This is a genomic window from Pseudobutyrivibrio sp. 49 (assembly GCF_900100545.1).
Classification (GTDB): Bacteria; Bacillota; Clostridia; order Lachnospirales; family Lachnospiraceae; genus Pseudobutyrivibrio.
In genome coordinates this window covers 1-48,163 of record NZ_FNDP01000021.1, presented here as the reverse complement: position 1 = coordinate 48,163, position 48,163 = coordinate 1, and the positions used below count along the sequence as shown (strand labels likewise).

Genomic DNA, 48,163 nt, shown 5'->3' with positions numbered 1-48,163 from the left:
TGAAACCTCTGTGAGACCTCCACGCTTAAGGTGCACGCTCTTTCTCTCCATATATCCGCCACATTTACTCTGCTACTACAAATGTGATAGTTATTAGACTTCGTTGTTCCTTGCCAACTTATCTCTCGTAGCCTAGCCTTATATGTGATTTCTGTCCGTCGGACCGGAGATTTGCTTACAGCTTCCTTCAGATTCCACCTCACAATGGACACCCTTGCTGTTCGGCTATACACTTCCCACTATCTGGGCATGTTCGGGACTTTCACCCATTAGAGCGCGCCCATGGCGCGCAAACAAGGAAAAGAGAACTGCCAAAACGACAGTCCTCTGTATGCAACAAAAACTATATATGTCTTACCACTTCAAATCTTTGAAGCTTTACTTCTTCATCTTCTCTAATGCCACCCTTTTGACGGGCTATTGCTATCTGCTGTTCCACAGAATCAACCCCTTCCAAATCCGGAAGCAACAAACCTCTGCGATGTCCTGCGCTAACAATTACGCCATATCGTTTTACATCAAGCTGTGATGGAGAATCGATATCCTCAGGGGCTCCAAGCACATCCACATTTACATCGAGATATGGAAGCTCCTCTGGCCCGATTGGGTTAAATCTAGGGTCCCTTGTGGAGGCACTTATTGCATTTCGTATAATTTCCACCGCCACGTTTTCCGCAGTAGGCATGATGGTACCGATACAACCACGCAGTCTTCCTGTCTTATGAATGGACACAAAAGCTCCTGCCTGTTTTTCAAGCATCTCTGCTGGAAGGCCCTCTGGAACATCTATTATCTTGCCATGCATAATAAAGCTTTCAAGTGATTTCCTTGCAAGCTTTACATAATCATCGGAATTAGCAACTTTCTTTTCCAGCTCACCCTTAAGTTTATCCATAAAAATATCTCTAAAGTTACGGTTGTCATCCTCGCCCTTTGGATAGAACGAGGCTATGCCATAACCAACACCTGTCACATCCTCATGAGAGTACACCTTTGCTTCGACATTTATTCCATCAAGCGCACCAGCCATAATCACAAAGGAACGATGACCGCACTCAGCTGCTTTATCACACAAATCCTCGCTAAAATCAAACATTTCATCAAAGGCAGCACGCCCAGCCACATCCATAATCTTTGCATCATAGACAGGACCTTCCTTTGCGAAGCCATAAGGTCCACTTGGTTGGAGCTTATGAGATAAATCTCCGCTTGCAACAAAAACCACCTTGCGACCACAGTCATTTACTGCTCTTTGAATTAGCTGGCCCAAATGATAATGGTCGAACAGGCTAAGACCAGACAGACCGATACGAACTATCTTTCCACCTTTGTATTTATTTCGAATGAACCACAGTGGCACCATTGTTCCATGGTCAAGCTCTGGATCCTTTTCACCTAAATCTCCAGCTGAGAATTCTTCTTTATCTGCAAGCAGGCAGATTCTATCTCGGAGTTCTTCGTCATACTGTTCCTCAAAAGTCACCTGAGGTGCGTTGAATCTTGCAAAGCTCCCTCTGGCACCATGTCCTGGCGAGATATGAAAATAATCTGAGTACATAATGCTATGAGGGCTGGTGATGATGATTGTCTCAGGCTCAAGCTTTGCAATCTCATCTGCCACAGCTTCATAAGAATTAATAGTTTTCCGAACGATTTCCTCGCCGCCTCTGCCTACAGCAGGAACTATCATAGGCGGATGTGGAACCATAAATGCAGCTAAAATCCCCATCTTTTTCCTCCCAATCAATTAGCAGTTACCTGTATAAACGTACCTCAAATTTTTCTCTGCAATACTCTTTAAATGATAAACCTTATCCACTGGAGTAGCATCCCTGTCTGTCATATGAAATCTAGGGAAAAACCTTGATAGATGAAGTGGAATCTCCTCAGACAATGATGCTATCCACTGACTAAGTTCAAGTATTTCCTCATCGCTATCATTTTCCCCTGGAATAATCAGCGTAGTAAGCTCTACATGAGAATACTTCACAGCCTCAGTGATAAAATCCATTACCATCTGCCGATTGCCCTTCAGCAGCTCTTCATAATAACTGTCAGTAAAGCCCTTTAAATCTATATTCATGGCGTCCACATACTCAAACAATTCTCCAACTGTATCAACATCAGCCATTCCGTTTGAAACCAGTACAGTTTTTAATTCTCTTTGCTTAAGCAGCTTCGCTGTATCCAGAATATATTCATAGGAAATCAATGGTTCATTATAGGTAAAGGCAACACCGATATTTCCGTTTTTCTTCTGGTCTTCTGCAATTTCTGCCAACTCTTCTGGCGAAACATATCTGGCTTCACGCTTTGTGTATGTCACCTCATCAGACCAGGATATCTGATAGTTTTGACAAAATGGACAGCGTAAATTACAGCCATAGCTTCCAACAGATAATATCCTGCTTCCAGGGTAGAATCTGTTAAGTGGCTTTTTCTCGATTGGATCTAGTGCAATAGATGTAAGCATTCCATAATTATCTGGAACTACTTTTCCATCCCTGCAGGTTCTCACTCCACAGAAGCCAAAGCCCCCTTCTGAAATTTTACAATGTCGATAACATACCCCACATTCTGCCATTGTATACCCCACTTATATTCTTTACATACTATCATTATACTCTTTTAAAATTTTAAGATGTATAATATTAATACTATTGACATTATCATAGGAGAAGGTATATCATATCGAACACAATTAAATTAAGCAAAATGTTTTAGAGGTTTTTAATGGGTAATGAGAATTTTGATATCCAGTCCTATATGACAAAGGGCGTGGAAAGAGTTGTTAAGGATGCAGTTAGAGCCACTTTGAAGAATCCTGCTGAAAGTATTTTCATGGCAAAGTTTGCAATGGCTTCGAAGAAGGCTTCAAATGTCAGAAAAAAATATAAGGATGAAGGATTGCATGTTCCTCCATTTTTGATTGCATCAATTACAAGCAGCTGTAATCTTCATTGTGCAGGCTGCTATTCCAGACAGAATGAGGCTACAAAGGATTGTGAGCCAGTAAATCAGATGTCAGATGAAGAATGGTTAAAGATTTTCAACGAGGCTGAGGAATTAGGAATCAGCTTTATTCTTCTTGCTGGTGGAGAACCACTTCTTAGAAAAGGTGTTATCAAAGCTGCAAGTAATATTCCAAATATTCTTTTTCCAATATTCACAAATGGTGTGTTTATAAGCGATGAATATTTTGAGATGTTTGATAAGAACAGAAATCTTGTGCCTATCATGAGTATAGAAGGTCATAAAGAAGCTACCGACAACCGCAGAGGTGAAGGCATTTACGACAAGTTAATTTCAAATATGGAAACCTTTAAAAAGAAGGATTTGATTTTTGGAAATTCAGTAACAGTTACCACTGAAAATTATGAAGATGTTTTATCAGATGATTTTATTCAAATGCTTGGTGGCTATGGCTGTAAAGCTGTTATATTCGTCGAATATGTCCCTGTCTCAGATGAGAGTAAGGATTTAGCATTATCAGAAGCACAGGAAGAACAGCTTAGAGCACGTATTGCAGAGCTTAGAGAAAAGTATGAGGAGATGGTATTCATCTCATTCCCTGGAGATGAAAAATCATCCGGTGGATGCGTGGCTGCCGGAAGAGGATTTTTCCATATTAACTCTCACGGCGGGGCAGAGCCATGTCCTTTCTCTCCTTATTCAGATACAAATGTAAAAGAGGCTTCCCTAAAGGGTGCTATTTCTTCAAGACTGTTCAAGGTACTTCAGGATACAGATATCCTTAAGGATGACCATGTAGGTGGATGCGTCCTCTTTGAAAAGCGCGACCAGGTACAGGCTATTTTAAATTCATAGATAAAGAAAGTGGCTCAGGAAAACCCGAGCCATTTTTTTATATAGCCTCTTGCTGAACTTTGGCTAATATTTCATTAATTCCATTTATCTGATCATGGTTAAGGAAGTTCTTAACAAAATCTGCATGAATCAATTTGCAGTTATAGTTTTCCACTTCCTCTTTTGTTCTATCCATGTAAATATCCTGTAGAAGTGACATAACGCCTCTTACAACCACGGATTCACTGTCGGCCTCAAAAGAGAATTTATTCTCCACCCAATCGGTTTTGAGCCATGTGTTTACCTGACAGCTCTTAACAAGATTATCCTCATTCTGCTCTTCCTCTGGAAGCTCCTGCAACTCATCTGCACATGCTGTGATAAGGGCGTACTGATTGATTCCTGAGCCAATCTCAGCAAAATCATTGATAATCTCTCTCTCAACATCTTCCATGGACATTCTTCCACATTCTGTTCTTCCTTCCATGGCAGATACAGATAAGATTTCCTTCATACAATCAACAAAATAAAGAATCTCTTCCATTGTGTTGTAAGGTGCAATCGAAACTCTTACGATACTCTCTGCCCCCAAAGCACGAAGGTAATTATGAGCACACATGTGTCCACTTCTAACAGCAATGTTGTAGCTGTCTAACATTTTGCATACATCGTAGGAATGAAGCTTATTAGTTGTAAATGAGAGACAACCGAAACGCTTATCAGGTTTTCCTAATATATTAATACCATCAATTTTTCCTAACTCTTCCTCAAGCTTCTTCATAATAGAAGCTTCGGACTCCTCAATTACTTCTTTGCCAATATTCTTCTCAGCATCAAGCCAAAAATCAATAGCAGCACCCAGTCCAATTACTCCTACATAATTAGGTGTGCCAGCCTCGAACTTTCTTGCTCCATCAAAAAATACTGCATCGTCGTGGTATACCTGATAAACTATTCCGCCGCCAAAGTAACCTGGTCTAAGCTTGTCCTGAAGCTCCTTCTTTACATATAAAACTCCTGTACCAGTTGGGGCTCCAATCTTATGACCAGAAAAAACATAAAAGTCTGGACCAAGCTTTGAAATACTCTTTCTTCCGTGCACTACTCCCTGTGCACCGTCTATCAAAACCAGTCCATTTGTTTTTTCACGAGTAGATTTAATGATTCTATCTACTGAATTTTTAATTCCTGTTACATTAGAACATTCTGTAACAGAAACTATCGCTACCTTTTCAGAAAGCATATTTTCGAAGGCATCATAATCAAGTGTTCCATCAGCCAAAACTGGAATGATTTTAAGAGTTGCCTTCTTTCTTTTTGATAATGCCAGCCATGGTAAAAAATTAGAATTATGCTCCATCTCTGAAACAATTATCACGCTGTCCTCAGAAATGAGATGCTCTACCATCTGTGCAGCCATATTTACTGAGCCTGTTGTACCAGATGTGAAGACTATTTCCTCTGGATATTTGGCATCAATAAATTCTCTGGTTTTCTCCCTTGCTTCCTCATAATAATCGGTAGCTTTTTCGCTTAATGCATGAATTCCTCTATGGATATTGGAATTACTGGTGTGATAAAAATCACATATGCTTTCCAACACACTTTCAGGAACCTGCATAGTCGCACTGTTGTCCAGATACGTGTAATTCGCACCTGCCACACCAGAATCCAGCAACTTGAAATTCCGGCGCAGTTCCTCCATTGTTTTCATAATTTATTCTCCTAATATATATATTTGCTCAAGGATGTTTTGAAATCATTTTTCGGGTCACAAACATTCTAGCAATATAGGAGATTTCATTAATCTCGAGCAACCGCAAGAAGTATACTATCACACTATTTAACTACGTGATATAATAATTTGTTGATTAAACAATAATACTCACTGTTTATTACAAAAACACCAAGTAGGTCTCATCTTCTATTATGTTATAACCTAATACTCTCTCAATAAAACGGCCAGCTAGTAGAAAATTATATTGAATGGCACCTCAAAAACATCTATTATTAGTATCGTACATTTCATTTTAAGGGGATTAGTTTATGAGTAAAATTGATAGACGTTTCATCGTAATTCTATTATTAATTTCAACAGTACTTACTCTGTTTTTTACCTATAGAAAAATGGACTACAATGTTGATGAGGTTTGGACCTTTGGACTTGCCAATAACATTGGCAGTATTTGTCCTGACATCGAATTCGGAAAGAAGTATTCGGGCGAAGGTTTTTATAAAGACTTTATGGAAGTTAGCCCAGAGAACACCTTTAATTATGGTAATGTTTTAAGTAATCAGGCTAACGATGTTCATCCTCCACTCTATTATTTTTTCATCCATACCATTTGCTCTATATTTAAAGATTCCTATAGCTTGTGGTATGGCATTGCAGTAAATATCTTTTGGATGTTTTTGATTATCCCAATACTTTACTTACTTGGTAAAGAGCTGACTCACGATAGTCGAAAGACTTTTGGATTTATTCTTGCTTACACTACAAGTATGGCTTTTATGGATACTGTTCTTCTTATAAGAATGTATGCACAGTTCACCTTCTTTACTATTTTGCTGGCATACCTTTTTAAGAAATATTGGGACAAAACTCTAGATAAAGGATTCTATCCTGCATATTTTGTCATTACCATTCTGGGAATGCTTAGCCATTACTATTTTGTAATTTTCCTATTTTTTATTTCTTTAGCTTTTGGAATACATTTAATACTTGAGAAAAAATATAAAGAACTAAGGAATTGTATTCTCACAGCCTGCGGATCGGCAGTTGTTTATTTATTGTTATGGCATCATATATTTAATCACATCTTCAGAGGAGGAAGAGGTCGCCAAGCCTTAAGCTCTGCTGCCTCCATTGATGTAACCTCAATAATATTTGCCATCATTGCAATTATTAGTTTGGCTGTCGTTATAAAGATGGGCAAAGAAAAATACACCTATAGTACAGCTCTTCTCCTTTGCGGCTTGCTTTACGTTTTAGTTGTTCTTAAGGTTGCACCATTTTACAGTTTCAGATATTGGATGCCAATAGTATTTATTCCTTTTTATTTGGTGTTTGATATTGTAGATTCTATAATTGTAAATAGAACAAAAACCAGTTATCGTAAATACGTATCTTTCTCTGTATTCCTTCTGATAAATATAATCAGCTTTGCAGCACTTGGCTTTCATACTTCAAAAGATTTTTATTCGCGTGAGTATGAAAAGTTGTTATCGAATATAGAAGGTAAAGATTGTATTTTCTATATTGAGGAGGACTGGGAGGCGCTTTGTTATTTTGTGCCAGCTCAAAAGGCTAGCTCATATATCTTTGTAAATCCAGACACCTTAGATTTGGTCAAGGATATGGATGAAAGCTATATTTTCTCAACACGCTATGAAAATCTTGATAAAATTGAAATCAATAAGGATATGAAACCGATTTACAATCCTCAATATGCACTACAATACTATGAGGTGAATCATTAGGTAAACTAAAATAACCATGCTGATAAATAATCAACATGGTTATTTTTATATCCTTGTTAGAACGAACCCGTACTCCTTTCTTCCGGAATACCATACTTTTCGTTCTTCTCCTCGGTTACAATGATGTCTTTAACTTTAATCTCTGGTTTAATTATCTTGTGTCTATACAAGGCACTACTATATCTATCTCCGATAGTTTCTACACTAACAGGCCAATTTCCACCTTCATTAAACTTTGGTATTTCAAGAACAAGCTCAGTTTCTCCCTTTTCTTCTGCTTCCTTAAATTGATCAATAACATCATTCATTAAAGCTTCACTCTTGTCATAGGTGATATTTGAATAGTTGTAGGAATTAAGTATTCTGCCTGGGAAGATAAAAAATAGTACCAACGTTCCTAACAATATCAATGGTGCGCGTTTGTATTTTGAATTAGTTTTTATAAGCTCATTTAAACATGCAATCATACCCATAAATAAATAGAAAAGACTGCAAATCGATACCTCTGTTCTAAGCATATACGATGGTTCTGACGATGCACTTAACATTATGAGATACAGTATTCCAAAACCAATAATAACTGCAAATTTTAGTGCTGTGTCATTAAGCTTTTTCCCATGTAATTTGAACCATGAAATAAATACTACCAAATCCAAAATAGTAACAAACACATTCTTAGCTACAATGCTGGCTACGGCATATGCTGTAACTATTGGAATATTTAAAATAAAGTTCTTATGGATATTGTCAGCTCTGCCTCCGGTAGTCTCTAAAATATTTGCTCCGAACCAACAGATAATAATAATCAAATTCAACCAATTAGCAGTACAGTATTTCTTTAAATCAAATTCCTTTGCTTTTATGTCATTAATAAGATTTAATAACAGTTCAACACCCACATAAGTTGCAAGGACTACCGATGAAAACAGGTTGGAATTAATGCAAAAGTAAGTCCAAAAAGCAACAATCAATTTATGAGGCAAATTACTTTCATTAAACCATTTTTTAATACCGCCATATGACATAAAATGCATAACCAAAATTGCATTTATTATCATAGATAAAACATAGTAATAAAAGCATGTTAGATTAATTGCACCTATCATGAAATAATTATCACTGCCTTTGTAAATATGCGAAATAAAATGAAGCAAAATGAACAGACAGCCATAAGCTATACTTGTCTTTGCTGTTGCAAATTTACGCTTGTAGAACAACACCGCAAACTGGACAAAATAAATTGTAAATACCATGCTTGCAAACAAGCCGTGAGCAAGTGTTAATGAGCGGCAATAATTGTTTATTATGGGATTGATTACCAATGCGCCAAAATAAGATACAGCTGGCATTGCAGTTTCAGGAAAAACTCTTGTAGGATTCCAAACATGAATCATTGGAATGGGTTTGCGAAGCTGAGCTATATATAGCCAGTCATCAGCATCATAAACCTCCAATGGATTTAGAACAGTAAAAAATAAGAACATTATCGTAAATACGAAAAGTCCAAAGATAATAAAATAAGAAATATCACTTTTTTTCTTCATAATACTCATACTCCCTTAAATAATCCGATTTTTATTATACACTATACCCACGTAATGTAAACTAAAAGAGCCATGCTATTTGCAGCATGACCCTCCTAGCAATATTTTAATAATAAGGGAATAATTTTAAAATCAATTGCTTCCTGTATTCCAACTGCGAAGCAACTCAATCAACTGATCTCCTGCATCTGGGATGTCCTCACAATAAATGCTTGCCCCTGGAACTACCTTTGCATTAGGGCAGAGCTCTTCAATCTCAGATATCGTATTTCCGTATCCACTGCTTCCATGAGTTATGATTAGATAGATTGTCTTTCCATCGAAATCATTATTCTCAAGAAATGTGGCAACAGGCATTGGAATCGAACCCCACCACAGTGGGTAGATAAGAATAATTGAATCATATTCTGAAACATCAATTGGCTCCACACCAGGTCTGGCTTGGGCTTTAAGCTCATCACCAGCCACCACAATCGTGTCACTGTAAGATGATGGATACTTTTCTCCAGTGAGAGTGATTGCTTCTGATTCGAATCCTGTGATGTCACAAACCATCTTCGCCAATAGCTGGTTGTTACCCATCATTTCTCCATCTGACATAAGGAGAGATGCACCAGAAACAGCATCAACATCTGGCTCAAAATTACTATTTCCCATTCTTGTAAAATATACTACCAGCGGCTTGTTTCCTTGCCATTCTATAGTTGCTTCTGGCTGCTTATCTGCATAGGAAATCTCCACGCTTCTCTTTTGACGATTTAAAAATGGTACTCCAAAGATACCAAGCGCGAAAGCAATTACACTTGCAATAACGATTCCCACAACAGCAAGTTTCTTTCTCTTAGCGTGCCAGAATCCGTGCATTCCACCGTGGATTACACCAAGCGTAAGTACAGCTGTAGCAAGATAACGGTGCAAATCTGCGCTGCCCATGAAATGGAACCAGGTAAACAAAAATCTTGATACCCCCATACTGCTGAGCATCAGAATTATGATTGTCAAAACCAGCAGTATAGTAATGATATCAAAAAATCTCCGAGAGGCAGGTTTTTCCTTAATCAGGATTGTCTTGGCCCACCAATTCTTAATGCAAAGATGAATAATGAGACATACAAAAAATCCTATTCCAAGCAGCTCGTGTAAATTGTTTCCAATAAACACGTACATCATCTGAACCAGCAGAATCACATACATAATAATGTCTACAACCACGCCTACCTTCTTTTTCATACACTCCTCCATTTCGTGCTAAAACTCTTATCCTATTTCTTGAAGATACTCAACAATTGGTTCTATAAGCTATCGTTTTCATTACATTTTTTATAGGTGTATAAAGAACCACCATAAATGTAAAATTACCTGCACAGTGAACCATATCCCACATTATTCCTGATACCCACCAGGAAAAGGCGGTATTAAATCCTGCAACTACTCCACCAGAACTTAATCCGATGAAAAAATATGTAATTGAACAAAGCATTCCAAAGCAGAGACCAAATATCCCTGATACAATTCCCCAGAATAATGCGGAATCTTCCTTCCTAAAAATCCATGTTATGAATACAAGCAATGGCCAGATATAAAGATACATTATCCACCATGTATTCATTCCATAGACGACACCTTCCACCAAGATAAACGCTGGAACAACTGCCGCCACTTTTCTTCCAAAATAAAGAGTGAACATAATCAGCCAAAATGTGGTCAGCTCGATGTTTGGTAAAAAACTAAGAGCCACTTTACATACTTCAATTACAGCAATCATCATCCCCGCCAAAGCAATATCTTTAGTGGTAAAACAGATTTTATTATTCATATTATTCTGCAGATTCATATTTCCAAGTATAGGTATCTCCATCACCTACTGGCTGCTCAGTTACACCATACTGTCCATACTCTCCATTTACATATAATGCCCAATAAGCATTGTCCTCAGCATAGATAGCCTGCTCTCCGTTGATTACTTCTACCATGAGACCATAATCACCTTCCTGGCCACTAAATGAGAAAGAGCTGTCACTAGCGGCTAACTCATCCATAGCATCCTTCAAATACTCAGCATCTGTGTTAACATCGTACTCTGAACTAGTGCCATTAGAATCTACTACTTCAATTACTATGGCCTTTTCGCCAACTGTGCCCTTAGCAGCAAACTTGTTGTAGCATAATAAAAAGCCACCAATGAGCGCTGCTAAAATAACCAAACCTACTACTATTTTCTTTGTACTTTTCTTTTCCATTTCAATATTCTCCTTTTCTTATTACACTTACTTTCATTTATATTCCATCGTAAATATTAAATTTTTTTTCTGCTAATTTATTCTTCTTATATTTTTCTTGAATTTCTCCTCAGGTAAGAAGCTCTTATATAATCTTTCATACAGATTCCAAGCCTCATCTTTATCCTTAAATTGAGTCTTTCCTGCTTCTAATATTATGTAGTTAACACCAAAACAATTTACACGAAGACCTGTGTCTCTACAGCTATTGCGTAGATAGAAGTTTAGACGCCTGGTTTGAAGCTTCTTTTGCTCTTCATCATCTGTATAGTCTGGATCTTCTACTTCTCCAAAAATTCTATCTGCTGTTTCAAGATAGTCATCTATAATACCTAGCAGATTCGCTCCTATACCCTTATTTCTAAATTCTGGAAAGATAGCTATATAATCTATTAGATAGCTGTTATCAAGCTTTACCATAAAGGTATAGCCAACCATTTCCTCTTTTTCATAAAGCACCAGGCAGTCATAAAAACCTTCATCTACTGATTTAAGAATCATATTCAATGGCTTCAATTCATCCTTGGGAAAATCTATTACCATATGCTCATTGTAGAGCTTCGTTATTTCGTTCTCATTTAATTGTTTTAAGTTCATATATCTGCTCTATTATCTCCAGTATTTCGTAACACTATATTAGAATATCTTTACCATAATAATTTCATCTCTATAGGTTCCATCCTTAAGCTTAAATGCTCTTGGATTTTTACCATATTCTTCAAATCCAAATTTTGAATATAAGTGTCTTGCTCTATCATTATCGCTGAAGACTCCTAATTCCACTTGTTCAAATCCATTTTCTTTTGCCTGATTCAATGCAGTCTGCATCATAAAGCTACCAAGTCCTAAGCCTGTATACTGCTGCCTAATTGACATTCCCAAGTATCCTCGATGAAGAAATTTAATGTGAGGTCTTACTACTCTCACTGCTAGATCTCCTACCATTTCATCACCGATATAGGCATTCACCATAAAGTCTTTTTCATCTTTTGATATACCCTCTAAAATGTCTTTCGTTCTTTCAAGATTGAAAGGTCCATCCTCTGGATATCTAGCCATGAAGTGTGTTTCTGCCGTGGTTGCCTCCCTATGCTTTACAACTTTTTGCGCATCCTCAGCAATAGCACTCTTTATCGTAACTTCCTGCCCATCTGGTAAAACATATTTCTGCTGTTTAATTATCATTCAATGTTGTCCTCACAAATATATTAAGTTCTTATATTACTATCCCATTACAATGGTCAATCTGGTGTTGGATAGATTCAGCAGTAAGCCCAGTATACTTGGCATGCTGTGGTTCAAAGTTTTGATTAAGGAAATCGACTTCAATCTCTTCATATCTGGTGCAAGGTCTTACTCCATCTAAGGAAAGACATCCTTCCTCAGTCCTATACTCGCCCTTCTTTTTGGTAATCTTTGGATTAATCATTACAAACTGAAAAGGACCAGCCGCAACAGCAATAATAGTCTTCCTTTCTCCAATCATGTTGGCACACATGCCAACACAGTGATCTATGTTTGCTCTAAGTGTATCCAGCAAATCCTGAGCTATCTGTGCATCCTTCTCTGTGGCGGGCTCACACTTCTGCGCCAAAAACATTTGATTTCTAATTATCTCTCGTACCATAATTTCTCTCCATCATTATAATAGCCTCTTCTACAGATACACACTGTGCAAATCTCTCAGGCCACATCATTTCGTTATAATACCTGTATGTTGTCTCACCGTTCATGTAATCATTATCAAAAGTAGAATTTGTTCCCTTTGGAATAATTACCTTGAAGCCTCTTTCAAAGGCAGATTTTACTGTTGCATCAATACAAAAATTAGTTTGTAATCCAACAATCATTAGGCGCTTATCTTCTTGTTCTTGTAAGTGTTGAGACAACTTCTCATTTCCAAAAGCGCTATTGATAGTCTTAACATAAACCTTTTCATGCTCGCTTGGAGCAACCTGATCTGCTATCTCATAGTCCTCATCTCCTACCGAAAAACCTGTTCCAGGACCATCATCATGCTGAACATAAATAATCTCAACATTCTTTGTTCTTGCAGCATCAATGACCTTCTTTGTCTCTCGTATGAAACTATCAAAATTATATAATCTGTTATCTGTAATTCCTTTTTGTATATCAATAACTAATAGAACCATTTATTCTCCCTAAATCCTCTTCCAAACACTCTTACTTATTTCATAGACTCCATCATGATAAGCACCTTCTCCTTCAAAGAAGGTTTCAAATCCGCATTTTTCCAGGACTCTTCCTGATGCTTTGTTTTCCAATAAACGAATTCCATAAACTTCATCTACGCCAACTTTCTTTGCTATAATCGGAAGAAATGCTTTTACTGCTTCCGTTGCATAGCCTTTGCATGTATGCTGTTTTGCAATATGGTACCCAATCTCCCATTTGCCTTCTCCAATGGGAACAAGTTGAACGTACCCTATATTTACATCATCCTCTTTCAAAAGCAATGCATAAACCATCGGCCCATCAGTGGAATTATATTGAGACATTAGGAATTCCACCGTATCCCTGGCCTCTTCCAATGTTTCAAATACTTCATCAGGTACAAATCTTCTTGTATCTTCATCTAATGAATTTCTGTGGACGTCCTCCACCATATCCATTGTCATCTCAACTATTAATAATCTATCTGTTTCAGCTAATATATTCAAAACGCTACACCTCACTTCAAAGCCAACACATAGACCTGGCAGGGATTCCACTCATCCCACAATAGTGGAAAAACTTCTAGTTCTTTAAAACCGCAGCTGATATAAAAATGGTTTGTCTTATCATAATCTTCATAGACTCCCATTTTTACAGTCTTAACCTGCATGAATTCATAGCCTTTAGCCTTAGCTATCTCTTTACCTCTTTCAACAAGCTGACGTCCTATGCCCTTCCTATGATACTCTTTTAAAACTCCCATCACAGCAATTTCCACAGTAGCTTTTCCTGTTTCCTTTAAGCACAAAAATCCTACGTCATTATTACCATCTCTAGCTACTAAAAATGTCCACTCTGCACTACGCGTAATGTAGTCTTCTCTACTCTCCTCAATTCCAAACCAATCGGTAAGAGCCTCCAAGATTTTCCTAGCTATGTTTTGCTTTTCTGTTGGATTAATTACTTCTATAATCATTATGTTTCCCCTACCATTCCAAAGTTAGCAATGTTTTTTTTGTAAATAAATCTCATCAAATCCCAAGTATCGCAACTAAGTAAAAAATAAAGCATCCTACACATTCATGCGATAAACATTTATTGTATTGTTGCTAAATTTTTTAAATCCTACTACAAAAATCAATTATCTCTTTTTTTCTAGGTTCTACATCCTCTTTATATTCAATCGATGTCAGGCCCATTTGAGCAACGGACTCTATATCAAGATGACCATAAAAATGTTCAATAGTACTGATGATTCTTTCGCATTCCGGCATATTAGGTCCAGTTCTCAAAGCAATCGAATATCCCTTCTTTCCAGGCTTAATTGCAGCATGGGGTTCATGTGTGTTGCACCAAGGTGTGCACCTGTCAATAAATGCTTTAAACTGGCCAGGTACATCTGCCCAGTAAGATGGTGAAACAGACACTATAATATCTGCCTCATCATATTCACGCATAATTTTCTCGATTACCGAAGAATCATCCATTACACACTTTGCAGTATTGTGACAAGAGCGACACCCTCTGCAGAAGTCAAATGAGTAATCATCTATTCTCCCTTTTCTTCCATACCAGCAGAATAATTGTAAATGATAACAACTGAGCTATTGCCACGCGAATAATCATCATTTCATCCACGCCGCTTTCTGTAATTACATGAAGCAGATTTGTAGCAATGCAATTGTTGAAGAAATGGTCAGCCATTCCTGCATAAAGACTTCCAGTCATACGATAAAGCAGTCCCCATTTGATACCCATTAGCCCAGCAAGAATAATATATCCCACGCTAAGTCCAATAAATGCTCCAATGTTAATATCACCATCAATCAAATTATGGAGTGGTGTCACAATATGCCATACTCCAAATAAGAATGCCTGAAACAGTAATGCAAACTTAACAGAATGATCAATACCGTAAATACGATAAAAAAGTCCTCTAAATGTGCCTTCCTCCATAACTACGTTTATGATATTGAAGAACACACACATCAGGATAAATCCAATTCCAGTATGAACATCAGCTTCCCCCGTCAGAGAAAATCCTGTAGTGAAAATTCCAAATCCGATATCGTACCCCTGGCTTTTGAGAATAATGATTTCTGCACCATATGAAATAATAAACGAGCAAATGGCAATCAGTAATCCTATGCCGATGTGTTTTATAAATCCAGTTTTGGCAAACCCTATATCAGACAATTTCCAGTTAAGGCTTCGCACCACTCGGAAAACTACGAGAATTCCAAATACCTTATTGATGAAATTCTCTCCAAAAATAGTTTCATCCATCCTAAGGACGATAGCTTCAAATCCATGTACTAATATCAGAATTGCAAATATTATCCAGCAAGATAATAATGTGTTTTCTCTTATTTGCTTGTTCATGTATTTAAGTCTCCTTGTTGCAATCATTTTCTCCCATACAAATGCATTAACATGCTACAAAGCATAGGCCACAATCCCCACCACTGCTGACATCCATATCAGCATTATAGGATTAATAGCTTTTTTCATAATTATCCTTGAACCAAAATATATAAACGCAATACCACAGGTTAATCCAATAGTAAGTATATCTGTCTTACCATCAAATAATAGTCCGCAGTTCTTTAAAATCATAAGTGCACCTGTCACTAAAATAATTCCAATAATGCAAGGCTTCAAACCACTTAAAGCAGCTTTAACATACTGATTTTGAAGGAACCTATTCATTATTACCATAATAATCAGAATGATAAAAAATGCAGGTAAAACAACTGCTGTGGTTGCTATAGCGGCTCCCAGCAATCCTCCTTTTTCGCTACCCACATAAGTAGCCATATTTACCATAATCGGCCCAGGAGTACTTTCACTTATGGCAATCATGTAGGTTAACATTTCATCATCGAGCCAACCATTTGCCATAACAACATCTCTGATAAGAGGTATGACCGCATACGCTCCTCCAAATGAGAACAACCCAACTTCTAGGAAGCCTATAAAAAGATCCAAATAAATCATTCCTTCATATGCTCCATTCTCAAATTATTATTGATGGAAAAAACTACTATTCCGATAACTGCAGATGCAAGCATTAGCACCATTGATGAAATGTTTAGCGCAAAGACATTTATTAGAATCATTGATACAACAGCAAAACAAACCATTATTACTTGCATTGGCTTTTTCTTCATCTTTTTTAACATCTTGATTGCAGCATCAACAATAAGGATACCAACTGCTATCTTGATTCCTTTAAATGCATTAGCCACCCAGGTTATCTCTAAAAAATGATTTAGGAATTTTGATATCAAATAGATTATTACGAATGAAGGTAAAACCATACCAAGTGTAGCTGCAATTGCTCCCGGAAATTCACCTTTCTTATATCCTACATAAGTTGCACAGTTAATTGCTATCGGTCCTGGTGTGGACTCAGCTATAACTGTAACCGTCATCATCTCGTCGTGTGTTATCCATTTTTTGTTTTCTACGCATGTATTCTCTATAAGAGAAATCATTGCGTAACCTCCACCAAAGGTAAACATACCTATCTTGGCAAAAGTAAAAAATAAATCTATTAATATAGGCAAAACTATTCCTCCATTTTGCATTTCGTTCATTCAGGATTGAACGGTCCACTCGGTCCACTCTATATGATTCTTAACCAGCGTCCTGATTCGTTCCTCAAAACGTACCTTCGGATACTGTGACCCCAAATCAGTTCTCTTTATAAATTCAATATATTCCTCAGCAGAAATGCGCTCTTCTGTAATTGTAAACTTAACTTTTGGCATTGATATTCTCCCTTAAAAATTAGATTTACGGAATATTTAACATCTCATGTCATTTTTGCCGTAGTCAATTTTGGTATATTGAACCTCTTTACGGAACAACTAGCTTAAAACAATTGTTTTTCCGTAGTAATTTTGAATCAAATCACTTACATCCTTGCAACATGCAAAAAATCCTACGGAAAACAAGGACATAAACTCTTAATCTTCCGTAAAAGCAATGTTAACTACAAAAATGACTACGGTAAAAAAGGCTATAAAACGTGTATATTCCGTAAATTATCGTTTCATGAAAAATTCTTGCGAACCATAGCTGAGTAGTTGTCATATTGTCTAAATCCATATTTCTCATAGAATGGAATTGTTTTAGGATTAGATGGAATGATTTTCACATACAAGAGATTCTCATAAAAGCTCATAATCTGTTTCATTAGATTATCTCCAATGTGATAGCCCTGATATGCTGGGTCTACCAAAAGATAGTGGAGAAATGCCACAGTCTCTCCATCATCTAATGCACGAACCAACCCAATTAACTTATCTCCATCCCATGCAGATATAACTCTAGAAGAATTGAGCATTGCTCTAACTAGTTTTTCTGGGTATTTTCCTGATTCCCAATTAACTGAAAGAAATAATCTCTGCAATTGGTCAACTGTAAATTCTTTAGTCTGCTTATACTCAATCATTTTCAATCACCTGTTTATAATCCCTTTTAATATATCTTCTCTATTTCTTCAGTTATGTCATATGTTTCTTTGAATACTGCCAAATCATCAGCATTCTTTATAAGCATCACTTCTTCAAATGCACCAGTGTTAATGTCTTTGAAGCCTGCCACCTGTTCTCCATTACAGATAGAAGCTTTTATTACAGGTTTCTTGGATGATTTGTCATAGGTTTTCTTCTCAATCTTTTTCTTGAAAAGCATAAGCCATCTCCTCGCGAAATAATACTGATACATGTGTAATCTTGTTTTCGGGATCTGAGTATTCCTTCTCAAAATGCATACCTATTGATTCCGCTGTCTTATATGAACCAACATTTGTGTATTTGCAATATGAATAGAGTGCTGGGTAATTCGTGTTGTCAAACGCCCAGTCCCTGACAGCTGCTGCCGCTTCCTTTGCATAGCCTTTGCGCTGATGATCTGCACGAATGTGATAACCAATCTCAGGTAACATCTCCCCATCAATATTCTGAAGTGTCAATCCGCAATCTCCAATCATCTCTCCGGTATCTTTCAAGCATACAGCCCACAGTCCAAAACCATCCTTATGATAGCGATTCATATTTCTTTCAATCCAATCTCTGACTCTTTTCTCGTCAAAAGTATATGGATAATGCTGCATGATGTCTCTATCAGCGAGAACTTTGTATAATGCATCAAAGTCATCCATATTCATTTCACGAAGAAAAAGTCTTTCTGTTTCCAAAATAATTGTCTGTTCCATTTATGTCTCTCCTATTGTTTTGTCAAAACCATACATTCTTCTGAATCTGTAAATCCTATTCTTTTATAGAGTGGTCTTCCCAATGTGGTTGCATCAAGACTGATTTCTGTGGCGCCTTTTTCCCAAGTTTTCTCAATTAACAACTCAACCATCTTTTGAGCTATCCCCTGTCGGCGATATTCTTCTCTTGTGTAGACATTCATAAGATGGGCTCTTTTGCCTGTTGGGTGATTAAATGTAGGCATTATCCTGATAAAACTCATAGATGCACATCCAATAACTTCACCTCCATCACTGGCAAGAACCGTCATCTGATCTCCATTCAAAAAGTAATCGCGACTCTCATTTTTCAGTTCATCTGAATACACATAATCTTCTAGCAGATTATTCACGACCTTAAGCATTTCAAGGCGAATACTCATCAAACTATCTATATCATCTTTTGTAGCAATTCTTATATCAACCATTTTCGTCTGCTCCCAAAGTTAATTAATCTCACCTGTATAGCTGATTTGCGCTAAACAAATCACAATATTTAATCTGTGAATCATAGAAACTATGATTTTCATCAATAGGCCACTGTGCTTTCACTTCATCGTTTATTGTTTCATCTTCCTGTATTGATTCAGGATACGTGTAAGCATAAAAAAATGCTCTTTGCTCCCAGACTTCATTTATCGAAGACGGATACTTAAATTCCTTGTCATCACTCTTAAACAAGCTTGAAATATGAGGGAGCTTCTCCTTTACCATCCCTTCAGCCAGCAGTCGATTCACCTGTGGATACAAATGTCCAAATCCACATATGACCAGGACTTTTTTATTATCATAGAGTTTAAGTTTCTCAATTATTTTTTGATGAATATGATCATCCCTATCATCCGTGGTGGTATTTCGTTTGTAATTATCGTTATCTACTTTCCAGTAATCTATCATTTCCACAGGAATATCATTATCCTGGCAATAGCAATATGTGATACACATATCAACAGGCCCATCCACGACCCCATACTGTTCGTAGTTTTCTTCTCTTGCCTCGATAAAAATAACATCAGGATCTATGTTTTCTATTGCATTTAGCATTTCTTCAAAAGAATAATTTGATATGGTGTCAAAGTGATTGGTGTGGAATGTACCCATTAGATATACTTCCTGACCATCTGCACTTTGCATTCTCTTAACTGTAAAGTTTTTAATGTTTATATAAATAACAGTGACCAGAACAAGCACTCCTCCAAGCACTGCAGCAATACATATAAGCACTTTTTTCAGTTTAAAATGTTTATTCATCTTTCTGCTCCGCAGCTATCGTGTGTACTATCTCCGAGAATTCTTCTGAACGTGATTCCAAAAGACCGTGAGTTGCATTTTTCATCACAAACATTTCTTTATATGGAGCGTTCACATTATCAAAGTATTCGCAGGCAAGCTGGTAGTTGGTCTGATAATCCATATCTCCATTTATATTGTAGTAGGCTACTTTGTATTCGTATTTACGAAGTAGAGATAGCTTTGACATTTCATCATTAGCCCAAAAAGCCAAATACGGTTCGAACTCCTTACTACCATTTGTCAGATATCTAACATAATCCTTTATCGAATAGTTTGGATTGAAAATCACTGTGGTATAGAGATTATAGTCAGAACCATCTTTCATCATGCCATAGCCATATCTTTCCAAAGTAGCGTTTCTTGCCTGTAAAGCCTCTAAGGAATCTTCTTTGTCAGGAGACCATTTTGCAAGTATTGCCTTCCCTTCTTCGTCGCCCTCGCTCCATTCTTGTGCCGCATCGTAAAGCCTTTGCTCATTCTCTTTAGGATCGATAAATTGTCCTGTGCCAATAAATGCTTCATAGTATTCAGGATACTCCAGAGCTAAGTTGGCACCATACAAGGAACCCCACGAATGTCCTAGAAGAGTAATCTTATCTTTACCCATATAGTCAAGTAGGAACTCAGTAATCTCCTTGCCGTCCTGCATCAAGATATCTGCTGTTATAGTTTCTGTTTTAGAAGTATTGTAGCTTTTTCCACAGCCACGCTGATCCCAAGTGACTACCGTGTAAACATCACTCCATTTTCTTGTGAACACATAATCAAAAATACTCGTTGATGAACCTGGACCGCCGTGAAGATAAAGTAAAACTGGATTATCCTTATCCTGTCCATAGATATTTATCCATTGCTTTGTTCCATTAATATCTACATACATTGATTCATTTATCCCACCCTCAGGTGTTCTGTTATTAATTATTCTGCCTATGAAATGTGCCACTAGAATAATTGCTATGAAGGAAATGATAGCAATTATTATCACTTTAAAAATCTTTTTTATTCTTCGTATCATCCGTAATTTCTACTTTCTATTATCCCCAAATAAGCCATGATATTAATGCTGCCAGAGCTGGATATAAAATGATAGAAGCATAGTCTCCCCCCTACAAATATGAATTTGCTCTATAGTTTTTCACTATACGACTATAAGTAGCTTATATTGAAAATCATGCCTTCCAAGGACGATTTCCCTCTGTCCATCCTTTATGCTTCCAATACTCCATGTCCTTAGGATTGTATCCATTCTTTTGTATAAATCGACATAGCATAAACCAAGCCTTTAATTTTATTCCTGGCTTCACGTTCCCATTATTGCTTTTTATATCAGCCGCAAGTCTATCCATGTCCTTGTGTATCTTAGCCATTTTCTTTTCAGAAACGTCCTCCCAGCTTGTAGCTGCCACAGCCATTCCATATTTATAAATCTTTGCAATTCCCCAATTAAATAGGCTGTCTGCCATATCCTTGTTGGTAGACTTCATGCCTGCCCCTGCTGCAGTACTTATGCAAACACCTTGCTTTTTAAACATCTTTTCCTCTGGCCTGTGCACCATCCAGCGATAGCCAAGATGATCCAAGAACGCTTTCATGGAACCGGTTGAATGCATAACATAAACAGGACTTGTAAGTATTACTACGTCAGCCTCATCAAGAGCATCTACAATAGGCTTCAGCTTTTCATAATGTAGGCAAGTATCTTCGCCCTTTGTAAAACAGCTTGTACACCCCAGGCAAAACTCTCCAAAATCTTTTGGAAGAAAAAACTCCTTTGTTTCGCCACCAATTTTATCAGCCAACTCCTTACCAATATGATAAGTCGACCCCTGATGATTCTGCCCATTAATTATTAATGTTTTCATAACTTTACCTCCACTCCTAAATTACGCTGAATTATATCTGATTACAAGGTTTAAATCAACAAACCCTATAACATGGTAATCATCTAAATATCTAAAAGATTAATGCTCTACTCCATCCACCTATAGCGCTATTTCCTTTGTGGCAAGCTTTTCTCTAAATCTCACATCATGCTCCACCAAAAGCATGGTAGGCTGATACTCCTCAATCAGCTTTTCTATCTGCATCCGTGAAAACACATCGATGTAATTTAGTGGCTCATCCCAGATATACAAATGGGCTGAAGTAAGCAGACTTCTAGCTATGAGGACCTTCTTCTTTTGCCCCTCAGAATAGTCCTCTATATTCTTTTCAAACTGAACTCTGCTCATATCCAACTGGCTCAGTATCGAAAGAAACAGGCTATAGTCTAATCCATTTTTTAGCGCATAGTCTTTCAAGCTGCCTTTAAGCCAGGAGGTATCCTGATTAATATAAGAGATGACAAGATTTGGTGCCACATTCAGCGTTCCTTCGATGTCAAGATTTGATACATCGCCAGCACTGGCTTTTGCCAAAATCGCCTTTATTAATGTGGATTTTCCACAACCGTTCTCGCCACTTAAAAATACTCTCTCTCCTTGAAGCAAATCAAAGGATAAATCCTTAATGACAGGCTCTGTGCCATCCTGATATTTCAAAGTCAAATCCTTGCAATCAACCAACACCTTCTTATAGTGCTCCATTGGCATAACTTTCAGGTCGATTGGTTCCTCCAAATCCTGAAGTAAGCCCTCTTTCTCAGCTATTTCACGGTCCATACGCTTTTCGAAAGACTTCACTCTCGCCTGCATTTTCTTGGTCTTAGCGCCAATGTAGGATCTGGTTGCTATGCTTCTGTCATTTTCCTTAATTGGGTCAAAACCAATCTTTCTTGCCTCACCTTTCTCCGCCCATCTGGAAGATCTGTCCGCTGTAGCCTTTAGCTTTCCAATTTCTTTTAAATGCTTATCATTCTCATGCTTTGAAAATGCATCTGCTTTTGCTTTATTTTCCCACCAACTTGAAAAGTTTCCTGACTGAACCTCTATTGTTGCTCTGTTTAAAACCAGCACATGGTCAATACATGCATCTAGCAAATCTCTGTCATGAGAAACAAGGATAAATCCCTTCTTTGATGCCAGGTAATTCTTTATGATTTCACGAGCCTCCATATCCAAATGATTTGTTGGCTCATCAATCAACAGGAAGTCATTCTCTCCAGAAAACAATACAGCAAGCATAACCTTGGTACGCTCCCCGAAACTCAAGGTCTTAAAGGGTCTGTAAAGCAGTTCTGCATCTATTGATAGCTGAGGCAGTTCACACATAACTCTCCAGCTTTCCACAGATGGCTTCCATTTTTCCATAAGCTCATCTGCCGTCTTTTCCATATCCGTCCCACTGACCTTATATGGGAAATAATCGAAAACGACATTTGTAGAAATGCTTCCCTCGTAGTCATATCTTCCCAAAAGCAAATTCAAAAATGTTGTCTTTCCTTTACCATTTCTACCGATGAATCCAAGCTTCCAATTGGTATCTATAGAAAAGGAAACATTCTCAAAAATATCGTCAAAGCTTCCCTCATATGCAAAAGTAAGATTTGTAACATTAATTTGTGCCATAAAACCTCCAATACCCAATAAAAAAAGTCTGTATTTGCATACGCAAAACAGACTCGCTAAAAAATCCTATATAATCACCTACTGGTGCAGACAAGGATGAATAAAGCGATAATCTAATTTAAGCGTACACAAACCAGCCTGTTTCTCAGGCCATAAAAACCTATGTGATTACTTAAATTAAACTATCTTGTTCTCATTTCCTCACCCACACACATATACAGTGTGTTCTTTCCTAATATTTTCTTCAGTATAATACGCTCTAAATAGTAATGCAACAGTTTTTTATTAAAGTCCTTTATAATGCTTCGCCAGATAAAATGAAAATAGCAAAAGACCTATGGTTTCCATGCCGTGATAAATTACCGAAGTCCAGACGATACTGATAATTTTGATTTCCATATCAAAGGTTATCATCTGAAAAATACAAAAAGCTAATATAAAAACTGCGGTTATAATCACAGACAAAATCTTTAAAAATCTATCTTTCAAAAATACTGCCGATACAAATATTCCAATAATTAATGCGGAAAACATTCCAATATATTTAAAGCCATGAGTGGAATTATAAATAGCTGAAAAATCCACCGCATGCTCGAAAGTATCCATTGGGATAAGTCGATATAAATCACTTACAAAACGCTTGTATTGATAACTTGATACTATAGACATCACCTGTATAAAAATCATTATGGACGCCCAAATCTCAAGAAGGGAATAAATATCAGATGCCTTAAGGGTAGAGATTCCATCAGGAATATACTGCTTTTGCAATAATCCCATTTTTTCAACATCGTCTTCCATAACTATACTCATGATGTTTTTCATTTGCTTTAAACTATGTCCAAAAATAATAGCAATCAGCAGAATAACTATTATCTGAATAGATATATTAAAAACAAAAATGGTGCTATTGAGCATATCTGGCTCACTTAGATTTGAACTGAAAAAGAATCTGGACATGGCATTAAGACATTGCGAAAGCAATCCTATACATGCAGATAAACATATTGATTTAGAAAGATAATGTTTACGTGTGTTTAGATACATTTTGTTTCCCTAAGTATTTATAACTCTCCCATAGTTACCTGATTTTTTCCATTTTGCTTTGAAGTATATAGATTTTCGTCTGCGCGTCTTAGCACATCCTCATCACCATAACGGAAACACTGAACATCCGATTTTATCTCAGTTTGGAGAAGCTGCCCTAAGCGTTGTAATACTCTATCACCTTCTATATGCCCATAGGTATCGTTAACATGTTTGAAATCATCAATATCCATCATGATAACGCCATATCGGACATTGCTTTTCTTACATCTAAATAATTGTCTTGTAAATACTTTTCTATTCAACAGAAGTGTCAAACCATCATATCTACTATTTAATAACATAACGAAGCATTATCTCACGATAAACGTCCATGTAGAACATATCATGACCTTCCCATTTATCCAACTTTTCCCTACACTCATCAAATCTGCCGGTTTCTACATACACTCTGGCAAGCCAGGCATCATTAATAGCCCTATAGGTTTCCTCGTATATATTTGTATGGGACTGATCCAGATAAATATTAACCGTGTAATCCTTATCGTCACTCTGTTCCAAATAAAAAAGAGCATAGCCCAAGTATCTATAATAAGACATGGGCTCGCCCTTTTGCATATATATTAGACTGGCTCTTTCGTAGAGTCTTCCTAAATCTCCATTATAAAAATGTCCTGAATCAATCCAGTCCAGAATTTGCGATAATTCATCATCCATTGTATCCCACGAAAATACCAAATCATTATTAATTAATTCGGTTACTTTTTCATGGTTAGACTTCTTTTCGAAGTAAATGTCAACATGGTAAAGAGACTGCACAAAGCACAATGCAGCTATTGCAAGAATAACACCTATAATTACTTTACGATTAAAGGATTTATTCATAGCTCCAAACCATCCTACCAACACTTATTCCGTAGATATTTTATCGAATTCATATGTAAAATCTGTGTTGAAATTCTAGTTAATTTGAAACTGTAGACGAAGCCGCCTCGGAATTCTTTCTATCCACCATCATGTGTTGTAACGCAATGAGAATAGCCACTATAGTCTTCTCATGCTCAGGCTTATAGATGTCGATGCAATATTTATCATGGATAGATATCATCTTCTGAGATATGACTGCTAATATCTCATCATTAGCATCAAATAATTCAAAATTTAATCCAACAAAATTGCCCTTAAGCTGCCAACCTAAACCTTCGATATTTGTAACATCCTTGATTATATGGAAAATCTCATTGGATAGCTGGAACTCTGTACCATCAGCCATGTTAACAAAATGTCTCTCATGGAAAGAAAAAATCTGCTTTTCAATGTGAGCCACCTGATGGTCATTAGCATCAAAAATATCTGTCTTATCTTTTATAGTAGGAAACTTAGTGCGTGCCACATAAACTACATTCTCATTATCATCTGTTATTGTAATTTCATGACGAAGTGTAATCACCTTAGTACTTGTAAACAATGAGCGTACTGGTGCACCAAATCTCTCTACATTACTATCATTCGCAGACTCTCCTGCTTCCCTGTACTTTGAAAATAATCCCATCTCACTTACCTCCTGTAATTTATATGGATTTTACCTTAATTCTCCATATATTACAATTTTTGTGGCATAGAAATTTCTTTTCAATATTTCCCTATAATTCCTACGGCAACACATATTTGTTTATACAATTTCATAACAATGTATAGATTTTCAAACAATCACTATTTGTTGATTATTGTTGAAATATAAACAGCTGACTACTATTAAGGTAGATAGGAGAATTAATGGAGGGTAAATATATGACAAATTCTTTATCGAAATTCAATCATTCCCTTGAACGAAAAGCTTTTTCTATTGCTATCAACAAGTTTCTTAAGAACCTCGATGACGATAAAACAAATCGAACAGATTATTATCTTACACTTGTTGATTATGCTGAGAAGTTTTGGGGTAAAAATGGTGCTAAAAAAGAAAGCCTTGATAAGGTAAAAGCAGCATTCCAATCCCCTGATAATCGTTGGGTAAATTTCATTAATAAGGTAATCGACGAATCAAATCCAGAATATCTTCATAAAATGGCGTTAAATCTTGGATATGAAGCCTTTTTCAGAGGTACAAAAATGATTCGCTCAAACCGTGAAAAATACGGTTGCAATATTCCTTGGCTAATTCTTTTTGATCCCACAATGGCCTGTAATATGCATTGTGTAGGCTGCTGGTCTGGCACCTATGGTCATAAAGTAAGACTTAGCTTTGAAGAAATGGATAAAATTGTCACTCAGGGAAAAGAGCTTGGTGTTTATCTGTACATGATGACTGGGGGAGAGCCAATGTGTGCAAAGAACGATATCCTCAAGCTTTGCGAGAAACATAATGATTGTTTCTTTGCTGCTTATTCAAATTCAACTTTTATTGATGAGGAGCTCTGTAAAAAGGTCGTTGAGTTAGGAAACCTTACTTTTATGCTTTCTATCGAGGGCACACCAGAAACTAATGATAAGCGTAGAGGTGAAGGACACTATGAAGCTGTAATGAAAGCCATGGATTTACTTCAGAAATATGGCATCGTCTATGGTACATCTATCTGCTATACCAGAGATAATATTGAAGCTGTAACTAGTGATGAATTCCTTCGTTTTATAGCCTCTAAAGGCGCTCGTTTTGGCTTCTATTTCCACTATATGCCAGTAGGAAACAATGCTGTAAAAGAGCTGATGCCTACAGTAGAGCAGCGTAGAAAAATGATTGAAAGAATCCGAGATGTTCGCTCAAACAATAGTGATATCGAATTCTTCCCTATGGATTTTCAGAATGATGGTGAATTCGTAGGTGGATGTATTGCAGGTGGACGAAATTACTTCCACATCAATTCAAATGGCGACGCCGAGCCTTGCGTATTTATCCACTACTCTGATTCTAATATAAAGGATAAGTCCATCCTTGAGATATTACAGAGTCCTTTGTTTATGGCATATCATGATGGTCAACCTTTTAACAGAAACCACTTACGTCCTTGTCCAATGTTGGAAAACCCAGAGCTTCTGCGCAAAATGGTAAACGAAACAGGCGCTCACCAGACAAATTTGGAATCACCTGAATCTGTAGACCATCTTTGTGAAAAGGCTGATGATTACGCAAAAGAATGGGCTCCTGTAGCAGATGAAATATGGGCTAGCCAGACTCACAAGACTCCTGCTTATCAGAATTACTCTAAGTATCATAGAGATAATCCTGAGCTTGCAGCCTTTGATCAAAGACAACAAAGTGTTACCCACAAAACCAACACGACAAAGCATCATCATTCTCATACACATAGAACCGCATAACAAACATAAAAAAAGGTCTGGGACAAGCCCAGACCAAGAGAATATAATGAAGAAAATAGACACCTCATCCGTCAGCTTCGCTGACACCTTTCCCTCAATGGGAAGGCTTTTTATTTAGATGCTGTTTTCTTATTATTGAGAATTTCGAATACTACGGCGCCAAGAAGAACGACACCCTTAACAACCTTCTGCCAGTTAGCATCGATACCCATGAGGGACATACCAAGGTTGATAACACCGATAAGTGTAGCACCGACAATCATACCAAATACAGAACCTGATCCACCGTAAGCAGATACACCACCTACTACGCAGGCAGAAATTGCATCCATCTCGTAGTTTGTACCAGCTGTAGAGTTTGCAGCTTGGAAACGAGCCATTGTAAGGAATGCAGATACAACTGTAAGTACTGCCATGTTAAGGTATGCAATGAACATGATACGCTTTGTATCAATACCTGAAAGTCTTGTTGCTTCCTTGTTACCACCGATTGTGTAGAAGTAACGTCCAATATCTGTCTTAGAAGTGATGAAGCTGTAGATAAGAACGATTACAGCTACCCAAATAAGGGAATAAGGAACACCACCTGCAAGAGCGAACTTGTAACCAAAGAGCATGATTACAAAGCAGATAAGAACTGACTTAACAACAACCTTTACAAAGCTGTCAGCAACATATCCCTTCTTAAGTTTTGTCGCGCGTTCTCTGAAGAGAAGGAATACTACAAGTACAGATGCAATAAGAGCAATTACAATACTTGTCATGTTGTACTGAACACCACCGATTCTTGGGCCACCGAAAAGATCGTTCATCTTTCCTGAGAAGAGACCACAGAAATCTGCTGGAAGTGGGCTGATGTTTGAATTACCGTTAAGTAATGCAACACCCCATCCACGAAGTGCAAGGAAACCTGCAAGTGTAGCAATCCATGGTGGAATATTGATATACGCAATTACGTATCCAAGAACACAACCATAAATTACACCAACGAGAAGCATAACGAGAATACCAACGATTGTTGGAGCTCCCATATTTACCATAACCTTTGCGCCGATAACACCTACTAAACAAACGAATGAACCGCAGGAAAGATCGATGTTACCACCTGTTAACATACACATCAGCATACCAGTTGCAAGAACATAAACGTATGCGTTCTGTGTGATAAGTGCATTGAACTGACTTGGCATCAACATTGTGCCGTGTGTTGTAGCGTTAAAGAAGAGAACAACCAGGACCAGTACAATGAGCATAGTGTTTTCTTTAACTATCTTTAAAATTTTGTCTTTCACTTTTCGCTCCTCCCTTCCTATTTCTTCTCTCTCTTAGACATAACATCAAAGATTACCGCTGCGAGAAGTACAAGGCCTTTTACAACCTTCTGATAGTTGGCATCAACACCCATGATTAACATACCCTGGTTGATAACACCCATTAAAAGAGCACCGACAATCGCTCCGAATACTGAACCTGTTCCGCCGTAAGCTGAAGCACCACCGATGAAGCAAGCACCGATTGCATCCATCTCGTAGAACTGACCATACGTAGGCTGAGCTGATGCTGCACGAGCAACTGTAAGGATACCAGCAAAGGCTGCTAAGAATCCCATATTCGTATATGCGAAGAAGTAAACCTTCTTTGTGTTGATACCAGAAAGCTGTGTAGCCTTCTCGTTACCACCTACTGCATATAAGTATCGACCGATTGTAGTCTTTGTTGTAACGTAGTTATAAACAAGTACGATAAGGATAATCCAAAGAAGTGATGTTGGAATTCCCTTATAACCTGCAAGCTTGTAAGCAAGGAATAAAATTACTAATGAAATAATAACGAGCTTTACATAGAAGCCAGTTGCGCTTGTTGTATCGTAACCCTTACGAGAAGCTCTTGCTCTCTTTCTGATTGAGAAGAAAGCGTATAAAACAACGGCGATAACGCCTGCTAACAAGCATGTGATGTTAAGTCCATCACCGTGGAAGAAATCTGGAATGTAGCAATCGGCGCCGCCACCAAAAACATTAAGGAATGTCTTGTTTGAAATTGATACCGCATATCCGTTAAGAACTACATTTGAAAGTCCTCTAAAAGCATACATACCAGCAAGTGTTGCGATGAATGGTGGAACATTTACATATGCAACCCAGAAGGCCTGCCATGCACCAACAAGAATACCTACAAGTAACATAACGATTACTGCTACCCATACGTTTACTTTCTTGTCCATAAGCATTGCTCCGATACCGCCTACGAAGCAGACTACTGAACCAACAGAAAGATCGATGTTACCACCAGTTAAAATACAAAGTAACATACCAGTTCCAAGAACGAATACATAAGCGTTCTGTGAAAGAAGGTTGTTTACGTTCTGAGACAGAAGGATTGTTCCGCCTGTTCCAACGTAGAAAATTCCAATAACTATCACCAGGGCGATAACCATGGTGTACTTTTTTAATGTATTTCCAATATTATTTGAAACCATGTTTTCTCTCCCTTCTATGACTTAAGGATGCAAGACATGATGCTCTCCTGAGAAGCCTCAGAACCAGCCATTTCACCAACCATCTTGCCCTCGTTCATAACATAAATTCTATCTGACATACCAAGTACCTCTGGAAGCTCAGAAGAAATCATGATAACTGACTTTCCTGCTGCTACAAGGTCATTGATAATACAGTAAATCTCATACTTGGCACCAACGTCGATACCTCTTGTTGGCTCATCAAGAATAAGTACATCTGGGTTTGCAAACATCCACTTAGCAAGAAGAACCTTCTGCTGGTTACCACCTGAAAGGTTACCAACGTTCTGCTCAACTGTTGGGCACTTTGTCTTAAGCTTATCTCTGTAATCCTCAGCAACCTGATATTCCTTATCCTGATCGATTACTCTCTTAGAGCAAAGCTCTGAAAGATTTGAAAGAGTTGTATTAATCTTAATTGGATTTGTAAGAACAAGTCCATTACCCTTTCTATCCTCAGTAACATATGCAATCTTGTGCTTGATTGCATCCTTAATATTCTTAAGGTGAACCTCTTCTCCGTTTAAGAAAAGCTGTCCTGAGATGTTTGTTCCATAAGCCTTACCAAAGATACTCATGGCAAGCTCTGTACGGCCAGCACCCATAAGTCCTGCAATACCAACAACCTCACCCTTACGAACGTTCATGGATACACCATCAACAACCTTACGCTCTGCAAACTGTGGATGGAATACTGTCCAATCCTTAACCTCCATAGCGATGTCGCCGATTTTAACATCATGACGCTTTGGGAAACGGTCTGTCATTTCACGACCTACCATGCCCTTGATAATTCTGTCTTCAGAAATATCATCTTTAGTCTTATCAAGTGTTTCAATTGTAGAACCATCACGGATAACAGTGATTTTATCTGCTACATAAGAAACCTCATTAAGCTTGTGGGAAATAATGATAGATGTCATTCCCTGCTTTTTGAACTCAAGAAGTAAATCAAGAAGTGCCTTTGAATCTGTCTCATTAAGAGATGAAGTAGGCTCATCAAGAATAAGTAACTTAGCATGCTTTGCAAGTGCCTTCGCAATTTCAACAAGCTGCTGCTTACCAACACCGATATCTTTTATAAGTACACGGCTGCTTTCTGAAAGACCAACCATCTTCAGATACTTATCAGCCTCTGCATATGTTTTGTCCCAATCAATAGCTGCTTTCTTTCCCTGCTCATTACCAAGGAACATGTTCTCACCAATTGACATGTAAGGAATAAGGGCTAATTCCTGATGGATAATTACGATTCCCTTTTCCTCTGAGTCCTTAATCTTCTGGAACTTACAAACCTCTCCATTGTATACAATGTCGCCTGTGTAAGAACCAAATGGGTAAATTCCACTTAATACATTCATCAGAGTAGACTTACCAGCACCGTTCTCGCCTACAAGAGCGTGAATCTCACCTTCTTCTACCTTAAGATTAACGTTATCAAGGGCCTTTACGCCTGGGAACTCTTTGGTGATGTTGACCATCTCAAGTATTGTTTTTCCCACTTGTATTACCTCCCTATAAAAAAACTTTAGAATAACTAATGTGTATTCTCTTCAAAATATTCTCTTTTGTTTTAGCCTTAAATATAGGGCAGGTTTCCCTGCCCTATAAAGCTGTTTTGGGTTTTAGATGTGAAAGCATCTAATTAGTCTGCTAACTGATCCTCTGTGTAGTAACCAGAATCAATAAGGAGTTCCTTGTAGTTGTTAGCATCTGCGAATACTGGCTCGCAAAGGTATGAAGGAACGATTCCGTTTCCGTTGTCGTATGTCTTCTCATCGTTAACATCTACTGTCTCACCGTTAAGGATCTGACCTACCATCTTAACTACCTGTGAAGCAAGTGTACGTGTATCCTTGAATACTGACATAGACTGCTTTCCAGCGATCATGTTCTTTGTGTTCTCGATATCGCAATCCTGACCTGTGATGATTGGATATTTACCCTTGTAGTTTGCTGCAAGTGCGTTCTCAACACCAAGTGCTGTAGAATCGTTTGAGCAGAGGCAGATATCAAGGTCATCGCTAGCGTAGTTAGAAGAAAGGATTGTCTCCATACGTGACTGAGCTGTCTCTGTAGCCCATGAAGGAGTAGCAACTTCTGCGAACTCTACCTGACCAGACTTAACTTCAAGTGTTCCTTTCTCAATGTATGGCTTAAGAAGATCCATAGCACCGTTGTAGAAGAAACCAGCGTTGTTATCACCTGGATCACCAGCTGTGATTTCAAGTGTGAATGTATCTGATGTGTTCTCAAGGTCGAGCTGATCGATGATGTACTGACCCTGAACCTGACCTACCTTGTAGTTATCAAATGTAGCATAGTAAGAAACTGCATCTGAGTTCATGATAAGACGGTCATAAGCGATAACTGGGATGTTCTTCTCAGCTGCCATATCCATAGCCTCACCAAGTGAAGAACCCTCGATAGCTGCAACTACGAGTACGTTACATCCTGAGTTAATCATGTTCTCAATCTGAGAAACCTGTGTCTGAACATCGTTTGAAGCGTACTGAAGGTCAACATCAAATCCAGCTGCCTTAAGCTCCTTCTCCATGTTAGCACCATCCTGGTTCCATCTCTGAAGGTCCTTTGTAGGCATTGCTACACCAACCTTTGTGCCACCAGCTGTTGTAGTAGACTCTGTAGCCTCACCTGCATCTGCTGCTGGAGCTGAATCTGTTGTCTCTGTGCTTGTTCCACAGCCAACTAACATAGAAGCTGCCATAGCACCTGTTAAGAGTACACTTAATAATTTCTTTTTCATTTCCTAAAAAACCTCCCTTTCAATTAGGTTATGTTTGTTACTGTAGATAATGTATCATTTCACTTTCTGAAAATGGTTGTCACTTTCTTCACATTTTTGTCTAATCCGTATTTACGATTAAAAAAGGACTAGCACATTTTTGTGCTAGTCCTGATACCAAATTGCAATTTTATGCTACTGACTATCTGTACTCTCCAACGTATTTAAGTATACGTCCTCACGGCTGTGGAAGCCTCCATCGATGATTACTTCATCGAGATTATCCTTATCAACAGCAACCGGTTCGATTGTTACATAAGGGATATTATATTCACCGTCACTAAGCTTATTCGTCACGTCAAGTTCCTGTCCCTGTGCCAGCTGAACTGAAAGCTTTGCAGCCTCCTCGGCAAGCTTTCCTACAGGCTTATAAACTGTCATAAGCTGAGTGCCCTGAACAATGTGCTGGCAGGCGGGAAGGTCTGCATCCTGTCCTACCACTGGAATCTCTCCTGCAAGCTGTGCTACTGCAAGAGCCTTTATTACTGAGGTGGCAACATCATCATTTCCACACATGATGGCGTCAGCATTTCTGACAACATCCATATGGTCATATACATAGGCACCGCCAAGCTCTGCCTTCCAACCCTCACAATTATAGGTATCAATAATCTCTACATTATTAGCATTCATCAGTTTAGTGAAGCCCTGATTTACCATAGGAACATTCTTATCTGTAAGTGGTCCACAAATCATGATGACCTTTTTTGCTCCTGAGCTGACTATGGCACTTCCAAGCATATTTCCAACCTTCTCGTTGTCAAAGGAAATATATAAATCCGCATTTACGTTAGCAATAAGTCGGTCATAGCATACCACTGGAATGCCTGCCTTTTTTGCATCTGCTACTACATCTGTCAGTGCTTCTGCATCGATGGCTATGATTACAATACAATCAACTTTCTTTTCTATCAAATAGCGAATCTGCTCAATCTGTTTTGTCACATCCCCATTAGCATTCTGCACATTAACTGTAGCGCCAAGTGATGATGCTGTGGAAACAAAAACGTCCCTGTCCTTTTCCCATCTTTCTATAACAAAGGAATCAAAGCACATTCCAATTTCCAACTCATCTTCCTCAGGCTGTGCCTGTTTGGCTTCCCCTGCTTTGGTGGTACATCCGCAGAACAGGCACCCCATCAACAGACATGCTGCCACCTTCTTCAAAAAACCCTTCATACCTGTTATTCTCCTAATTCACCCTTCTTACAACATCTACTGTTTTTGATATTCAGTAGGTGTTTTGCCCGTATACTTTTTGAAATTTCGTGAGAAGTAATTTGGATCTGAATAGCCCACTTCCGCAGAAATCTCCTTCATAGACTTGTTTGTAGTTTTAAGAAGCTTCTTTGCAGCCTCTATTCTAAGCTTGGTAAGGTAATCAATGAAGTTTTCTCCTGTTTCCTCCTTGAACACCTTTGAGAAATAATAAGAGCTGATATTAACAACACGAGAAACATCATCTAGTGTAAGCTCCTTCATATAATTCTCATCTATGTACTGCTTTGCCTGATTTACTGCACTCATAGACTGCTCTTCATGCTTGTTTGACACCCAGAAGGCAGCGTCCTTAATCTTTTCGGTAAACCAGATTTTTTCATCTGCAAGACCGCTTAAACTCATAAGCTCTGACAAATAATTTGCTCTACTTTTAAATTCATACATACGGCCTGTCTTCTCATAGGCAAGATGCTCTGCCCAAAGCACAAATTCCAGACATTTCAGGCGAACACTATCGTTATCGTTAGCATAGGTGCTTTCCATCCAGTCAAAGAAAGTCTGGGCAATTGAAACAGACTCGCTGACATTTCCAAGAGTAATCTCGTCAAAAAGGCGTTTCTCCAAATCCATTGGATAATTTTCCTCGTACTGGCATGCAACAGGCATGTCATCCACATGAGCTACGTGACTGGTGTTACTTATCAACACAGAGTTAGCTTCTTCGTAAGATTCACACATTCTTTCAAGTGGCTTAACAGAACCAAATCCCACTCTAAAGTCCATGTCAAAGCGATCTGCCAGCTTTCTGCAAAGTACTCTGGCATTTTCCACGATCGCATTTCTCTCATTATAGGAAAGAGTGTCGTTGTGACATGGGATGAGAATAGGAATTTTGTTTGACATAACATTTCCCATAATTCCCTTTATATAATCCTCAGTAATTGTGTGTATCTCCTTGTAAGATTTCTGTGCCTGGATAGATGCCGCAACAGCACTTGTCATGTAGTTGCCCACAAGCTCACGACCAAACGTCATGCAGGCCATATAGCCGTAATCACAATCTATGCCAAGAAGAGTCTTGTAGTTATCAATATCTTCTTGAAAATACTCCTTGAACAACAAATCCTGAATAAGACCGTTTTCAATAATAGGAACAACTATCTCTAGCTTCTCTCGTACCTTTAAATCATTGCTACGCTTTGTACGTTCTCCATCAATTCTACCCATAGCCTTCTGGAGGATATCAAGAATCGCTTCCCGGCTGACAGGCTTATTCAAATAATCCAGTACTCCAAGAGAGATTGCCTCCTTGGCATAATCAAATTTATCGTAGGCTGTCATTACAATAAACACCACGTGCTTATTGGTACGACGAATCTCGCGCATAGCCTCGATGCCGTTGATACCTGGCATCTGAATATCCATAAAAGCGATATCTGGCTGGAACTCCTCTGTAAGCTCGATAACCTGACGGCCTGTTTTGGCAACGCGGATGTCGCACTGGCTACCATATTCTTTTTCAATTATGAATTTGAGAGAGTCGATGACGATTCCCTCATCGTCCGCTAACATTACTTTATACATCTTCTAACCCCGGAAGATACAGAATAGTCTCTGTACCCTTATTTTCTCCTTCTGAAATAATATCCAGTACATCATCCCGCTCATAAAAAATATTTAAGCGCTCGATGCAGTTTGCAAGTCCAACTCCATTTGAATCAGACTTTTGAGGATTGCCCTCGTAACTGCCCTCAAGAATTTTGGTGATGGTCTCATTTGTCATTCCAATTCCATTGTCTTTGATGCTGACGCAGATATAATCGCCTAATTCATAGACAGAAAGGCTGATTTTCTTATTCCATTCAATATTTCTAACACCATAGTTGATACTGTTTTCAACAATAGGCTGGAGTATCATACTTGGTATTTTTACCCCAAGCAGACTCTCATCTATATTCTTTTCAAACTGAATCTCTCCAGCGAAACGAACATTGATGATGTAAATATAGATATCTACAAGCTCAATCTCCTCCTTAAGAGTTACCACATCCTTATTTTTCTTGATGTTGTAACGGAAGAAATTAGCCACATTATGCATATATTCACTGGTGCGGTCTGCCCCTTCCATCATGGCAAGCTGAGCACCTGCGTTCAACGTATTAAAAAGGAAATGAGGATTAATCTGTGACTGAAGATATTTCAGCTCAGCATCCTTAATGTGGTTTGCCATAATCAGCTCATTTTCCTTAAGCTTTCGCTCGGTCTCCATAGACTCGGTAAGCTTGGTGATGTATGCCTTCAGTGAAACCACCATCTTATAGAAGGCACGGGTCACAACGCCGACCTCATCGTTATTTATTACCGCAGGAAGTACCACATCGAAATTACCATGGGACACACTGTTTGCCGCCTGAGCCAGCTTTACAAGTGGGCTGGTAATTGTTGATGCAATCAAAACGACGAAGGACAGATTCGCCACTCCGATAATAATCAGGGTCAAAATATTCAACTCTTCAAGAGTCTGCAAGGCAGACATCATTGTGCTGTAGGATTTTGAGTTGTTGATGAACTGCTGATTATTAAGGCTTGTTATATTCGAATCGATGTAGCGATAAACTCTGGTAGCTTCCTCATAATAGCTCTTATACTTTTCTACATTTCCACCACGCTTACTTTCAACAGCGTGATTTGTCAGCTCCAAATAATTTGCAGAAAGCTTTAGGATATTACGCTCCAGCACTCTGCTATCGTTTACATCATTATTGTCATCCAAATTTTTTAGGAGATCGCTGTAATTCTGCTCTGCAATATAGTATTCCTCCAGAGCATTACTGGTCTTTGTGCCAAGGTACACGATTGTTGCACTGTGAAGACCATCCAACGCTGTAGTAAGCTCATTGAGGGAATTGTTGCTAGCGTAAACCTCATTTAGAGATTTCAACATTCTGTCCGTACCCATGTATAAAACTATATTTACCATGAAAAGCAAAATAATAGGCAGACAGAAAACTATAATCATCTTTTTTCTGAGGGAGAGGGATCTAATTGTTTGCATCTTCCACCTCCTCCAGATATGACTCAATGTTATTACCGTCAATAATCTCAGGCTCAACATTGATATAGTCGGAAACATGTCCTGTCTGTCGATACTCTATAAAAGCCTTTGCAGCAGCCTCACCCATGCTGGATGCATTCATGGTAACTGTGCTTTTGATAACACCCTGCTTGATTCCAGTGTATATGGACTGTGACTCATAGTTTCCGAAAAGCAGTATCTGACCAACCTTATTGTAATCAATCATAGCCTGATAGAAGCTCTCTGTAGAAAGCTCATCAAGACAGATTACCACTGGCTGTATTTCATTTTTTTGGAACAGATTCTGGATATATTCCTCTGTCGCAAAAACATCTGTGCTTTCAATTCTTCTTATCTCAAATTCAAGAGGCCCGTTAGGAAGCTCCTCGTCGGAAAAGGACTCCTGAATATTGTTGATGAAGGTATTTAAGGTAGCCTCATCATAAAGACTATTGGCAATCACCATAACGTGCTTCTGCTTTACAAGATTTTTCTTGATGGCATCAGCGTAAAGATTGGCAATAGTGTAATTGTTTACGCCTACATAGCTGACACGACTTTCTGATGCAATATCTGTTTCAAGGGTAATAACTGGGATATGGGCAGAGTATGCCTTAGTAAGAAGCTCTGCTGTCTCAGGAGAATCATCTCCCTCCAACATAATGCCATCACAGCCTGATTCAATAGCCATCTCCAGAAGCTCAGTCTTGCTGTAGTTAACATCCACGTTGTCAGAAATCATATCAACATAAATGCCATTCTCTCTACCGTATTCGCTGGCTGACTGATATACATTCTGCCAGAAATCGCTCCTGTCATCTGAGGAAATCAGCACCACATAGGAATCATACTGGCTATACTTGGCTTCCTTAAGAAGATTATTGGCTTCGTGCATTCGCTGCTGGTATAAAACGAAGCTGATAATGGTGGTTAAAAACATAAAAGCAACAGTGCAACCTGCCGCAATGACAAGTGCACCGTTGCTTTTGAATTTAATTTTATTACCACCCAATTTCATAATACATTAATTCTCCCAAATACATCTTGAATTATTATAAATAAATTAGGTGATAAAGTCTACATGTTGCACACCACTTGCACGACCATCACTTTCATGAAGATACATGCCAGATTTGCGGGTGACTGCATTTGCATCGTAGTTATCACTTCGATGGATGAACTGAGTATCCAGTCTGCCAAGGAATATTGCACCCACATCAGACTCCTTCAGCCCATACAGCTCCTGCTCTCCTTTCTCATTAATGGTCATGATTCTTAACTTTGCAAACACTGGGTCGTTCTCATCAATCCAGCCATTCTTATCTGAATCGTACTCCTCCAGCTCGCCAAATCCATCTCCAGTTCTTGCCCCAAACAGCTCAAGACCATTTTTGATAAAACCATCGTCATCCTTATCCAGTGCCAAAAAGCCTGAGCCCTTGCCAAGATTATGAATCTCATCCTCCTCTCCGTCCCCGTCTAAATCGAAGAAGAAGGTTTGATTATCAATAGATGTTGGACAATCGTCAAGATTGATTACAAGTGGGTCAACACAATTTCTAAGGGCTGTGCTAACATTCTCATACTTCTCCACAAAGGAATCCGAAAGTGCAAAGCTGTAATTGAAGTTTAGCTTTCTGCCGTCAGCGGTGACAGCCGTACCAGTTGAAGAGTATTCCACGCTCTGACTCTCCCAGTGCTCGTAGGATACCGTGGTGGTCTGCACAAATGTAGGCTGATTTCCTGAAATGCTATAATCGCCATAGTCATCGCCTTCACCATAAATTTCCCGAAGCATACGTCCAAATTCAGAGTCCTCATCAAAATACCTTCCCAGCATGAACATCTTTAGAAGATATTCAATTGTCTTCAGCCTTATCTTGCTGGGCGTGTCGATTTTGATCTCATTGTTATCAACCGCTTCTGTCTTTTCCTCCTTTTCAGTTTCCTCTGCCTGAAGTTCATCCCCCAAAAGATTAATTTCCTTCAGATTAAAGACGGGTTTTGTCTCTGACTGAACAGTGAGACGCATTCCACTAGTGTAGCTAGTGGTTGAGGCCATAGAAACCTCAGAATTGTTAATTACCATTCGCTTTCCTCCTTTTTAAAAACCAAATAGCGTTAAAAGAAGAAAGTCCTTTTTCTGCCCCATAGACTCTCTTATTTCAGGTGGCACTGTACCTCAAATAAAAGAAAAAACCAGGAAAACCTTTAGGCCTTCCTGGTCTCTATGATCCTCGTCCGTGTAATTATATATCGGCAATATTACCATCATTATTAACTACTGCAGAAGCTTTTTTCAAACAGATAATTGAAAAATATGCAGCTACAAGTGCACCTAATGTACAGAAGAAGAATGAAAAAAGTCCATCTCCTCCAACTGGCAGATAATCTGCACAGATTGTACCGATAAAATTAAACAGGATATGAATAATTATTGTAATTACAAGACTGTCGTAAAGGTACATTATGTATCCTAAACCTAAGCCTAATACAAAGGCGTATACTCCCTGAAGCTTGTTCATGTGGAATGCGCCAAACATTATAGCCTGAATCAGAATTGCATAATAAACTGGCATAACCTTTTTAGCAGCAAAGAAGGTAAGACCTCTGAATAATAGCTCCTCACAAACAGGTCCTAAGATGATAGCGTACACAATCATGATTGGTGTCATGCTGGTGCTAATTCCTGCAGACTCCATAAGCTCCTCATACTCTTCCAGCCATGAAGGAAATGCTGAAGCCAGTGAATTCATAAGATACACTGTCACATACTGCATACTTACTGCAAAAAGCAGAAGGCCTGCGATTGTAAGTGGCATATTATTTGATTTACCTGAAAGGCCTGAAAGCTTGCCATCTCTGTACTGCTTTTTATAAACCAAAAAGGCAATAAATGCAGTAACTGCTGCATACATAACAGATGTCCAGGCTACTCCGTCGCCATTTGAATATGTATTTATTACCTGGATAATAAAGCTTGTATAATCGCTACCAGTATAATTGCACATCCCTGCAACTATATAAAACTCCAGTGCCATTATAGATACTGCTGTCTGAATAAGTATTGCAACGATGGTTGGCAGAAAAATCCATGGAATATATCTTCTTCTGTCAGTATTGTTCTGATTCATTTTAAGTCTCCAATATTCTATTTAAGCTCAAGCTTATCCAGATGCCAGATATCATCTACATACTCCTGGATAGTTCTGTCTGAAGAGAACTTTCCAACGTGAGCAACATTAGAAAGAGCCATCTTTGCCCACTTTTCTCTGTCCTTATAGGCTTCCTGAATCTTCTCATGTGCTTCACAGTAAGAAGCGAAATCCTTAAGAACGAAGTATGTATCAGCCCTCTCAGTACACTCTGTATTTAGAAGTGAATTGTAGATAGGTCTGAACAACTCTGGGTTGTCTATGCTGTAATTGCCGTTAACAAGCTGAGACAGAACCTTCTGAATATGAGGATTCTTGTTCATCTCATCAACAGGGTTGTAGTCATGATTCTTCTCGTGGGCGATAACCTCATCAGAACTCATACCGAAGATAAAAATATCCTTTCCTCCAAGCTCCTGATACATCTCCACGTTGGCACCATCCATAGTACCAATTGTGACTGCACCATTAAGCATAAACTTCATATTACCGGTACCAGAAGCCTCCTTTGATGCTGTAGAAATCTGCTCAGAAACATCTGCTGCTGCAAAAATCCACTCAGCATTAGAAACCCGGTAATCCTCGATAAATACAACCTTAAGCTTATTATCTATAGATTTATCATTATTAATTACTGCACCTACATTGTTGATAAGCTTAATGATAAGCTTGGCAATTTCATAACCTGCAGATGCCTTTGCTCCAAAGATAAAGGTTGTTGGATAAAACTCCATCTCTGGATTCTCTTTAATCTGATTGTACAGATACATTACATGCAAAATATTTAGAAGCTGACGCTTGTACTCATGAAGTCTCTTAACCTGAACGTCAAAGATTGAGTTAGGGTCAACTACGATGCCGTTGTGATCAAATATATATTTTGCAAGTCGCTTCTTGTTCTCCAGCTTAATTTCCATAAATTGCTGAAGCGACTTCTTGTCATCAAGAAGCATATTAAGCTTCTCCATCTGAGATAAATCAGTAATCCAACCACGACCAATCTTCTTAATTACCCAGTCAGAAAGCTTGTAATTACCGTGCATAAGGAATCTACGCTGAGTAATACCGTTGGTCTTGTTGTTGAATTTCTCTGGATACATCTCATAGAAATCATGAAGAGAAACATTCTTCAAAATCTCTGTATGAAGAGCAGCAACACCATTTACTGAGAAGCTGGCACAAATAGCCATGTGAGCCATCTTAACCTGTCCATCAGCAAGGATTGCCATGCGGTGAACCTTTTCTTCATCGCCTGGGAACTTTGCTCTGATTTCCTCGCAAAAACGACGATTGATTTCTTCAACTATCATGTAGATACGAGGTAACAGGCCTTTGAAAATATCCTCTGGCCATTTCTCAAGAGCCTCTGCCATGATGGTATGGTTTGTGTAGGCTACGCAATGAGTGGTAACCTCCCAGGCATCGTCCCAACCGAGACCATGCTCATCCATCAAAAGTCGCATAAGCTCAGCAACTGTCAGTGTAGGGTGCGTATCATTCATCTGGAATACTACCTTTTCTGGCAGACGCATAATATCATTGTGAAAACGCAAGTATTTTGCGATTGCACGCTGAAGAGAAGCTGATACAAAGAAGTACTGCTGCTTTAATCTAAGCTCCTTACCCTGAATGTGATTATCATTAGGATAAAGAACCTCAGTAAGGTTGCGAGCCAGATTCATATCCTCAACAGCCTTGCTGTAATCGCCACGATCAAAGGATTGAAGTCTAAATACTTCCTTTGGCTTGGCGTCCCAAATCATAAGAGTATTAACCATACCATTATCGAAGCCTGTAATAGGCATATCGTATGGTGTGGCAAGGACAGAATTGTAGCCCTCATGGATATATTTGGTGGTGCCGTCTGGCTGGTTCTCATAGCGAACCCACCCGCCAAATTTTACCTCAAACTCGTACTCTGTACGCTCAAGCTCAAATGGATAGCGTGTCTGGAGCCAATCATCAGGCACCTCTTGCTGAAATCCATCTTCTATCTTCTGCTTGAACATACCGTAGTGATATCTGATACCACAGCCATAGGCTGGATACTGCAAGGTTGCAAGTGAATCTAAAAAGCAAGCTGCGAGACGACCAAGGCCACCATTTCTAAGGGCAGGATCTGGCTCCTGGTCCTCGATAAGGTTTATATCTACTCCAAGATTAGCAAGAGCATCCATGACTTCTGTATAACCACGCATGTTAATCATGTTATTACCAAGAAGTCGACCAATCAGAAACTCCATTGACATGTAGTAAACACACTTAGGGTCCTGCTTTGTGAATTCCTTTTGGGTGGTGAGCCAGTTGTCGATTACCACGTCATTAACAACTTCGGCGCAGGCGCGGTAAATCTCCTCCTTGGTAGCCTCCTCAAAGTCCTTACGGAACATAGACTTTACACGGTCCTTAATCTCACGCTCTAATTCTTTGGTGCTAGGCATCTGTCTCTTCATAAACTCTACCCCTCCACACAGTAGCACGCCTGTTACGGAGACAATCCTTAGATATTGCTCCGCTCGACTAACATGTCTCGCTGTGCAACACTAAGAGATTGTCACCTACAGACTATCTTAAGTTTATTGTCTAGTTACAGATAATGTTACATTTTCTCCATTAATATTCCATTCTTTTGTGTGAGATCCAGAACCGCCAACAACGATTTCGTCTGCGAGAACCTCACCCATGATAACGTCTTTATTTCTCTCAAATATGTCCTTTATTTTATCAGATGATTCGTAAGAAACTGTGATTCTGTCCATAACCTCGAAATCTGCTTCCTTACGCATTGTCTGAATCTTAGATACGATTTCACGTACAAAACCTTCCTCAAGGAGCTCCTCTGTAAGGTTTGTATCAAGAACTACTGTAACGTAGTTGTCGCCGTCTGCTACAAAGCCCTCTGTCTGAGCCATAGAAATAAGTAAATCTTCCTCTGCAAGCTCGATAGATGCATCAACCTCAGGCAATCTTAATACCCCATTTGCCTTAAGCTCTGCATAAGCTGCGTTTCCATCAAGGCTAGAAAGTGCCTTCTGGATGCCACCAAGGAACTTGCCATACTTAGGTCCTACTGTACGAAGCTGTGGCTTGAAGCTGTATGATGTGAATGATGAAACATCATCTGTGAATGTAGCCTTCTTAACGTTAAGCTCATCCTCGATGATTGAAACATACATCTCATCAAGCTCATGCTCAGCCTTGATGTACATCTGGCCAATTGGCTGACGATTCTTGATATTAGCTGTGTTACGGCAAGCACGTCCGTGAACAACAATCTTAAGAAGCTCATCCATATCTTCCTCAAGCTTCTTGTCGATGAACTGCTCATTTACAACTGGGAAGTCGCAAAGGTGGATAGACTCTGGAGCTGTCTTATCTACTGAGCGAACCATGTTCTGGTAGATTTCCTCTGTCATGAAAGGAATCATTGGTGCTGCTGCAAGTGCAATATCCTTAAGGCATGTGTAAAGAGTCATGTAAGCATTAATCTTATCCTGCTCCATTCCCTTTGCCCAAAATCTGTCACGACAACGACGAACATACCAGTTTGACATGTCATCTACGAACTCATCAAGAGCACGTGCTGCCTCTGGAATCTTGTATGAACCAAGGTTCTCATCAACAGCCTTGATTGCTGAATTAAGACGAGAAAGAATCCACTTATCCATAACTGCAAGCTTGCTGAAATCAAGCTCGTACTTTGTAGGATCAAACTCATCAATATTTGCATATAAGATATAGAAAGCGTATGTATTCCAAAGTGTTCCAAGGAACTTTCTCTGGCCTTCCATAACTGCATTCTCACCAAATCTCTTTGGAATCCATGGTGCTGAAGATGTGTAGAAGTACCATCTGATTGCATCAGCGCCCATCTTCTCAAGTGCATCGAATGGATCAACAGCGTTGCCCTTAGACTTAGACATCTTCTGACCATTCTCATCCTGAACATGACCAAGTACGATTACGTTCTCGTAAGGAGCCTTGTTGAAGAGAAGTGTTGACTCTGCCATAAGTGAGTAGAACCAACCACGAGTCTGGTCAACAGCCTCTGAAATGAACTTAGCAGGGAACTGCTGCTCAAATACTTCCTTATTTTCGAATGGATAGTGATGCTGAGCGAATGGCATAGCACCTGAATCGAACCAGCAGTCGATAACCTCTGGTACACGCTTCATTGTGCCCTTACACTCAGGACATGTGCATGTAACCTCATCGATGTATGGACGGTGAAGCTCGATAGTCTCTGCATCAGCACGTCCTGAAAGCTCTGCTAATTCCTTGCGGCTTCCGATTGAAATCTGCTTACCACAGTCTGGGCACTCCCAGATGTTAAGTGGAGTTCCCCAATAACGGTTACGTGAAATACCCCAGTCCTGAACATTCTCAAGCCAATCTCCGAAACGTCCCTTACCGATTGAATCTGGAATCCAATTTACAGTGTTATTATTCTTAATCAGGTCATCCTTAACCTCTGTCATCTTGATGAACCATGATTCTCTAGCATAGTAGATAAGTGGAGTGTCGCATCTCCAGCAGTGTGGATACTCGTGCTCGAACTTAGGTGCTTCGAAGAGCTGTCCCTTAGCATCAAGGTCCTTAAGTACGTTTGGATCTGCATCCTTAACGAACTGACCAGCGTATGGTGTCTCCGCTGTAAGCTCACCCTTGCCATCTACGAACTGAACGAATGGAAGGTCGTACTTACGGCCAACCTTAGCATCATCCTCACCAAATGCAGGAGCAATATGAACGATACCAGTACCATCTGACATAGTAACGTAATCATCGCATACTACGAAGTGTGCCTTCTTGTGCTGCTTCTCAGCTGCAATGCCAGCGCACTCGAAAAGTGGCTCGTATTCCTTGTACTCAAGGTCTGTTCCCTTATAAGTCTCAAGAACTTCGTAAGCCTTCTCTCCTTCTTCCTTTGCAAGCTTGCCAAGTACCTTATCAGCAAGTGCCTCTGCGAGAATATATGTATAGCCATCTGCTGCCTTAACACGAACGTAAGTCTCTACTGGGTTTACGCAAAGTGCAAGGTTTGATGGAAGTGTCCATGGAGTTGTTGTCCATGCGAGGAAGAATGCATCCTCTCCCTTAATCTTGAAGCGTGCGATTGCTGAGCGCTCCTTAACTGTCTTGTAGCCCTGAGCAACCTCCTGTGCTGAAAGTGGAGTACCACAACGAGGGCAATAAGGAACAATCTTGAATCCCTTGTAAAGGAGCTTCTTGTCCCAGATTGTCTTAAGTGCCCACCACTCAGACTCGATGAAATTGTCATCATATGTGATGTAAGGATTGTCCATATCTGCCCAGAAACCAACTGTACCAGAGAAATCCTCCCACATACCCTTGTATTTCCATACGGATTCCTTACACTGCTTAATGAAAGGCTCCATACCGTATTCTTCAATCTGCTCTTTTCCGTTAAGACCAAGAAGCTTCTCAACTTCAAGCTCTACTGGAAGACCATGTGTATCCCAACCAGCCTTACGAGGAACGAACTTGCCCTTCATTGTCTGGTATCTAGGAATCATGTCCTTAATGGCACGAGTCTCAACATGACCGATGTGAGGCTTGCCGTTTGCTGTTGGAGGGCCATCATAGAATGTGTATGTCTCTCCCTCTTTTCTTGAATCCATTGACTTCTGGAAGATGTCATTCTCGTTCCAGAACTTGAGCACCTGCTTTTCGCGCTCAACAAAATTTAAACTTGCGTCTACTTTGTTGTACATATAAAGTAATTCCTTTCTGTGAGACTAGGCTTTCTCGTCACCTAATCCTTATTTTTATATGTAAAGAATGAAGGTTGGTTAGGCCCTCATGCTTTCATCAAAATTAAAGTGTGTCATCCTTATCCTTAAGAAAATCCTCTAAATCATCGGGATTTTCCTCGAAATTGTTATAGAAATCCTCTATGCCATCAAAATCTTTGAATAAGTCTGAATCATCTCCATTATCCTCATAGTAATAAAATGGAGAATTGTTATTCTGAAGCTCATTTTCAAACATCCTGCTGATGTTATCAGCATTCTGGAATATAAGCACATAGCTTCCTATACACAGCACTATCGAAAGGATGGATGTGATGATACCACCTATAGCTATGCCTCTGCCCTTTGCACCAGCCTTTGTGCTGCAAAGGAATATAATGCCAAAAATGATAGCTATAACGGCTGAAACAATATTTAAAAGAAATAAGAAAAAGACTAAAGAAACTATTCCCATTATCAGGGAAGCAACGGCTAATCCGAAATTGCTAGGACGGCCATTTCCATTCTGAAGATTCTTAATTTCTCTTTCTACATCGTCGGTGTAATAATAGTCGTAACTCATAAATGCTCCTATAAAAATTTATAATCCACCTAATCTTAAGTATTTTAACTGTTTATGGATAATTTATCAAGGTAAAGTGGCATAAAAAAAGACCCCTCTTGCGAGGGGTCAAAATTGCGATAAATTAGAAATCTGTAAGATTTGCAGCTCTTCTCTCAAGGAAAGCGCCCATTCCTTCAGCCTTATCATGTGTAGAACATGTAATTCCGAAGAGGTTAGCCTCCATCTCAACTGCGTTTTTGATGTCCATATCGTATCCGTTGTTGATAGCAGCCTTTGCGATAGATACTGCATAGCTTCCCTTAGAAGCAATCTTCTTAGCCATAGCCTTAGCTGTGTCCATAAGCTCCTCACAAGCTACAACCTTGTTTACAAGACCGATTCTGTATGCCTCGTTAGCATCGATAGAATCGCATGTGAAGATAAGCTCCTTAGCACGTCCCATACCTACGAGACGAGCAAGTCTCTGTGTACCACCGAAACCAGGGATAATACCAAGACCTGTCTCTGGCTGACCAAATGTAGCATTCTCTGAAGCGATACGAATATCACAAGCCATAGCAATCTCGCAACCGCCGCCAAGTGCAAAGCCGTTAACAGCTGCAATTGTAACCTGTCTCATATTCATAAGCTTGAAGAAAGGAACTGATGCTCTCATACCGAAAGCACGTGCCTCAGCTGCTGTGAAGTTTACCATCTCAGAAATATCTGCACCAGCAACAAATGACTTAAATGCATTGTCCTTCTTATCTGGACCGCCTGTAAGGATAAGAACCTTTACATCGTCTCTAGCCTCGATCTCTGTAAGTGCTACGTTTAACTCATCAAGAGTCTCGCTGTTAAGTGCGTTAAGTGCTGCTGGACGTGAAATTGTAAGTACAGCAATCTCGTCTGCAACCTCAAGCTTTAAATTGTTGAATTCGCTCATCACAAAATCCTCCTATACCGGGTTCGCCCCAATTATTTTCTACTGTTTAATATCATAGTGCATTGTTAAAACTTTGTCAATCACTTTAGTGATGTGTGGCAGCGTAAATTTGTACTCGGAAATCACAGAAAAGACTATCCATGTGTTTTATGATAAGAATTAGATTTGTTATAATCTTACTCTTTTTCTCTTTTAAAAGGAAGCCCTGCTTCGCAGGCCTCTAATTAAGTGCACAAAGCGTACTTTACTGTACGACAAATAATCCTTCGTTTGCTTGTTGATATTTTATCTGCCTTGAAATGGGTGTCAAGGACTTCAGCCTTCGGTGCGTAGCATCCTTGACTCCCATTTCTGGGCAGATACACTGTAAATCAAGCAAATGAAAGATTAGGTTTGTGCGAAGCACGTTTA

Annotated in this window: 47 protein-coding genes; 3 read left to right on the top strand and 44 right to left on the bottom strand. The window is 38.9% G+C overall.

The genetic code is table 11. The features are described 5' to 3' along the window. Positions 1-343: 343 nt before the first annotated feature. Both amrA and amrS read right to left on the bottom strand, forming a co-directional pair. Positions 344-1,729: an AmmeMemoRadiSam system protein A gene (gene amrA, locus BLP54_RS13570; protein WP_090170555.1), complete on the bottom strand. Its 1,386-nt coding sequence runs from the start codon at positions 1,727-1,729 to the stop codon at positions 344-346. Positions 1,730-1,747: 18 nt separating this feature from the next. Continuing rightward, positions 1,748-2,584, bottom strand: a complete 837-nt coding sequence (amrS, locus tag BLP54_RS13565) for an AmmeMemoRadiSam system radical SAM enzyme (RefSeq protein ID WP_090170553.1) — start codon at positions 2,582-2,584, stop codon at positions 1,748-1,750. Between the two features lie 149 nt (positions 2,585-2,733). Between amrS and BLP54_RS13560 the strand changes: the two genes are divergently transcribed. Beyond that, entirely contained in the window at positions 2,734-3,828 is a 1,095-nt protein-coding gene (locus BLP54_RS13560; protein ID WP_090170551.1) for a radical SAM/SPASM domain-containing protein, read from the top strand. Positions 3,829-3,865: 37 nt separating this feature from the next. Here the strand turns inward: BLP54_RS13560 and BLP54_RS13555 are convergent, their stop codons facing one another. Continuing rightward, the gene (locus tag BLP54_RS13555) at positions 3,866-5,521 is read right to left on the bottom strand and encodes an aminotransferase class V-fold PLP-dependent enzyme (RefSeq protein ID WP_090170550.1); all 1,656 of its coding nucleotides are present in this window, start codon (positions 5,519-5,521) and stop codon (positions 3,866-3,868) included. Between the two features lie 332 nt (positions 5,522-5,853). Here BLP54_RS13555 and BLP54_RS13550 point away from each other — a divergent pair, with 332 nt between their 5' ends. Beyond that, the gene (locus BLP54_RS13550; protein ID WP_090170548.1) at positions 5,854-7,287 is read left to right on the top strand and encodes a glycosyltransferase family protein; all 1,434 of its coding nucleotides are present in this window, start codon (positions 5,854-5,856) and stop codon (positions 7,285-7,287) included. A gap of 56 nt (positions 7,288-7,343) precedes the next feature. Here BLP54_RS13550 and BLP54_RS13545 read toward each other — a convergent pair whose 3' ends face one another. The 27 genes from BLP54_RS13545 to BLP54_RS13420 form a co-directional block, all read right to left on the bottom strand. Beyond that, a complete protein-coding gene (locus tag BLP54_RS13545) occupies positions 7,344-8,831 on the bottom strand; it encodes a hypothetical protein (RefSeq protein ID WP_090170546.1) in 1,488 nt (495 codons plus the stop codon). Between the two features lie 132 nt (positions 8,832-8,963). Next, complete coding sequence (locus tag BLP54_RS13540) at positions 8,964-10,061, bottom strand: flavodoxin (RefSeq protein WP_176754574.1); 1,098 nt, start codon at positions 10,059-10,061, stop codon at positions 8,964-8,966. 49 nt (positions 10,062-10,110) lie between these two features. After that, positions 10,111-10,647 carry a hypothetical protein gene (locus BLP54_RS13535; RefSeq protein ID WP_242870711.1) on the bottom strand — a complete coding sequence of 179 codons (537 nt, stop codon included), beginning with the start codon at positions 10,645-10,647 and terminating at the stop codon, positions 10,111-10,113. A gap of 1 nt (position 10,648) precedes the next feature. Further along, positions 10,649-11,071: a DUF4430 domain-containing protein gene (locus BLP54_RS13530; protein WP_090170540.1), complete on the bottom strand. Its 423-nt coding sequence runs from the start codon at positions 11,069-11,071 to the stop codon at positions 10,649-10,651. 72 nt (positions 11,072-11,143) lie between these two features. Then, complete coding sequence (locus BLP54_RS13525; protein WP_090170538.1) at positions 11,144-11,707, bottom strand: GNAT family N-acetyltransferase; 564 nt, start codon at positions 11,705-11,707, stop codon at positions 11,144-11,146. A gap of 39 nt (positions 11,708-11,746) precedes the next feature. Further along, a complete protein-coding gene (locus BLP54_RS13520; protein WP_090170536.1) occupies positions 11,747-12,295 on the bottom strand; it encodes a GNAT family N-acetyltransferase in 549 nt (182 codons plus the stop codon). A gap of 31 nt (positions 12,296-12,326) precedes the next feature. Further along, positions 12,327-12,737, bottom strand: coding sequence for a peptide deformylase (locus BLP54_RS13515; protein ID WP_090170534.1), 411 nt, complete (start codon positions 12,735-12,737; stop codon positions 12,327-12,329). Next, positions 12,718-13,263: a cysteine hydrolase family protein gene (locus BLP54_RS13510; RefSeq protein ID WP_090170532.1), complete on the bottom strand. Its 546-nt coding sequence runs from the start codon at positions 13,261-13,263 to the stop codon at positions 12,718-12,720. Before BLP54_RS13510 ends, BLP54_RS13515 begins: the two co-directional genes overlap by 20 nt. 9 nt (positions 13,264-13,272) lie before the next feature. Continuing rightward, positions 13,273-13,791: a GNAT family N-acetyltransferase gene (locus BLP54_RS13505; protein ID WP_242870710.1), complete on the bottom strand. Its 519-nt coding sequence runs from the start codon at positions 13,789-13,791 to the stop codon at positions 13,273-13,275. 11 nt (positions 13,792-13,802) lie between these two features. Continuing rightward, a complete protein-coding gene (locus tag BLP54_RS13500) occupies positions 13,803-14,261 on the bottom strand; it encodes a GNAT family N-acetyltransferase (protein ID WP_176754573.1) in 459 nt (152 codons plus the stop codon). 142 nt (positions 14,262-14,403) lie between these two features. Further along, positions 14,404-14,838, bottom strand: a complete 435-nt coding sequence (locus BLP54_RS13495) for a flavodoxin family protein (protein WP_090170528.1) — start codon at positions 14,836-14,838, stop codon at positions 14,404-14,406. Beyond that, positions 14,831-15,667, bottom strand: coding sequence for a CPBP family intramembrane glutamic endopeptidase (locus BLP54_RS16310; protein WP_176754572.1), 837 nt, complete (start codon positions 15,665-15,667; stop codon positions 14,831-14,833). The genes BLP54_RS13495 and BLP54_RS16310 overlap by 8 nt, the downstream gene beginning before the upstream one ends. A 54-nt stretch (positions 15,668-15,721) precedes the next feature. Next, positions 15,722-16,282 carry a chromate transporter gene (locus BLP54_RS13485; protein WP_090170525.1) on the bottom strand — a complete coding sequence of 187 codons (561 nt, stop codon included), beginning with the start codon at positions 16,280-16,282 and terminating at the stop codon, positions 15,722-15,724. Continuing rightward, positions 16,279-16,854 carry a chromate transporter gene (locus BLP54_RS13480; RefSeq protein ID WP_090170523.1) on the bottom strand — a complete coding sequence of 192 codons (576 nt, stop codon included), beginning with the start codon at positions 16,852-16,854 and terminating at the stop codon, positions 16,279-16,281. The genes BLP54_RS13485 and BLP54_RS13480 overlap by 4 nt, the downstream gene beginning before the upstream one ends. Before the next feature lie 30 nt (positions 16,855-16,884). Next, complete coding sequence (locus BLP54_RS15905) at positions 16,885-17,058, bottom strand: hypothetical protein (RefSeq protein WP_176754571.1); 174 nt, start codon at positions 17,056-17,058, stop codon at positions 16,885-16,887. A gap of 284 nt (positions 17,059-17,342) precedes the next feature. Continuing rightward, a complete protein-coding gene (locus BLP54_RS13475; protein WP_090170521.1) occupies positions 17,343-17,744 on the bottom strand; it encodes a GNAT family N-acetyltransferase in 402 nt (133 codons plus the stop codon). 26 nt (positions 17,745-17,770) lie between these two features. Next, positions 17,771-17,986: an aspartate dehydrogenase gene (locus BLP54_RS13470; RefSeq protein ID WP_176754570.1), complete on the bottom strand. Its 216-nt coding sequence runs from the start codon at positions 17,984-17,986 to the stop codon at positions 17,771-17,773. Beyond that, positions 17,964-18,509 carry a GNAT family N-acetyltransferase gene (locus BLP54_RS13465; protein ID WP_242870709.1) on the bottom strand — a complete coding sequence of 182 codons (546 nt, stop codon included), beginning with the start codon at positions 18,507-18,509 and terminating at the stop codon, positions 17,964-17,966. The genes BLP54_RS13470 and BLP54_RS13465 overlap by 23 nt, the downstream gene beginning before the upstream one ends. 11 nt (positions 18,510-18,520) lie before the next feature. Next, positions 18,521-18,976: a GNAT family N-acetyltransferase gene (locus BLP54_RS13460; protein ID WP_090170518.1), complete on the bottom strand. Its 456-nt coding sequence runs from the start codon at positions 18,974-18,976 to the stop codon at positions 18,521-18,523. A 28-nt stretch (positions 18,977-19,004) separates the two neighbouring features. Next, positions 19,005-19,799: a hypothetical protein gene (locus BLP54_RS13455; RefSeq protein WP_090170516.1), complete on the bottom strand. Its 795-nt coding sequence runs from the start codon at positions 19,797-19,799 to the stop codon at positions 19,005-19,007. Beyond that, on the bottom strand, positions 19,792-20,856 hold the full coding sequence (locus tag BLP54_RS13450) for an alpha/beta fold hydrolase (RefSeq protein ID WP_090170514.1): 1,065 nt from the start codon (positions 20,854-20,856) through the stop codon (positions 19,792-19,794). Before BLP54_RS13450 ends, BLP54_RS13455 begins: the two co-directional genes overlap by 8 nt. Positions 20,857-21,010: 154 nt before the next feature. Next, complete coding sequence (locus BLP54_RS13445) at positions 21,011-21,703, bottom strand: flavodoxin family protein (protein WP_090170512.1); 693 nt, start codon at positions 21,701-21,703, stop codon at positions 21,011-21,013. Positions 21,704-21,823: 120 nt separating this feature from the next. Continuing rightward, positions 21,824-23,347: a ribosomal protection-like ABC-F family protein gene (abc-f, locus tag BLP54_RS13440; protein ID WP_090170510.1), complete on the bottom strand. Its 1,524-nt coding sequence runs from the start codon at positions 23,345-23,347 to the stop codon at positions 21,824-21,826. Between the two features lie 285 nt (positions 23,348-23,632). Then, entirely contained in the window at positions 23,633-24,394 is a 762-nt protein-coding gene (locus BLP54_RS13435; RefSeq protein ID WP_090170508.1) for a hypothetical protein, read from the bottom strand. A gap of 17 nt (positions 24,395-24,411) precedes the next feature. Further along, complete coding sequence (locus BLP54_RS13430; protein WP_090170505.1) at positions 24,412-24,738, bottom strand: GGDEF domain-containing protein; 327 nt, start codon at positions 24,736-24,738, stop codon at positions 24,412-24,414. Then, the gene (locus BLP54_RS13425) at positions 24,725-25,279 is read right to left on the bottom strand and encodes a hypothetical protein (protein ID WP_090170503.1); all 555 of its coding nucleotides are present in this window, start codon (positions 25,277-25,279) and stop codon (positions 24,725-24,727) included. Before BLP54_RS13425 ends, BLP54_RS13430 begins: the two co-directional genes overlap by 14 nt. 79 nt (positions 25,280-25,358) lie before the next feature. Further along, positions 25,359-25,946 carry an LURP-one-related/scramblase family protein gene (locus tag BLP54_RS13420; RefSeq protein WP_090170500.1) on the bottom strand — a complete coding sequence of 196 codons (588 nt, stop codon included), beginning with the start codon at positions 25,944-25,946 and terminating at the stop codon, positions 25,359-25,361. 239 nt (positions 25,947-26,185) lie between these two features. Here BLP54_RS13420 and BLP54_RS13415 point away from each other — a divergent pair, with 239 nt between their 5' ends. Continuing rightward, positions 26,186-27,712, top strand: coding sequence for a radical SAM protein (locus tag BLP54_RS13415; protein ID WP_090170561.1), 1,527 nt, complete (start codon positions 26,186-26,188; stop codon positions 27,710-27,712). Between the two features lie 110 nt (positions 27,713-27,822). Here BLP54_RS13415 and BLP54_RS13410 read toward each other — a convergent pair whose 3' ends face one another. The 14 genes from BLP54_RS13410 to BLP54_RS13345 form a co-directional block, all read right to left on the bottom strand. Beyond that, complete coding sequence (locus BLP54_RS13410; protein WP_242870708.1) at positions 27,823-29,004, bottom strand: ABC transporter permease subunit; 1,182 nt, start codon at positions 29,002-29,004, stop codon at positions 27,823-27,825. A gap of 17 nt (positions 29,005-29,021) precedes the next feature. Continuing rightward, positions 29,022-30,191 carry a multiple monosaccharide ABC transporter permease gene (gene mmsB / locus BLP54_RS13405; protein ID WP_090170499.1) on the bottom strand — a complete coding sequence of 390 codons (1,170 nt, stop codon included), beginning with the start codon at positions 30,189-30,191 and terminating at the stop codon, positions 29,022-29,024. Positions 30,192-30,205: 14 nt separating this feature from the next. Continuing rightward, positions 30,206-31,711 (bottom strand): multiple monosaccharide ABC transporter ATP-binding protein, encoded by a 1,506-nt coding sequence (gene mmsA, locus BLP54_RS13400; protein WP_442960172.1) that lies wholly within the window; start codon positions 31,709-31,711, stop codon positions 30,206-30,208. Between the two features lie 164 nt (positions 31,712-31,875). Further along, entirely contained in the window at positions 31,876-32,997 is a 1,122-nt protein-coding gene (locus BLP54_RS13395; RefSeq protein WP_090170496.1) for a substrate-binding domain-containing protein, read from the bottom strand. Positions 32,998-33,171: 174 nt separating this feature from the next. After that, the gene (locus BLP54_RS13390) at positions 33,172-34,215 is read right to left on the bottom strand and encodes a sugar ABC transporter substrate-binding protein (RefSeq protein WP_090170494.1); all 1,044 of its coding nucleotides are present in this window, start codon (positions 34,213-34,215) and stop codon (positions 33,172-33,174) included. A gap of 36 nt (positions 34,216-34,251) precedes the next feature. After that, the gene (locus BLP54_RS13385; RefSeq protein ID WP_090170492.1) at positions 34,252-35,841 is read right to left on the bottom strand and encodes a response regulator; all 1,590 of its coding nucleotides are present in this window, start codon (positions 35,839-35,841) and stop codon (positions 34,252-34,254) included. Continuing rightward, positions 35,834-37,312, bottom strand: coding sequence for a sensor histidine kinase (locus tag BLP54_RS13380; RefSeq protein ID WP_242870707.1), 1,479 nt, complete (start codon positions 37,310-37,312; stop codon positions 35,834-35,836). The genes BLP54_RS13385 and BLP54_RS13380 overlap by 8 nt, the downstream gene beginning before the upstream one ends. Beyond that, a complete protein-coding gene (locus BLP54_RS13375) occupies positions 37,299-38,351 on the bottom strand; it encodes a sugar ABC transporter substrate-binding protein (protein ID WP_090170490.1) in 1,053 nt (350 codons plus the stop codon). Before BLP54_RS13375 ends, BLP54_RS13380 begins: the two co-directional genes overlap by 14 nt. A 45-nt stretch (positions 38,352-38,396) precedes the next feature. After that, positions 38,397-39,422: a hypothetical protein gene (locus tag BLP54_RS13370; RefSeq protein ID WP_090170489.1), complete on the bottom strand. Its 1,026-nt coding sequence runs from the start codon at positions 39,420-39,422 to the stop codon at positions 38,397-38,399. Positions 39,423-39,582: 160 nt separating this feature from the next. Further along, positions 39,583-40,467 carry a CPBP family intramembrane glutamic endopeptidase gene (locus BLP54_RS13365; RefSeq protein WP_090170487.1) on the bottom strand — a complete coding sequence of 295 codons (885 nt, stop codon included), beginning with the start codon at positions 40,465-40,467 and terminating at the stop codon, positions 39,583-39,585. A 17-nt stretch (positions 40,468-40,484) separates the two neighbouring features. Next, complete coding sequence (locus BLP54_RS13360; protein WP_090170486.1) at positions 40,485-42,941, bottom strand: glycogen/starch/alpha-glucan phosphorylase; 2,457 nt, start codon at positions 42,939-42,941, stop codon at positions 40,485-40,487. A gap of 123 nt (positions 42,942-43,064) precedes the next feature. Continuing rightward, a complete protein-coding gene (ileS, locus tag BLP54_RS13355) occupies positions 43,065-46,223 on the bottom strand; it encodes an isoleucine--tRNA ligase (RefSeq protein ID WP_090170484.1) in 3,159 nt (1,052 codons plus the stop codon). 103 nt (positions 46,224-46,326) lie between these two features. After that, positions 46,327-46,824 (bottom strand): hypothetical protein, encoded by a 498-nt coding sequence (locus tag BLP54_RS13350; protein WP_090170482.1) that lies wholly within the window; start codon positions 46,822-46,824, stop codon positions 46,327-46,329. A 124-nt stretch (positions 46,825-46,948) separates the two neighbouring features. After that, a complete protein-coding gene (locus tag BLP54_RS13345; protein ID WP_090170480.1) occupies positions 46,949-47,752 on the bottom strand; it encodes an enoyl-CoA hydratase-related protein in 804 nt (267 codons plus the stop codon). Between the last annotated feature and the right edge of the window lie 411 nt (positions 47,753-48,163).

Coding starts and splice junctions, on each gene's coding strand:
- BLP54_RS13550 (WP_090170548.1), top strand. CDS start 5,854: ATGAGTAAAATTGATAGACGTTTCATCGTAATTCTATTATTAATTTCA.
- BLP54_RS13535 (WP_242870711.1), bottom strand. CDS start 10,647: ATGAATAATAAAATCTGTTTTACCACTAAAGATATTGCTTTGGCGGGG.
- BLP54_RS13470 (WP_176754570.1), bottom strand. CDS start 17,986: ATGCTTTTCAAGAAAAAGATTGAGAAGAAAACCTATGACAAATCATCC.
- BLP54_RS13345 (WP_090170480.1), bottom strand. CDS start 47,752: ATGAGCGAATTCAACAATTTAAAGCTTGAGGTTGCAGACGAGATTGCT.
- BLP54_RS13540 (WP_176754574.1), bottom strand. CDS start 10,061: ATGAAAAAGAAGGTAGGCGTGGTTGTAGACATTATTATGTATGTGATT.
- BLP54_RS16310 (WP_176754572.1), bottom strand. CDS start 15,667: ATGAACAAGCAAATAAGAGAAAACACATTATTATCTTGCTGGATAATA.
- BLP54_RS15905 (WP_176754571.1), bottom strand. CDS start 17,058: ATGCCAAAAGTTAAGTTTACAATTACAGAAGAGCGCATTTCTGCTGAG.
- BLP54_RS13545 (WP_090170546.1), bottom strand. CDS start 8,831: ATGAAGAAAAAAAGTGATATTTCTTATTTTATTATCTTTGGACTTTTC.
- BLP54_RS13385 (WP_090170492.1), bottom strand. CDS start 35,841: ATGTATAAAGTAATGTTAGCGGACGATGAGGGAATCGTCATCGACTCT.
- BLP54_RS13360 (WP_090170486.1), bottom strand. CDS start 42,941: ATGAAGAGACAGATGCCTAGCACCAAAGAATTAGAGCGTGAGATTAAG.
- BLP54_RS13380 (WP_242870707.1), bottom strand. CDS start 37,312: ATGCAAACAATTAGATCCCTCTCCCTCAGAAAAAAGATGATTATAGTT.
- BLP54_RS13525 (WP_090170538.1), bottom strand. CDS start 11,707: ATGAACTTAAAACAATTAAATGAGAACGAAATAACGAAGCTCTACAAT.
- BLP54_RS13485 (WP_090170525.1), bottom strand. CDS start 16,282: ATGATTTATTTGGATCTTTTTATAGGCTTCCTAGAAGTTGGGTTGTTC.
- BLP54_RS13465 (WP_242870709.1), bottom strand. CDS start 18,509: ATGGAACAGACAATTATTTTGGAAACAGAAAGACTTTTTCTTCGTGAA.
- mmsA (WP_442960172.1), bottom strand. CDS start 31,711: ATGGTCAACATCACCAAAGAGTTCCCAGGCGTAAAGGCCCTTGATAAC.
- BLP54_RS13395 (WP_090170496.1), bottom strand. CDS start 32,997: ATGAAAAAGAAATTATTAAGTGTACTCTTAACAGGTGCTATGGCAGCT.
- BLP54_RS13425 (WP_090170503.1), bottom strand. CDS start 25,279: ATGAATAAATCCTTTAATCGTAAAGTAATTATAGGTGTTATTCTTGCA.
- BLP54_RS13530 (WP_090170540.1), bottom strand. CDS start 11,071: ATGGAAAAGAAAAGTACAAAGAAAATAGTAGTAGGTTTGGTTATTTTA.
- BLP54_RS13520 (WP_090170536.1), bottom strand. CDS start 12,295: ATGATAATTAAACAGCAGAAATATGTTTTACCAGATGGGCAGGAAGTT.
- ileS (WP_090170484.1), bottom strand. CDS start 46,223: ATGTACAACAAAGTAGACGCAAGTTTAAATTTTGTTGAGCGCGAAAAG.
- BLP54_RS13460 (WP_090170518.1), bottom strand. CDS start 18,976: ATGGTTGATATAAGAATTGCTACAAAAGATGATATAGATAGTTTGATG.
- BLP54_RS13415 (WP_090170561.1), top strand. CDS start 26,186: ATGACAAATTCTTTATCGAAATTCAATCATTCCCTTGAACGAAAAGCT.
- BLP54_RS13350 (WP_090170482.1), bottom strand. CDS start 46,824: ATGAGTTACGACTATTATTACACCGACGATGTAGAAAGAGAAATTAAG.
- BLP54_RS13390 (WP_090170494.1), bottom strand. CDS start 34,215: ATGAAGGGTTTTTTGAAGAAGGTGGCAGCATGTCTGTTGATGGGGTGC.
- BLP54_RS13370 (WP_090170489.1), bottom strand. CDS start 39,422: ATGGTAATTAACAATTCTGAGGTTTCTATGGCCTCAACCACTAGCTAC.
- abc-f (WP_090170510.1), bottom strand. CDS start 23,347: ATGGCACAAATTAATGTTACAAATCTTACTTTTGCATATGAGGGAAGC.
- BLP54_RS13430 (WP_090170505.1), bottom strand. CDS start 24,738: ATGTTATTAAATAGTAGATATGATGGTTTGACACTTCTGTTGAATAGA.
- mmsB (WP_090170499.1), bottom strand. CDS start 30,191: ATGGTTTCAAATAATATTGGAAATACATTAAAAAAGTACACCATGGTT.
- BLP54_RS13420 (WP_090170500.1), bottom strand. CDS start 25,946: ATGGGATTATTTTCAAAGTACAGGGAAGCAGGAGAGTCTGCGAATGAT.
- BLP54_RS13445 (WP_090170512.1), bottom strand. CDS start 21,703: ATGAAAACATTAATAATTAATGGGCAGAATCATCAGGGGTCGACTTAT.
- amrS (WP_090170553.1), bottom strand. CDS start 2,584: ATGGCAGAATGTGGGGTATGTTATCGACATTGTAAAATTTCAGAAGGG.
- BLP54_RS13500 (WP_176754573.1), bottom strand. CDS start 14,261: ATGATTATAGAAGTAATTAATCCAACAGAAAAGCAAAACATAGCTAGG.
- BLP54_RS13555 (WP_090170550.1), bottom strand. CDS start 5,521: ATGAAAACAATGGAGGAACTGCGCCGGAATTTCAAGTTGCTGGATTCT.
- BLP54_RS13515 (WP_090170534.1), bottom strand. CDS start 12,737: ATGGTACGAGAGATAATTAGAAATCAAATGTTTTTGGCGCAGAAGTGT.
- BLP54_RS13375 (WP_090170490.1), bottom strand. CDS start 38,351: ATGAAATTGGGTGGTAATAAAATTAAATTCAAAAGCAACGGTGCACTT.
- BLP54_RS13365 (WP_090170487.1), bottom strand. CDS start 40,467: ATGAATCAGAACAATACTGACAGAAGAAGATATATTCCATGGATTTTT.
- amrA (WP_090170555.1), bottom strand. CDS start 1,729: ATGGGGATTTTAGCTGCATTTATGGTTCCACATCCGCCTATGATAGTT.
- BLP54_RS13475 (WP_090170521.1), bottom strand. CDS start 17,744: ATGATTGAGTATAAGCAGACTAAAGAATTTACAGTTGACCAATTGCAG.
- BLP54_RS13510 (WP_090170532.1), bottom strand. CDS start 13,263: ATGGTTCTATTAGTTATTGATATACAAAAAGGAATTACAGATAACAGA.
- BLP54_RS13450 (WP_090170514.1), bottom strand. CDS start 20,856: ATGATACGAAGAATAAAAAAGATTTTTAAAGTGATAATAATTGCTATC.
- BLP54_RS13435 (WP_090170508.1), bottom strand. CDS start 24,394: ATGTATCTAAACACACGTAAACATTATCTTTCTAAATCAATATGTTTA.
- BLP54_RS13560 (WP_090170551.1), top strand. CDS start 2,734: ATGGGTAATGAGAATTTTGATATCCAGTCCTATATGACAAAGGGCGTG.
- BLP54_RS13455 (WP_090170516.1), bottom strand. CDS start 19,799: ATGAATAAACATTTTAAACTGAAAAAAGTGCTTATATGTATTGCTGCA.